Annotated in this window: 47 protein-coding genes, 1 tRNA gene and 1 pseudogene (1 of these 49 only partly in view); 29 read left to right on the plus strand and 20 right to left on the minus strand. The window is 63.5% G+C overall.

Translation table 11 applies throughout. From position 1 onward, the window contains the following. From ABN482_RS02970 to ABN482_RS02985, 4 genes are all read left to right on the plus strand, one after another. Positions 1 to 334, plus strand: the 3' portion of a protein-coding gene (locus ABN482_RS02970; protein ID WP_349502595.1) for an ABC transporter ATP-binding protein. 491 nt of this gene lie to the left of the window's left edge; 334 of the gene's 825 nt are visible here — the last part of the coding sequence; the start codon falls outside the window, past its left edge; its stop codon occupies positions 332 to 334. Continuing rightward, the gene (locus ABN482_RS02975) at positions 331 to 1,161 is read left to right on the plus strand and encodes an ABC transporter permease (RefSeq protein WP_109062142.1); all 831 of its coding nucleotides are present in this window, start codon (positions 331 to 333) and stop codon (positions 1,159 to 1,161) included. Before ABN482_RS02970 ends, ABN482_RS02975 begins: the two co-directional genes overlap by 4 nt. Positions 1,162 to 1,244: 83 nt before the next feature. Next, the gene (locus ABN482_RS02980; RefSeq protein WP_349502596.1) at positions 1,245 to 2,324 is read left to right on the plus strand and encodes an ABC transporter substrate-binding protein; all 1,080 of its coding nucleotides are present in this window, start codon (positions 1,245 to 1,247) and stop codon (positions 2,322 to 2,324) included. Continuing rightward, on the plus strand, positions 2,321 to 3,016 hold the full coding sequence (locus ABN482_RS02985) for an SDR family NAD(P)-dependent oxidoreductase (RefSeq protein ID WP_349502597.1): 696 nt from the start codon (positions 2,321 to 2,323) through the stop codon (positions 3,014 to 3,016). Before ABN482_RS02980 ends, ABN482_RS02985 begins: the two co-directional genes overlap by 4 nt. A 6-nt stretch (positions 3,017 to 3,022) precedes the next feature. Here the strand turns inward: ABN482_RS02985 and ABN482_RS02990 are convergent, their stop codons facing one another. Beyond that, a complete protein-coding gene (locus ABN482_RS02990; RefSeq protein WP_349502598.1) occupies positions 3,023 to 3,325 on the minus strand; it encodes an ArsR/SmtB family transcription factor in 303 nt (100 codons plus the stop codon). A 139-nt stretch (positions 3,326 to 3,464) separates the two neighbouring features. On the opposite strand from ABN482_RS02990, the gene ABN482_RS02995 reads away from it, so the two are divergent. Next, positions 3,465 to 4,556: an NADH:flavin oxidoreductase/NADH oxidase gene (locus ABN482_RS02995; protein WP_349502599.1), complete on the plus strand. Its 1,092-nt coding sequence runs from the start codon at positions 3,465 to 3,467 to the stop codon at positions 4,554 to 4,556. Positions 4,557 to 4,602: 46 nt separating this feature from the next. Here the strand turns inward: ABN482_RS02995 and ABN482_RS03000 are convergent, their stop codons facing one another. Both ABN482_RS03000 and ABN482_RS03005 read right to left on the minus strand, forming a co-directional pair. Beyond that, positions 4,603 to 5,490: an EamA family transporter gene (locus tag ABN482_RS03000; protein ID WP_349502600.1), complete on the minus strand. Its 888-nt coding sequence runs from the start codon at positions 5,488 to 5,490 to the stop codon at positions 4,603 to 4,605. Further along, the gene (locus ABN482_RS03005; RefSeq protein WP_349502633.1) at positions 5,487 to 6,119 is read right to left on the minus strand and encodes a LysE family translocator; all 633 of its coding nucleotides are present in this window, start codon (positions 6,117 to 6,119) and stop codon (positions 5,487 to 5,489) included. The genes ABN482_RS03000 and ABN482_RS03005 overlap by 4 nt, the downstream gene beginning before the upstream one ends. Before the next feature lie 125 nt (positions 6,120 to 6,244). Between ABN482_RS03005 and ABN482_RS03010 the strand changes: the two genes are divergently transcribed. From ABN482_RS03010 to ABN482_RS03020, 3 genes are all read left to right on the plus strand, one after another. Further along, positions 6,245 to 6,817 carry an LOG family protein gene (locus ABN482_RS03010; RefSeq protein ID WP_349502601.1) on the plus strand — a complete coding sequence of 191 codons (573 nt, stop codon included), beginning with the start codon at positions 6,245 to 6,247 and terminating at the stop codon, positions 6,815 to 6,817. A gap of 155 nt (positions 6,818 to 6,972) precedes the next feature. Further along, positions 6,973 to 8,901: a DUF294 nucleotidyltransferase-like domain-containing protein gene (locus tag ABN482_RS03015; RefSeq protein WP_349502602.1), complete on the plus strand. Its 1,929-nt coding sequence runs from the start codon at positions 6,973 to 6,975 to the stop codon at positions 8,899 to 8,901. 47 nt (positions 8,902 to 8,948) lie between these two features. Next, positions 8,949 to 9,680 carry a 3'-5' exonuclease gene (locus tag ABN482_RS03020; RefSeq protein WP_349502603.1) on the plus strand — a complete coding sequence of 244 codons (732 nt, stop codon included), beginning with the start codon at positions 8,949 to 8,951 and terminating at the stop codon, positions 9,678 to 9,680. A gap of 8 nt (positions 9,681 to 9,688) precedes the next feature. Here ABN482_RS03020 and ABN482_RS03025 read toward each other — a convergent pair whose 3' ends face one another. Both ABN482_RS03025 and ABN482_RS03030 read right to left on the minus strand, forming a co-directional pair. Further along, the gene (locus tag ABN482_RS03025) at positions 9,689 to 10,900 is read right to left on the minus strand and encodes an MFS transporter (protein WP_349502604.1); all 1,212 of its coding nucleotides are present in this window, start codon (positions 10,898 to 10,900) and stop codon (positions 9,689 to 9,691) included. Between the two features lie 132 nt (positions 10,901 to 11,032). Beyond that, positions 11,033 to 11,341 carry an Rdx family protein gene (locus tag ABN482_RS03030; RefSeq protein WP_349502605.1) on the minus strand — a complete coding sequence of 103 codons (309 nt, stop codon included), beginning with the start codon at positions 11,339 to 11,341 and terminating at the stop codon, positions 11,033 to 11,035. A 174-nt stretch (positions 11,342 to 11,515) separates the two neighbouring features. On the opposite strand from ABN482_RS03030, the gene ABN482_RS03035 reads away from it, so the two are divergent. Next, positions 11,516 to 11,845 carry a YegP family protein gene (locus ABN482_RS03035; protein WP_349502606.1) on the plus strand — a complete coding sequence of 110 codons (330 nt, stop codon included), beginning with the start codon at positions 11,516 to 11,518 and terminating at the stop codon, positions 11,843 to 11,845. 31 nt (positions 11,846 to 11,876) lie between these two features. Here ABN482_RS03035 and ABN482_RS03040 read toward each other — a convergent pair whose 3' ends face one another. Together ABN482_RS03040 and ABN482_RS03045 are read right to left on the minus strand one after the other, a co-directional pair. After that, a complete protein-coding gene (locus ABN482_RS03040; protein ID WP_349502607.1) occupies positions 11,877 to 13,454 on the minus strand; it encodes a methyl-accepting chemotaxis protein in 1,578 nt (525 codons plus the stop codon). A gap of 159 nt (positions 13,455 to 13,613) precedes the next feature. Continuing rightward, complete coding sequence (locus tag ABN482_RS03045; protein WP_349502608.1) at positions 13,614 to 14,546, minus strand: DMT family transporter; 933 nt, start codon at positions 14,544 to 14,546, stop codon at positions 13,614 to 13,616. Between the two features lie 147 nt (positions 14,547 to 14,693). On the opposite strand from ABN482_RS03045, the gene bfr reads away from it, so the two are divergent. Beyond that, positions 14,694 to 15,158 carry a bacterioferritin gene (gene bfr / locus ABN482_RS03050; protein WP_349502609.1) on the plus strand — a complete coding sequence of 155 codons (465 nt, stop codon included), beginning with the start codon at positions 14,694 to 14,696 and terminating at the stop codon, positions 15,156 to 15,158. Positions 15,159 to 15,221: 63 nt separating this feature from the next. Here the strand turns inward: bfr and ABN482_RS03055 are convergent, their stop codons facing one another. Further along, a complete protein-coding gene (locus tag ABN482_RS03055) occupies positions 15,222 to 16,427 on the minus strand; it encodes an MFS transporter (protein WP_349502610.1) in 1,206 nt (401 codons plus the stop codon). Between the two features lie 71 nt (positions 16,428 to 16,498). Between ABN482_RS03055 and ABN482_RS03060 the strand changes: the two genes are divergently transcribed. From ABN482_RS03060 to ABN482_RS03090, 7 genes are all read left to right on the plus strand, one after another. Further along, a complete protein-coding gene (locus tag ABN482_RS03060; protein WP_349502611.1) occupies positions 16,499 to 17,002 on the plus strand; it encodes an Lrp/AsnC family transcriptional regulator in 504 nt (167 codons plus the stop codon). Positions 17,003 to 17,238: 236 nt separating this feature from the next. After that, positions 17,239 to 19,356, plus strand: a complete 2,118-nt coding sequence (locus ABN482_RS03065) for a methyl-accepting chemotaxis protein (RefSeq protein WP_349502612.1) — start codon at positions 17,239 to 17,241, stop codon at positions 19,354 to 19,356. Between the two features lie 56 nt (positions 19,357 to 19,412). Further along, positions 19,413 to 20,648, plus strand: coding sequence for an MFS transporter (locus tag ABN482_RS03070; RefSeq protein ID WP_349502613.1), 1,236 nt, complete (start codon positions 19,413 to 19,415; stop codon positions 20,646 to 20,648). Then, a complete protein-coding gene (locus ABN482_RS03075; RefSeq protein WP_275667549.1) occupies positions 20,645 to 20,779 on the plus strand; it encodes a hypothetical protein in 135 nt (44 codons plus the stop codon). The genes ABN482_RS03070 and ABN482_RS03075 overlap by 4 nt, the downstream gene beginning before the upstream one ends. Before the next feature lie 22 nt (positions 20,780 to 20,801). Beyond that, positions 20,802 to 23,528, plus strand: coding sequence for a PD-(D/E)XK nuclease family protein (locus ABN482_RS03080; protein WP_349502614.1), 2,727 nt, complete (start codon positions 20,802 to 20,804; stop codon positions 23,526 to 23,528). Then, the gene (locus ABN482_RS03085) at positions 23,525 to 26,998 is read left to right on the plus strand and encodes a UvrD-helicase domain-containing protein (RefSeq protein ID WP_349502615.1); all 3,474 of its coding nucleotides are present in this window, start codon (positions 23,525 to 23,527) and stop codon (positions 26,996 to 26,998) included. Before ABN482_RS03080 ends, ABN482_RS03085 begins: the two co-directional genes overlap by 4 nt. Beyond that, positions 26,995 to 28,548: an MFS transporter gene (locus ABN482_RS03090; RefSeq protein ID WP_349502616.1), complete on the plus strand. Its 1,554-nt coding sequence runs from the start codon at positions 26,995 to 26,997 to the stop codon at positions 28,546 to 28,548. The genes ABN482_RS03085 and ABN482_RS03090 overlap by 4 nt, the downstream gene beginning before the upstream one ends. On the opposite strand, the gene ABN482_RS03095 is transcribed toward ABN482_RS03090, so the two are convergent. The 7 genes and pseudogenes from ABN482_RS03095 to ABN482_RS03120 all read right to left on the minus strand — a co-directional run bounded on the left by ABN482_RS03095 (position 28,487) and on the right by ABN482_RS03120 (position 34,382). Beyond that, a complete protein-coding gene (locus tag ABN482_RS03095) occupies positions 28,487 to 29,299 on the minus strand; it encodes a phosphodiesterase (protein ID WP_349502617.1) in 813 nt (270 codons plus the stop codon). The two genes, ABN482_RS03090 and ABN482_RS03095, sit on opposite strands and share 62 nt — an antisense overlap. A 74-nt stretch (positions 29,300 to 29,373) precedes the next feature. Further along, entirely contained in the window at positions 29,374 to 30,204 is an 831-nt protein-coding gene (locus ABN482_RS03100) for a carbohydrate ABC transporter permease (protein ID WP_109062164.1), read from the minus strand. A 17-nt stretch (positions 30,205 to 30,221) separates the two neighbouring features. Beyond that, positions 30,222 to 31,118 carry a carbohydrate ABC transporter permease gene (locus tag ABN482_RS03105; RefSeq protein ID WP_109062165.1) on the minus strand — a complete coding sequence of 299 codons (897 nt, stop codon included), beginning with the start codon at positions 31,116 to 31,118 and terminating at the stop codon, positions 30,222 to 30,224. 13 nt (positions 31,119 to 31,131) lie between these two features. After that, positions 31,132 to 32,394, minus strand: coding sequence for an ABC transporter substrate-binding protein (locus ABN482_RS03110; RefSeq protein ID WP_109062166.1), 1,263 nt, complete (start codon positions 32,392 to 32,394; stop codon positions 31,132 to 31,134). Between the two features lie 36 nt (positions 32,395 to 32,430). Next, positions 32,431 to 33,084: an ABC transporter ATP-binding protein gene (locus ABN482_RS16445; protein ID WP_502877225.1), complete on the minus strand. Its 654-nt coding sequence runs from the start codon at positions 33,082 to 33,084 to the stop codon at positions 32,431 to 32,433. After that, positions 33,082 to 33,597 (minus strand): annotated as a pseudogene (locus tag ABN482_RS16450) (ABC transporter ATP-binding protein); the annotation flags it as partial. The pseudogene ABN482_RS16450 and the gene ABN482_RS16445, both read right to left, overlap by 3 nt. Continuing rightward, positions 33,594 to 34,382 (minus strand): DeoR/GlpR family DNA-binding transcription regulator, encoded by a 789-nt coding sequence (locus ABN482_RS03120; protein WP_143857520.1) that lies wholly within the window; start codon positions 34,380 to 34,382, stop codon positions 33,594 to 33,596. The gene ABN482_RS03120 and the pseudogene ABN482_RS16450, both read right to left, overlap by 4 nt. Positions 34,383 to 34,699: 317 nt before the next feature. On the opposite strand from ABN482_RS03120, the gene ahpC reads away from it, so the two are divergent. Both ahpC and ahpF read left to right on the plus strand, forming a co-directional pair. Beyond that, a complete protein-coding gene (gene ahpC / locus ABN482_RS03125) occupies positions 34,700 to 35,263 on the plus strand; it encodes an alkyl hydroperoxide reductase subunit C (RefSeq protein ID WP_349502619.1) in 564 nt (187 codons plus the stop codon). Between the two features lie 270 nt (positions 35,264 to 35,533). After that, positions 35,534 to 37,096 carry an alkyl hydroperoxide reductase subunit F gene (ahpF, locus tag ABN482_RS03130; protein ID WP_109062170.1) on the plus strand — a complete coding sequence of 521 codons (1,563 nt, stop codon included), beginning with the start codon at positions 35,534 to 35,536 and terminating at the stop codon, positions 37,094 to 37,096. A 100-nt stretch (positions 37,097 to 37,196) separates the two neighbouring features. Here ahpF and ABN482_RS03135 read toward each other — a convergent pair whose 3' ends face one another. The 4 genes from ABN482_RS03135 to mutM form a co-directional block, all read right to left on the minus strand. Next, complete coding sequence (locus ABN482_RS03135) at positions 37,197 to 37,667, minus strand: hypothetical protein (RefSeq protein WP_349502620.1); 471 nt, start codon at positions 37,665 to 37,667, stop codon at positions 37,197 to 37,199. Between the two features lie 34 nt (positions 37,668 to 37,701). Beyond that, positions 37,702 to 39,099 (minus strand): DUF3999 family protein, encoded by a 1,398-nt coding sequence (locus tag ABN482_RS03140; protein ID WP_349502621.1) that lies wholly within the window; start codon positions 39,097 to 39,099, stop codon positions 37,702 to 37,704. Next, positions 39,096 to 42,065: a DUF2339 domain-containing protein gene (locus tag ABN482_RS03145; RefSeq protein ID WP_349502622.1), complete on the minus strand. Its 2,970-nt coding sequence runs from the start codon at positions 42,063 to 42,065 to the stop codon at positions 39,096 to 39,098. Before ABN482_RS03145 ends, ABN482_RS03140 begins: the two co-directional genes overlap by 4 nt. Positions 42,066 to 42,155: 90 nt before the next feature. Then, positions 42,156 to 42,983 (minus strand): bifunctional DNA-formamidopyrimidine glycosylase/DNA-(apurinic or apyrimidinic site) lyase, encoded by an 828-nt coding sequence (gene mutM / locus ABN482_RS03150; protein ID WP_349502623.1) that lies wholly within the window; start codon positions 42,981 to 42,983, stop codon positions 42,156 to 42,158. 73 nt (positions 42,984 to 43,056) lie between these two features. On the opposite strand from mutM, the gene ABN482_RS03155 reads away from it, so the two are divergent. From ABN482_RS03155 to ychF, 9 genes are all read left to right on the plus strand, one after another. Beyond that, positions 43,057 to 44,913 (plus strand): tetratricopeptide repeat protein, encoded by a 1,857-nt coding sequence (locus tag ABN482_RS03155; protein WP_349502624.1) that lies wholly within the window; start codon positions 43,057 to 43,059, stop codon positions 44,911 to 44,913. Then, complete coding sequence (gene lolB, locus ABN482_RS03160) at positions 44,910 to 45,506, plus strand: lipoprotein insertase outer membrane protein LolB (RefSeq protein ID WP_349502625.1); 597 nt, start codon at positions 44,910 to 44,912, stop codon at positions 45,504 to 45,506. Before ABN482_RS03155 ends, lolB begins: the two co-directional genes overlap by 4 nt. Next, on the plus strand, positions 45,503 to 46,426 hold the full coding sequence (ispE, locus tag ABN482_RS03165) for a 4-(cytidine 5'-diphospho)-2-C-methyl-D-erythritol kinase (protein ID WP_349502626.1): 924 nt from the start codon (positions 45,503 to 45,505) through the stop codon (positions 46,424 to 46,426). Before lolB ends, ispE begins: the two co-directional genes overlap by 4 nt. 1 nt (position 46,427) lies before the next feature. Beyond that, positions 46,428 to 46,503, plus strand: a tRNA-Gln gene (locus tag ABN482_RS03170). Between the two features lie 118 nt (positions 46,504 to 46,621). Then, positions 46,622 to 47,572, plus strand: a complete 951-nt coding sequence (locus ABN482_RS03175) for a ribose-phosphate pyrophosphokinase (protein ID WP_349502627.1) — start codon at positions 46,622 to 46,624, stop codon at positions 47,570 to 47,572. A 124-nt stretch (positions 47,573 to 47,696) separates the two neighbouring features. Next, on the plus strand, positions 47,697 to 48,296 hold the full coding sequence (locus ABN482_RS03180) for a 50S ribosomal protein L25/general stress protein Ctc (protein ID WP_349502628.1): 600 nt from the start codon (positions 47,697 to 47,699) through the stop codon (positions 48,294 to 48,296). A 92-nt stretch (positions 48,297 to 48,388) separates the two neighbouring features. After that, complete coding sequence (pth, locus tag ABN482_RS03185) at positions 48,389 to 48,979, plus strand: aminoacyl-tRNA hydrolase (RefSeq protein WP_349502629.1); 591 nt, start codon at positions 48,389 to 48,391, stop codon at positions 48,977 to 48,979. A 3-nt stretch (positions 48,980 to 48,982) separates the two neighbouring features. Further along, the gene (locus ABN482_RS03190; protein ID WP_349502630.1) at positions 48,983 to 49,798 is read left to right on the plus strand and encodes a CPBP family glutamic-type intramembrane protease; all 816 of its coding nucleotides are present in this window, start codon (positions 48,983 to 48,985) and stop codon (positions 49,796 to 49,798) included. A 113-nt stretch (positions 49,799 to 49,911) separates the two neighbouring features. Continuing rightward, positions 49,912 to 51,003 (plus strand): redox-regulated ATPase YchF, encoded by a 1,092-nt coding sequence (gene ychF, locus ABN482_RS03195; protein WP_109062181.1) that lies wholly within the window; start codon positions 49,912 to 49,914, stop codon positions 51,001 to 51,003. A gap of 75 nt (positions 51,004 to 51,078) precedes the next feature. Here ychF and ABN482_RS03200 read toward each other — a convergent pair whose 3' ends face one another. Next, on the minus strand, positions 51,079 to 52,629 hold the full coding sequence (locus ABN482_RS03200) for an MFS transporter (protein WP_349502631.1): 1,551 nt from the start codon (positions 52,627 to 52,629) through the stop codon (positions 51,079 to 51,081). A gap of 60 nt (positions 52,630 to 52,689) precedes the next feature. On the opposite strand from ABN482_RS03200, the gene ABN482_RS03205 reads away from it, so the two are divergent. After that, on the plus strand, positions 52,690 to 53,497 hold an 808-nt coding region (locus ABN482_RS03205), incomplete at its 3' end, for a LysR family transcriptional regulator (protein WP_349502632.1).

The following is a 53,497-nucleotide window of genomic DNA, read 5'->3' on the forward strand; positions in this document are numbered from 1 at the left end:
CCGGGCCCTGGCTCGCAATCCGCGCACCCTGTTGATGGACGAGCCGTTCGGGGCGCTCGACGCGTTGACGCGCGAACGCATGAATCTTGAGTTGCAGCGGATCTGGCAGACCAATGGCAAGACGGTGATCCTGATCACCCACAGCATTGCCGAAGCGATTTTCCTGGCAGACCGGGTCATTGTCATGTCGCCCCGGCCGGGCCGCATCCTGCGCGACCTGCATGTGGACATTCCGCGTCCGCGCACGTTCGACACCATTATCGGGCATCCCGAGTATGCGCGGCTATCGCGCGAGATCCGGGGCCTGCTCAATGCACGGGGAGACATAGAATGAGTACGCATGCAGTGACCATGCCGGCCATGCAGCAGCCGGCGCGCCGTATCCGATCGCGCTATAGGGACACCTGGATCACGCTGGCCGGGTTGGTGGTGATCCTGTCGGTCTGGACGCTCAGTGTGCGTCTGTTCGATGTGCCGACCTATATCCTGCCGGCACCCGAAGCGGTCTGGCAGGCCCTGTGGTCCGGGCTGGCCGTGTCACCGACCAGTCCGATCGGCTATTACCTGCCCCTGTGGAGCACATTCAGCAATGCCGCGCTGGGTTTCATGATCGGCACGGGCCTGGCCCTGGTGCTGGGCTCACTGATGGCCGAGAGCCGGACCATCGAAAAGCTGCTGATGCCCTATGCCTTCGCCTTGCAGAGTCTGCCCAAGGTGGCAATTGCCCCGCTGATCGTGATCTGGCTGGGGTTTGGCGATGGTTCCAAGATCGCCATTGCGGCGCTGCTGTCGTTCTTTCCTGTGCTGATCAACAGCTTCACGGGACTGCGCGCCATCGAGCCTGAGCGGGTGGATCTGATGCGGTCGCTGTCGGCCACGCGCTTCGAAACCTACCGCATCGTCAAGCTGCCCAATGCCGCGCCGTATATCTTTGCCGGACTCGACATGGCGGTGGTCTATGCCCTGCTCGGGACCATCGTGGCCGAGTTTCTGGGCGCGCAAAGCGGCATGGGCGTGGTGATTACGCAGGCCCAGGCCGTGACCGACGTGGCCGGTGTCTTTGCGGCGCTGGTGATTCTGGGGGCCATGGGGATCTGCCTGCATGCGCTGGTGCGCAGGCTGGAAAAACGGCTGATCCACTGGACCGACCGGGGGCGCTAGCGTTGCCTGGACAGGCCCGGCAACGGGTGATGGCAAGACCTCATGACAAGGCCGACTAGACAGGCCACATAAAGGAGCGAGACATGAAACGGATCGACAGACGGACATTTCTGGGGGCAGGGGCCAGCCTGGCAGCCTGGTCCATGTTGCCGGGTTTGGGCATGGCGCAGCAGGCAAGCGGCCTGCGGCAGGTGCGGCTGGGTGTGGGGCTCAAGGCCATGAGCCCGATCGTGATCAACCTGGTGATCGGGGAAATCCTCGGCTACAACGCGGCCGAGGGCTTCACGCTCAATACGCTGGCGCTGGGCACCAATGCCAATGTGCAGGTCGCGGTGGACCGGGGCGAGGTTGATTTCGGCGTGGGCGTGCCCTCGTTCGGCCTGCCGGTGCTGGCGCAGGGAGACTGGAAGCTGGCCCGTAATTTCTATCAGTACACCTACCCGTACAAGTGGGACATTGCCGTGCTGCCGGATTCGCCCGTGCAGTCCTATGCGGACCTGAAAGGGCTGCGTATCGGGGTGTCGGATTTCGGTGCCACGGACTATCCGGTCACGCGCAATGTGCTGCGCCTGCAGGGGCTGGACCCCGATGGCGATCTGCAGTGGATCGCGGTCGGCAATGGCGTACCGGCAGGGGTGGCGTTGCGGCGGCAGGCGGTCGATGCCCTGGCCTATTTCGATACCGGCTTCGGGCAGATCGAGGCGGCGGGCTTGCCGTTCCGGTTGCTGCCCCGGCCGGACAACCTGCCGCTGGTCGGTGGCCAGTTCCTGCAGACGCGGGTCAGCACACTGGACAGCCATCCGCAGTGGGCCGTGGGCCTGGGGCGCTCGGTCAGCAAGGCATCGACCTTCATCCTCGAGAATCCACGTGCCGGGGCGCTGGCTTTCCTGCGCATGTACCCGGAAACCGCGCCGCGCGGTGCCAGCCAGGACGCGGCCGTAGAGGCCGTGCTGCAGGCCATCTCGCGTCGCATCAAGCTGTACAGTCCGCCTTATCCCGATGTGCCGATGGGCTATATCGAGGTGTCGGAATTCCGTACCGAAGCCGACATGACGGGCCTGCAGATCGCGGATTATGCACCTTTCTATACCAATGACCTGATCGGGCAGATCGATGATTATGACCATGAGGCGATCCGTACCCAGGCGAGGAGCTACACATGAGCGTCGGCCCGCAGGAAGGCCGCCATGCCCTGGTGACCGGGGCGGTCTCCGGCATCGGGCTGGAGATCACGCGGCGTCTCGTGACGCAGGGCTGGCGCGTGACGGGCCTGGATCGACAGCCGGTGGCCTGCCCAGGGGTCGATTGCCGGGCGGTCGATCTGTCTGATGAGGCTGCCCTGTCGGCTGAACTGGCGACCCTCGTGCAGGTGGATGCGGTGGTACATGCGGCGGGATTCATGGCAGCCGCGCCACTTGGCAGCCTGGATTCGGAGGTAGGAAGGCGGCTGTGGCAGGTGCATGTGCAGGCAGCCGCCTTGCTGGTGGATGCGCTGGCCGGTCGCCTGCCGGATGTGACCGGACGGGTCGTGCTGATTGGCAGCCGTACGGCTGCCGGGATAGCCGGGCGTAGCCAGTATGCGGCCTGCAAGGCGGCACTGGTCGGTCTGGCCCGATCATGGGCGGCAGAACTGGCACCGCGTGGCGTGACGGTCAATATCGTGGCACCCGGGGCGACGCGCACGCCCATGCTGGACGACCCGTCTCGTCGCGGCAGCATGCCGGTGCTGCCGCCCATGGGGCGCTATGTCGAACCATCGGAAGTAGCTGCAGCGGTGTGTTTTCTGCTGGGCCGCGAGGCGGGATCGATCACCGGGCAGCAACTGGTGCTGTGCGGAGGCGGTTCCCTGGCGTAAGGCGAGTCAGCGGGGTGTGCCCAGTATGGCCGCCATCAGGCCGGGCCAGCGGGTATCGAGTTCGGCCCGGCGCAGCGAGTTGATGTGGGTGGTGCCGGCGTGGTGGGTGCAGACCAGGCCGGCATCGCGCAGCACCCGAAAATGGTGCGACATGCTGGATTTGGGGCGGCCGCCGTCCAGCTCGCTGCAGGTGGCTGCCGTGGTGGCGGCCAGGGTACGCACGATGTCGAGGCGCACGGGATCGCTGAGCGCGTGGAACAGGCGCTCCAGGGTCAGGTCTTCGACGGCAGGATGTTTGAAGGGACGCATGATTCGAATCATACCCATGAATCACGGTTTTGTTTTATTATTCGAATATTCTCGAATTATAGAATATGCCCGGCTCCACAGGCGAGCCGGTGCTGTCCTCAACGATCCATGCCGGATCAGCCGTCAGGAGAACCTGTTCATGTCGTCCCTGTTTCAGCCTTTTTCCCTTAAAGATGTGACGCTGCGCAATCGCATTGTCGTGCCGCCCATGTGCCAGTACCAGGCCCGGGATGGCGTGGCCAACGACTGGCACCAGGTCCACTATGCCGGTCTGGCGCGTGGCGGTGCCAGCCTGGTGATCGTCGAGGCGACCGGCGTCGCCCCCGAAGGTCGTATTTCTCCCGCCTGCCTGGGGCTGTGGAACGATACCCAGGCCGAAGCACTGGTGCCCATCGTGCAGGCCATCGAGAAGGCCGGTTCCGTGCCGGGTATCCAGATCGGCCATGCCGGCCGCAAGGCCAGCGCCAACGTGCCATGGGAAGGCGATGACCATATCGCGGCGGATGATCCGCGTGGGTGGGAACCGATCTCGCCGTCTGCGCTGGCCTTTGGTGCCAACCTGCCGCGCGTACCGCGTGAGATGACGCTCGACGACATCGTCCGCGTCAAGGCCGATTTCGTGGCGGCGGCGCAGCGGGCGCGTGACGCCGGTTTCCGCTGGCTGGAGCTGCACTTTGCGCACGGCTACCTGGGACAGAGCTTTTTCTCCGCCCACGCCAATCAGCGCACTGACGCCTACGGTGGCAGTTTCGAGAACCGCATCCGTTTCCTGCTCGAAACGCTGGCCGCCGTGCGCGAAGTCTGGCCCGAGAATCTGCCGTTGACGGCGCGTTTCGGCGTGCTTGAGTATGACGGCCGTGATGAGGAAACGCTGGTCGAATCCATCGAACTGGCGCGTCGCTTCAAGGCTGGCGGCCTGGACCTGTTGAGCGTGAGTGTCGGCTTTTCGACCACGCAGGCCAGCATTCCCTGGGGCGAGCCGGCTTTCCTGGGGCCGATTGCGCAACGGGTGCGCAGCGAGGCATCCCTGCCGGTGTCGGTGGCCTGGAATATGGGACAGCCTTCGGTTGCCGCACAGGTGCTGGCAGCAGACCAGGCCGATCTGGTACAGATCGGCAAGGGGCATCTGGCAGATCCACACTGGACCTATGCTGCAGCCAAGACGCTGGGCGAGGCCCATCCGTCGCAGTGGTTGCCGCCGTCGTACGAATACTGGCTGCGCCGTTATTGATCTTGTGCTGTCCGGCAGGTGCCTTGGGAGGTGCTTGCCGGGCAGATCAGGACGGCTGCTGGGCGGCCGCGGCCACCGGTGGCCGGGCCTGGATCGTGCAGATGCTGCCGACCGAGGCCAGGATGGTGCAGCCGATGGCCAGCCACTGGATGGCGGACAGGTGTTCGCCCAGCACCATCAGGCCCAGCAGTGCTGCCACGGCGGGCTCCATGCTGATCATGATGCCGAAGGCCTCGCGAGGCAGGCGCTTGAGGGCGACCATTTCGAGCGACATCGGAATGGCACTCGAGACCAGCGCAATGCCCAGGCCGAAGAACAGCAGTTTCCAGTCGAGCAGTGCCGTGCCGGCATGGATGATGCCGACCGGCAGTGCCACCATCGAGGCGACCACCAGGCCCAGCGAGACGATATGACCAGAATGCAGGTGGCTGGCACGCTTGCCGTAGATAATGTAGAGCGCCCAGCACAGGGCGGCACCCATGGCGTACAGCACGCCGACGGGGTCGAGCGAGCCGGCACGTGCGCCCAGCGGCAGGATCAGTCCCAGCCCGAGGGCGGCCAGGCCCAGCCACAGAAAATCGATGCGGCGGCGCGATGACAGCAGCGCCACGCCCAGCGGTCCGCTGAACTCGATGGCCACGGCAATGCCGAACGGGATGGTGCGCAGTGCCATGTAGAACATCAGGTTCATGACGCCCAGTGCCGCGCCGTACTGGATGATGGCGCGTGCATCCTTGCGGCTCAGGGGCCAGCGCCAGGGGCGCCAGAGCAGCAACAGAATCAGCGCCGAGAAGCCGACCCGCAGGGCGGTCGTGCCCTGTGCCCCGATAATGGGAAACAACTGTTTGGCAAACGAAGTGCCGAGGCCCAGCGCCGTGACCGAACCGAGCACCGCCAGAAAGGGCAGGGCGCGTTGGAACAGGGAGGCGTTCACGCTGTACTCCGGGTGGCCGTGGCCAGTCTGATCGCCAGTCCGAGGAACAGCAGGCCGGTGAGTCGGTTGAGCACGATCTGGATGCGTGGTGAGCGGGCCAGTACATGGCCCAGCGATCCGGCCAGCAGGGCGATGAGACTGAACACCAGCAGTGAGCAGAGAATGAAGACACCCCCCAGCAGCAGTAATTGCGGCGCAAGCGGACCGCGTGCCGGATCGGCAAATTGTGGCAGGAACGCCAGGAAGAAGATCGACACCTTGGGATTGGTCACGTTCATGATGATCCCGCGCAGGTACAGACGGTGCATCGGTACCGCTGGTACCTGGGACTGGAGTGTCGAGGCACCGGCTCGCCAGGCCTGCCAGGCGAGCCAGGCCAGATAGCCGGCTCCGGCGATCTTGAGCACGGAAAAAGCCAGCGCCGATGTCTTGAAGACCACGGCCAGCCCCAGCGCTACGGCACAGGTATGGACCAGCAGGCCGGTACACAGTCCCAGTACGATGATCAGCCCGGCACGGCTGCCGCGCAGCGTGGCCTGGGACAGGACGAACAGATTGTCAGGGCCGGGGGCCAGTCCGAGCAGAATCGACGCCATCGAGAAGGCGGCCAGGGTATCGAGCGGGAGCATGTCGGGCATGAAGGAAAGAAGCGCACGCCGACAGCCGGCATGCGCATCTGCCCATTGTGCCAGAACGGTGCATGACTTTGGATGGATGGGCATACAATCGTTGCTTTGCAGACAGGGAGCCAGGCGTGCGGTTGTGTATTTTTTCGGGATCTAATGCGGGTGCCCGGCCCGCGTACCGGGAGCAGGCTGCGCTGCTCGGCACGGCACTGGCGCGTGCCGGCATCGGGCTGGTCTATGGCGGGGCTTCCGTGGGCCTGATGGCAGCGGCGGCCAATGCGGCGCTGGCCGAGGGGGGGGAGGTGATCGGCGTGATTCCTCAGTCGCTGATCGACAAGGAAATTGCCCATACCGGCCTGAAAGACCTGCGCGTGGTCGGCTCCATGCATGAGCGCAAGGCGCTGATGGCAGAGCTGGCGGATGGCTTCATCGCCCTGCCGGGCGGCTGCGGTACGCTGGAAGAACTGTTCGAGGTCTGGACCTGGGGCCAGCTCGGGCATCATGACAAACCCTGCTCGCTGCTCAACATCGAGGGTTTCTACGACAGCCTGCTGGCCTTTCTGGACCATGCCGCCAGCGAGGCCTTCATGCAGCCCCAGCATCGCAGCATGCTGATCGTCGAGCGTGATATCGATGCGCTGCTGGCTGCGATCCGCAGCTATCAGCCTCCGCATGTCACCAAATGGATCAACAAAAGCTGATTTTCCTGTTGCCAGCGGCACACTCCGAGGCGGTATGATGGGGTAGACCGTGCCATTTGCGTGCATCTGCTTGCTATCTTGCACGCAATGGATACGGTTTCCATAAAAAACAGGGTTGGCCGACACCAGATTGGTCAGCACAGGAGACAGCCGTCATGGGGCAGCACGCCGATCATGCCGGGCGGACTGCGGTCGCGCAGAATGTCCAGGGCATCATGCAGTTCCTGCAGCAGCATCCGCCGTTCGACCAGATGGAGCAGTCGCACCTGCTGGCACTGGTCGAACACGCCAGTCTGGGTTTTCATGCGGCCGGTTCGGTCATTGCCTGTCCGGCCGATGGCGTGGCAAAACGCTGGTACCTGATCCGCCAGGGCATGGTCGAAGGCGTGCGTGGCGAGGCCGTGCCGGAACCCGGCACGGATGGATTCAGGCTCGGAGCGGGTGATGGTTTCCCGGTGGCGGCCCTGCTGGGCGAGCGGTCGACCCGTACCACCTATCGGGCGGTGGCTGACACATTCTGCCTGCAACTGGAGCTGGATGCCTATCTTCGGCTGCTCGACCTGTCCGAGCCGTTTCGCGCCTTTGCGATGCAGGGGGCCAGCAGCCTGTTCGGGCACCTGCACCAGCAGGTACAGATGCAGGCCAGTGCCCATCTGGGGGCTCAGTATTCGCTTGATTCGCGACTGTCGGATCTGATGGCGCGCGAGCCGGTGACCTGTGCACCCGAGACGCCGCTGCGCGAGGCCGTGCAGCGCATGCACGAGCGTCAGGTGGGCAGCATTGCCGTGACGGATGCCATGCAGCGTCCGGTCGGCATCTTCACGTTGCGTGACTTGCGGCGGGTGGTGGCCGGGGCAGACTTGTCGCTGGCAGAGCCGATTGCGCAGGTCATGACCCCCGATCCGGTCTGTCTGTCGCCGCTGGCCACGGCTTTCGATGCGGCCCTGTTGATGACGCGACGCCATATCGCACATGTGTGCGTGACCGATGCGGCGCGGCTGGTCGGCGTGATTTCCGAGCGCGATCTGTTTGCCTTGCAGCGCGTGGATCTCGTGCATCTGGCGCGCGCCATCAGCCAGGCCGACAGTGTCGAGACGCTGGTGGAACTGCGTCCGCAACTGACGCGGCTGGTCAATGGCATGCTGGCGCATGGTGCCGACTCCGTTCAGGTGGCACGGGTCGTCACGCAATTGAATGACCACATGACGACCCGCGTCATCGAATTGACACTGGATGCGCAGGGTGATCCCGGCGTGGCTTTCTGCTGGGTGGTATTCGGCAGCGAGGGGCGCGGCGAGCAGACGCTGCTCACCGACCAGGACAACGGCATCCTGTTCGAGGCAGACAGCCCGGAGCGCGCCGAGGCCGCGCGCGCCCGACTGCTGCCGCTGGCGCGTGCCATCAACCAGGCGCTGGATCGCTGCGGACTGACCCTGTGCAAGGGTAATATCATGGCCGGCAATCCCGAGCTGTGCCTGTCCGCGCAGGAGTGGCGCCAGCGCTTTGCGCGCATCATCCTTGAACCCGAGCCTGAAAATGTGCTGAAGGCGACCATTTTCTTCGACCTGCGCCGGCTCTGGGGGCCGGACAACGGTTTTGACCAACTGGTACGCGATCTGCTGGCCATGGTGGCAGACAGCCCGCGCTTCCAGCGCATGATGGCGCAGACGGCACTGAACCATCGTCCGCAGACCAGTGCCATGCGCGCCTTCCTTGGACAGGCGCTGGGCGTGGGCCAGGCGCTGCTGGACATCAAGACCGAGGCACTGACGCCGTTCGTGGATGGTGCCCGCATCCTGGCGCTGGCACAGGGCATCGGTGAGGCCTCCACGCTGGAGCGGTTCCGGCTGCTGGCCGAGCGGGGCGTGATCGAGCGCAGCGATGCCGAGGCCTATGCCAAGGCGTATGGTTACCTGCAACTGCTGCGCATGCGCCAGCATCAGCGCCAGGCCCAGGCGGGTGTGGCGTTGAGCAACCGGCTTGACCCGGCCAGCCTGGATGCGCTTGACCGGCGCATCCTGCGTGAATCGTTGCGGCAGGCGCGTCATGTACAGGAACTGCTGACTTTCCGGTATCGACTGTGAGCAGGCCCCGACCCGTACTGAAGTCTGGCTGAAACGATGGAGCGCGCATGATGGGATTGTGGTCGAAATGGTTTGGATGTCCGACTGTGCCCGGCAAGGCGCTGGATGCTGCCTTGCAGCGGCGGTTGGCGGCGTTGCCGGTGCGGGTTCAGGCTGGCGATATCCCGCTGGCACAGCAGCCGCTACTGGTGCTGGATCTGGAAACCAACGGCCTGGATACGCGGCGCGATCGAGTCCTGTCTATCGGTGCAGTACGGATCGAAGATGGCTGCATTCCCCTGGGCCGGTCCTTCGAGCGGATACTGTGTGTCGAGGCCAGCCTGCGCCCGGACAGTCAATTGATACACGGCCTGACCCAGGCCGATCTGGCCGAGGGCTCGGCACCTGCCGAGGCCGTGCTGGACCTGCTCGAATATGGCGCAGATGCCATCTGGCTGGCCTATCACGCAGAATTCGACCGGCGCATGCTGGCGCGCTGTGTGCGTGAAAACCTGGGGCTGGAACTGCGCCATGTCCCTTACGATGTGGCCGAACTGGCACCCATGCTGTGTCCTGATCTGGCCGTGCCGGGTGCGGGGCTGGATCACTGGATCGATGTGTTCGACCTGCCGATGCCTGCACGGCATCATGCCGTGGCCGATGCCATGGTCACGGCCGAAATCATGCTGGTCCTGTTGCAGCGTGCCCGGATGCAGGGGCTGCGGACATGGCACGAGCTTGATGCCGCCCTGGTCCAGTGGCGAGGTCGCCGGCGTGGCGACCGTGCGCTGGTGTGCTGAAACAGGCCCTAGGGCTGGATGTCAGCCGCTGCTGGAGCGGTTCGCAGCTCGGCCCAGCCTACCAGCAGTGCGAGTGCGGACAGTGTCAGGCCTGCGCAGGTGATCCCGGTCCAGCCGTAATGCTGGAACAGTCCGGCGGCTGTCAGCGATCCCAGGGCACCGCCCGTGAAATAGCACGTCATGTAGCCTGAGTTCAGGCGGTTGCGCACTTCGGGGCGCAGCTTGAAGATGGCGCTCTGGTTGGAGACGTGCAGCAATTGCAATGCGAAGTCGAGCACCAGGATACCGATGATCAGCGCAGCCAGGGAAACGGGTGCGAAAGCCAGTACACACCAGGAACCTATCATGCCGCCCAGTCCCAGGATGCCTGCCAGCCGGGAACGACCCCGGTCGGCGAGGCGACCGGCCAGCGAGGCGGCCAGTGCGCCGAATGCACCCGCCAGGCCGAACAGGCCGATGATTGCATCCGAGTAATCATAGGGCGGTGCCGACAGCAGGAAAGCCAGCGGTGTCCAGAACAGGCTGAAATTGGCGAATACCAGGAACCCCATCAGCGAGCGCTTGCGCAGCAGCGGCTCCTGGGCGAACAGCGCCAGTGCCGAGCGCAGCAACTGGCCGTAGCGCAGGCCGGCATTCTGCCGATAGCGTGGCAGGCTGCGGGCCAGCGCCAGGGCGGTGATGAACATGAGGCCGGCTGCCAGCAGATAGACCATGCGCCAGTCGGCAATCGACGAAATGGCACCGGCCACCGTGCGCGCCAGCAGGATGCCCAGCAGCAGGCCACTCATCAGCGTGCCGACGGCACGGCCGCGCTGCTCGGGCGCAGCCAGTGTGGCCGCCAGCGGCACCATGATCTGTGCTGCCACGGAAAACAGGCCGGTCATGGCCGTGCCCAGCAGTAGCCAGGGCAGGCCGGTCGCCAGCCCGCTGATCACCAGCCCCACGCCCGACAGCAGGATCATGCCGACGATCAGTCGGCGCTGCTCCAGCAGGTCGCCCAGTGGCAGCAGCAGGAACAGACCCAGTCCGTAGCCAAGCTGCGCCGCCGTGACGATGGTGCCGGCGTCAGTCAGCGACAGGCCGAACTGGTCCGCGATGGTCTGCAGCAGCGGCTGCGCATAATAGTTGCTGGCCACGGCCACGCCGGTGGCGACGGACATCAGCAGAATCAGCGCCTGGCTCAGCGGAGGCTGGCCGGTCGGGGTGGATGAGGATGACATGGGAAGGGATACGGCGATAGGGGCACTGCATTGTAGCGGTGCTCACCTGAAATGAAGATGAAAACGGACCTGGCGCGGTGTGTGATGCCCGTGGACGCGAACGGGCGGATTCCGTGACCGGCGCCGGGAAGGTCAGGCTGTACGGGTGGGTGTGTGGGTGCGGTCGATGTGCCCCAGGTCGCGTGCCGGGTCGAGCCGGTCGCGTACGCGCTGCTTCAGGATCTTGGCATCGGGAAAGCCGCCGTCGGTCTTGCGATCCCAGATCAGCACGTCATCGTAGCGGACCTGGAAAATACCGCCGGTACCCGGGACGAGCGTGACGCCGGCCAGGTCGGTAGCAAAGGTCGACAGCAGTTCTTGCGCCATCCAGCCGGCACGCAGCAGCCACTGGCATTGGGTGCAGTATGTGATCGAGATGTGCGGAGCGGGATGCGATTCCATGAGTCCGGGGCGGCTTTGCATTTGTTGTCGTACCGACAGGCACACTAGGGGCGCACGGCGGCGATTTCTGGATATTATTAATCGTACCGCGCACGGCTGCAATGGATGCGATGCGGGTGCGGTACGAATGGCATGTTTTTCTGTGTATCCCATCTACCCTCGGAGGGCGAATCCATGGCGGGCTATTTTGTACTGAAAGGCAGCGGCGATCACTTCATGTTCAACCTGAAGGCCGGCAACCACGAAACCATCCTGACCAGCCAGCGCTACAAGAGCAAGGCGGCAGCGCAGGGCGGTATCGCCTCGGTGCAGAAAAATGCCGCCGACGATGCCCGTTACGACCGCCTGGTCGCCAGGGATGGTTCGCCCTATTTCACGCTCAAGGCGGCCAATGGCGAGGTGATCGGACAAAGCGAGATGTATTCGGGCACGGCCGCACGCGACAAGGGTATCGCTTCAGTCAAGGCCAATGGCGCGACTGCGGACATTCGCGACGAGGGCTGAACCTGGGGGATATCGCTTTCATCTTCGGCTGTCAGGCCGGGGCTTCGCCGGTCTGTTCCGCCGGCGGACGGACCGACAGGTAGCCGATCCGGAACCCGCCCCAGTGCCTGCCTTCTACATAGATCGGGACCGACAGGTCATGCATGACTTCGCCGGTATCGCGCTTATAGGTCTGCAGCAGGAATGGCCGGGTATGCGCGCCACAGCGGCTGCCGGTACGGTCCTGGAACAGCCGCTTGGTGCGATTGTTGACCAGGTCTGTTGCATAGTCGCCGCTCAGAGGCTGTGAATAGCGCCGGTTGTGGGTCGGGAAGTAACCCTGGTCGTCCACGGCACCGGCATAGCTGATTTCAGGCATGGCTGACAGGATAGGTTCCTGGACGGACGGCAGGACCTGATCGGTGAAACTGTCGAAGCGGGTCCGGTATTTTGGCGGGCGGGTATCGGGTATCGGCTGGTATTGCCGGTCGAACAGGGCTTCGCGTGAGATCTGCCCCGAGGCAATCGCCTGCTCGAACAGCTTGCCGACCGCGTGCGCGGCATCGGCAGCGATGCGGCGGATGGCATCATGGCGGGTCTGTACGCCGCTCAGTGCAATCATCTCGAACAACTGTTCCGCCCGTTCGGCCAGTCGCATGGCCGAGTCCGTGGCATGCGGCAGCGAGGCGTCGGTGCCCTGCATGCGATCGTGCACATCATCGATGGCCGTGGTGATGGCCGATGCCGTGCCGACATGCTCCCGGCTGGCGGCTGCAATGGTGTCGATTTCGCTGCCCGAGATACTGGCGTGTTCGTCGATGGCGGCCAGCAGGGCATGGACCTGCACGATCTGCTGTGCGGCCTGCTCGACAGAGCCGCTGAGGGCCGACATGTCGTGCACGGCCTGTTCGGCCTCTTCGTTGATGGTGCCCAGCATGCCGCCGATCCGTTCCGTTTCCTGCTGGGTACGCTGTGCCAGCCGGCGCACTTCGGTTGCCACCACGGCAAAGCCGGCACCATGTGCGCCGGCCCGGGCTGCCTCGATGGCGGCATTGAGTGCAAGCAGATTGGTGCTGGCGGCAATTTCGTCAATGGCGGCCGTGATGCCGTGGATACCCTGGGCGCGTTCCTGGAGGTTGCGCAGGCTGCGTGCGGCTGTCTCGGTATCCTGACTGGCAGCCTTGATGTGCGCCAGTCCCTGGTCAGCAGTCTGGCGGCCCTGCGCACTGTTGTCGCGTACTTCGCGGGCCAGTTGGGCGGCCCGTTCGATGCCGACGGCAATCTGGTCGGATGCAGTGGCACTCTGGCGGGACTGGTCTGCGATCCGGTCTGCGGCCTCGATATCCTGATCGACCTTCTGCTTGATGGTGTCGATGAAATGCGAGGTTTCGGCCGCTCCGATCATGATCTGATCGATGGCGGGACCTGTCTGTTGCAGCCATGACTCGCTGCCCTGGCGGCGGCGCAGCAGGTGCCATGCCGGTAGCGACAGGACGGCACCTATCGCCGCAGCCAGCCACGGTGGCAGGCCGGGCACATAGGTGGTGAGGGCGGCAGAAGTCAGTGCTGCAAGCAACAGGGCTGCCGCCAAGGCACCTGCGGTACGCAGCTTGGGTGGATATGCCCGCATGGTCTCCTCCTGGCGGGTGGCGAAAATTATTGTCTTTTTGGACTGATTTTGTCTGATTGTATCGTTCGGACGGCGCTTTTCGTGGCACTTAGACCAAGGGATAAGGCAGCGCTTGTCTGCCCGGGCCTGTAGGCATGGAAAAGCAGGGGCTGATTTGCCCTATGCCTTGTGACGCCACTCCCAGAATGCAATCGCGATTCCGCTGCCGCAGATCATGGCAATGCCCAGCCAGGTGGTGGTGTCCGGAAACTGGCGCCAGACCAGCCATCCTGTAAAGGTGGCGCTGACGATCTGCAGGTAGGTATAAGGTGCCAGCATGGAGGCCGGGGCGTGGCGGTAAGCGGCGATCTGGAGCAGATGACCCAGCGCACCGCTGAGCCCGGTCGACAGCATGACCAGCCACACCGTGGGCGGCAGGGCTGCCAGTTCGGCCTGCAGCCGGCCCAGGCCATAGAAGGGCAGCAACACCGACAGCAGGCAGGTGCCGACCATGCCGCTCCAGACCAGCGAGGTCAGTGGGTGATCGCGGGCAATACCGCGTGTGGCGATGAACTGGCCTGCCAGCAGACAGGCCGCCAGCAGCGCGAACAGGACGCCGATCGGATGCAGTCCTCCGCTCGGGCGCACGATGACGAGCACGCCCAGAAACGCCACGCCGGCGGCGATCCAGCGCGACAGCCGGGGGCGTTCGCCGAGCAGCCATGGGGCGGCGCACAGCACCAGCAACGGTGCCAGGAAAGCGATGGCGGTGAACTGTGCCTGGGGCAGGTACGAGAGGGCCATGAATACACTGAGCGTTGCCCCCAGCATGAGTACGCCGCGCAGGAGCTGACGGTGCGGTACGGTGCTGCGGAACAGGGACCGGCCCCGCGCCGGCATGAAAATACCGACGACCAGCACGAGATGCATGGCATACCGGAACCAGGCAACCAGCAGCAGCGGGCCGCCTTCGCCCATGGTCCATTTGCTGCTGGCATCCAGACAGGAAAGAACCACCGAGGACAGGGCCAGCAGACCTACGCCGAGCAACGCAGAAGAGCCGCTCTCGCCGGATCGCGAGGCGGCAACGTCGCGGGCGTTGGCGCGGAACATGGGATTCTCCTGAGACAGAGGGCGAGTTATAGCATGGGTGTAAGAATCAGGCGCAATAACCATCGACATGGCAGGTATAGGCAGTGCCATACCCCTGTGTCATACTGCCGCCATCATCAAATATTGCCCAACAGAGAGGGTGCGATCATGCAAGGAAACCCCGAAGTCATCGACTATTTCACCAAGCTGCTGCGTGGCGAACTGGCCGCACGCGACCAGTACTTCATCCATTCACGCACCTACGCGCACCTGGGGTTCAGCAAACTCTACGATCGCATCAACCATGAAATGGAAGAGGAAACCCAGCACGCCGACGCGTTGCTGGCACGCATCCTGTTCCTCGACGGCAAGCCCGATATGCGTCCTTCCGAGTTCACGCCGGGGGCCGATGTGCCTGATATGCTGCGCAAGGATCTGGCGCTGGAGTACGAAGTGCGCGCTGCGCTGCGCAAGGGCGTCGATATCTGCGAACGTGCCGGCGACTATGTCAGCCGCGACGTGCTGGTCGCGCAGCTCAAGGATACCGAAGAGGACCATGCCTACTGGCTTGAGAAGCAACTGGGCCTGATCGAGAAAATGGGCCTGGAAAACTACCTGCAGTCCCAGGTCTGATTTCCTGAGCGTGCCGCCAGCGCGGTACTTGCTGTCAGACGGGCGCGATTTCGCGTCCTTTTTTTATGCAGTCCGCATTTTTTGATTGCTATCGCGTGTCTTGCGGTTTCGGGTGGCGGCTTCATGGCGATCCAGCAGGCCGGAGACAATGGCAAGCGCCAAGGCTGCCATGGACAATAGCCCTCCTGCCCAGTTCGGGGATGTGAATCCCAGACCAAAGGCAATGACCAGTCCGCCCAGCCAGGCCCCCAGCGCATTACCGAGGTTGAACAGCCCAATGTTGACGGCCGCCGCCATGGTTGGCGCGCCTGCTGCCCGGGCTTTGTCCATGACCAGTTTCTGGATGGGCGATACCGTTGCAAATCCGAATGCCGCCATCAGGAAAATGCAAATGACCGAGGCCATCTGGCTTGTGGCCATGAAATGGAAGGCGAACAGCACCATGGCCTGCGCCAGCAATGTGAAATAGAGCATGGGCATCAGCGCGCGATCGGCATAGCGGCCACCCAGCCAGTTCCCGACGAACAGGCCGAAGCCGAATACCATCAACAGCCATGTCACCGCTGTCTCAGAAAAGCCGGCAATTTCCGTCATCATCGGTGCGATGTAAGTGATGGATGTAAAGAACGCCGCAGGTCCCAGAATGGTAATGCCCATTGCCAGCAGTACCCTGGCATTTCCGAAAGCGGCCAATTCATGCCCGATCGGCTGTGTTTTGGGCTTTGGCGAAGGAGGAAGGAGCGTGAGGATACCGGCAAGGGTCGCGAGGCCGATCACGGTAATGGCATAGAAGGTCGCCTGCCAGGAAATCTGTTGACTGAGCCAGGTGCCTGCCGGTACGCCCACCAGTGTGGCGACTGTCAGACCTGAAAACATGAAGGCAATGGCGCGGACGCGTTTCTCCGTTGGCACCATCGTGGCTGCAAGGATCGAGCCGATGCCAAAGAATGCGCCATGCGTCAGTGAAGTAATGATGCGTCCGGCAATGGCGATCTCGAAGGTGGGGGCAAGCGCCGTGACCAGATTGCCGATGACAAACAGCAGCGTCAGGAATGCCAGCATGTTTTTCCGTGAGGTGCGCCGGCCCAGGATGATCAGGATGGGTGCACCCACAAAGACCCCCAATGCATAGCTGGTTGCCAGGTTGGCGGCGACGGGGATGGTGATGTTGAAGTCGGCGGCGATTGCAGGCAGTAATCCGGCGATGACGAACTCGGTGGTGCCGATGCCGAAAGCCCCGATGACAAGGGCCCACAGTGCGAGAGGCATAATGATTCCTGTAGCTAATTTTTTTGATGTTTGGCATCATATTCCTAAAAATATTAGGAAATAAACATCAAATGCCTAACAAAATTGAAGAAACGAATGCCGTTAAGCAAGCCAGGCACCAGCCCGCCAAACTGGATGAAGTTGACCGAAAGATATTAGGGTTGCTGTCCGAGGACAGTTCCAGAAGCTATGCCGAACTGAGCGAGGTTCTGCACCTGTCGGCTCCGGCAGTCCATGACCGGGTCAAGCGCCTCAAGCGGGATGGTGTCATCAAGGCAACCGTGGCCAGAATCGATGGCTGCAAGGTGGGCAGGACGTTGCTGACGTTCGTGTTGGTCAATACGAAAAATGTCGTCAGCACCAGGCGATTGCTGACCTTGGGTCATTTGCCTGAGATCGAGGAGATGCATACGGTCGCGGGCGATAGTTGCGTATTGCTCAAGGTGCGGGTTCGCGAGACCGAAGGGCTGGAAGCACTCCTTGAAAAAATACAGGATATCGAGGGTGTGGATGGCACACGCAGTTATATCGTCCTGTCCACATTTGTGGAGCGGGGGCCGGACCCGTCTCCCTAGTTTCTCCGGAAGGCTTTTCATGCTGTATTCCGGGTGCAAGCCGTTGCTGTGATGGCGAGTCTGGTGGCGTGCAAATTGATGGCTGCCGACCGGATCGCCTTGTCCCTGTTTGTTGACCATGCTCAAAAAGTGCCGCCTTATCGCCGGATTGGGAATAAGGTGGGCGTGTAGAATAAAGTTGCGTTTTTTAATCTTTTATTTATCTTTTGCATTGAGCAAAGGCAGGGTGTCGATCTATGAGCCGGCTATCGTTCAGTCTGGAAAATCTTCCTGTAACACGTAAACTCGGTCTGGGATTCGGGTTTGTTCTGCTGTTGGTGGCGATGCTGGCGATCGTGGGCATCAAGTCGCTTGATGCCAGCCGGCAGCACATCGAAAAGATCAATGCCGCTGCCGAGATCGGGGATGCACTCGACAAGGCCAATTTTGCGCGGCTGGAGTTTGCGCGCTCGCGTGACGTGAAGCTGTTGGCGGAGGTCGAGACGCAGAATCAGCGCATTCTGGCGTTGCTGCAGAACAGCCGCAATCTGAACTGGGATGTCGAGGATGAACAGGTCATCCTGATGATGCCGCATGTGGTCGAGCAGTACAGCGCCCTGCGAGCCGGTCTGGAAAAGGCCCATGAAGACTGGTGGGCTGCGCGACGCCGGATGATCGAGCCAGGCAACAAGCTGGTACCGGCCCTGCGCGAGCTGACGGATCAATTGCTGCACGAGGCGCGGCAGGATCCCTATGGCGAAAATCTTTACGAGCAGGCCGATGTGGCGATCGCCGTCGGCAGCATTGCCGAGCAGTTCGCCATGCTGCGCTATCAGGTGCGTGGACTGGTCATGAACGAGGATGCCAAGAGCGAGGAGTCTTCGCTCAAGGCGCTCGACGATGTACGCAAGTCGATGGATGCGTTGCTGCCGCGCCTGCAGGGTGATGCACATACCCGACTGCAGAACATCATTGCGCTGCTGGGTGAATATCGTGCCGGCGTGGTGGGTTTCCTGCCCGTTGTGGTACAGCGTGATGACCTGGCCAGTCAGATGAGTGACATCGTGACCAGCTTCAATACCATCAGCCAGAATGTCTTCCAGAACGAGCTGGCGCGTTCGCGTGAAGCGGCCGAGCGCAATGGTCTGCTGATGATTATCCTGTCGGTGGCTGCCGTCGTGCTGGGGGTGCTGGCGGCATGGTTGATCGGTCGTCAGATCGTGCGTCCGCTGCGTCGCACCGTGACGCTGGCCGAGCAGATTGCCCATGGTGACCTGACACATACGATCAGCAGCACGCGTCGTGATGAGCTGGGCCAGTTGCAGCAGGCCATGCACCGCATGCAGCAGTTCCTGGCGCGTACGGTCAGCACGGTGCGCAGTGGCGTCAAGGAAATCAATACCGGTGCCCAGGAGATCGCTTCCGGCAATGCCGACCTGTCGTCCCGTTCCGAGCAGCAGGCCGCTTCGCTGGAGGAAACGGCGGCCAGCATGGAACAACTGGCTTCCACGGTCAAGAACAACGCCGACAATGCCAACCAGGCGACATCGCTGGCCAACGAGGCGTCCAGCGTGGCTGTGCGTGGCGGTGAGGTAGTGGGGCGCGTGGTGTCCACCATGCATGGCATTTCCGATAGTTCACGCCGGATTGCCGACATCATCGGCGTGATCGAAAGCATTGCCTTCCAGACCAACATTCTGGCCCTTAACGCTGCGGTCGAGGCAGCCCGTGCCGGCGAACAGGGCAAGGGGTTTGCCGTGGTGGCTTCCGAAGTGCGTTCACTGGCGCAGCGCAGCGCAGGTGCCGCCAAGGAAATCAAGACGTTGATCGATGATTCCGTCAACAAGGTCACGGCAGGTTCGTCCCAGGTGCAGCAGGCCGCCGTCACGATGGAAGACATCGTCAAGTCGGTTCGCCGGGTCAGCGATCTGATCGAGGAAATCTCGGCCGCCTCGCGCGAGCAGGCAACCGGGATCGACCAGGTCAACCAGGCGGTGGGCCAGATGGATCATGTCACCCAGCAGAATGCCTCCCTGGTGGAGCAGGCTGCGGCAGCGTCCGCATCCCTGGAAGAACAGGCCACACGACTGGCTCAGGCCGTGGCGGTATTCAAGACAGATGAGGGTGATGACGATCTTGCACGGGCGGTCACGCAATCCGCTCCGGTACGTCGTGCAGCGGTAGCCGCGCCGGCACCGGTCGCCCGCAAGGCACAGCGTGTCGCACCCGCGCCTGCAACCCGCCGCGAACCGACGGTCAAGGCTGCGCTGGCTGCACCCGCTGCGGCCCCGGCCAAGTTCACGGCGCCGGCCCGCAAGGCTGCAGTACCGGTGGCGCAGTCTCGCAAGGATGACGGCGACTGGGATACGTTCTGACAGGGAAAATTGTATGATCCCCATTCATAACAGATACAAGTGTATGGGGATCATCCATGTCCACGCAGCAGGTCCGCTCGCCGGCCACTGAAACGTCCGAGTCCTTTTCCGTCAAGGTGGTGCTGGCCGGTACGCTGGTGGTGCTGCTGGCGATGGGCACCCGTGCCACTTTCGGGCTGTTCATGCAGCCCATGGGCATGGATCGTGGCTGGGACCGCGATGTGTTTTCCATGGCCTTCGCCATCCAGAACCTGGTCTGGGGCGTATTCAGCATTCTCATGGGCATGATGGCCGACCGCTTCGGCTCGGGCCGCACGATCGTGCTGGGCCTGTTGCTGTATGCGGCAGGCCTGATTGGCATGCTTTTTGCAGACAGTGAACTGAGTCTCTACCTGACGGCGGGTGTGCTGGTGGGCATGGGGCAGGCCGGTGTGACCTTTCCCGTGATCCTGCCGGTGATTGCCCGTGCCGTGCCTGCCGCAGCGCGCAGTACCGCGATGGGTATTGCCAGTGCGGGGGGCTCGCTGGGCCAGTTCCTGGTGGTCCCCGCAGGCCAGTTTGCCATTGATGGCATGGGTTGGTCGGGGGCCCTCTGGGCACTGTCGCTGTTCACGGCGGCCGGCCTGCCGCTGGTCTGGTTACTGCGCGGTCGTCCGGCCCAGGCCCGTGATACGCAGCAGTCCCTGGGCGACAGTGTGCGCCAGGCCGTCCGCGACAGGTCTTTCCAGCTGCTGTTCTGGAGTTATGCGGTCTGCGGCTTCCATACGGCTTTCATTACGCTGCACCTGCCTGCCTATGTGATGGATGGCGGGCTGACACCGACCCATGGGGCCATTGCCCTGGCCGTGATCGGGCTCTTCAATGTGATCGGCTCTTTCATGGCCGGCAAGCTGGGGGGGCGGCACAGCAAGAAACAGTTGCTGGCCTGGATCTATGGCCTGCGCGCGCTGGGCATGCTCTGGCTGCTCGAAATGCCGCTCTCGCCCTGGGTCCTCTACGTATTCGCAGCATGGATGGGGCTGTTCTGGCTGGGCACTGTGCCCCTCACGCAAGGTCTGATCGGCCAGATCTATGGTTTGCGCTATGCCGCTACGCTGTCCGGCGTGGCCTTTCTCGGACACCAGATCGGCAGCTACGTCGGCGTGGTGATGGGCGGCCGCGTCTATGCCGAGACGGGCAGCTATGACCTGGTGTGGTGGGTTGGCCTGGCTCTGGCACTGGTTGCGGCGGCGCTGTGCCTGCCGATACGCGAGCAGCCCCTGGCACCGCCGGTGCCGGCGAGGGCGGCATGAAGCCCGGTCGCCTGTGGACCTGGGCGGGCTATGCGCTGGTGCTCCTGCTGCTGGCCGTGGGCTTTCGTGCCTATCTGTCGCCTTCGATGCTGCTCAACTGGGAAACCTTCATGACGATGTGCGGGTTCTGACCTGCCATTGCGGAGCTTGAGCATGGAATTGCAGGAACTCGACTGGGCCGGCTGGATGGCCCTGCCGGCAGCCGACACCCTGGCACTGACGGTCAACAACCGGCTCGCCCGGCGGCTGATTGCCGATATGGCGGCGACCCTGGGGCCACAGCAGCGCGTCGCCGAATTGCCGCGCATCGTGCCGCTGTCGGCCTGGCTGGTCGACATGGCAGACCAGCTTGGCTTTGGGGGCCAGGTGCCGCTGTCGGCCTGGCGACTGGACAGCTTTGCCACGCAACGCCTGTGGGAACGGGTCATTGCGCAGGCCGAGCACGACAGACCCCTGCTTGACTTCGGGCAGACTGCGCGGCTGGCGGCCGATGCCGATGCCCTGATGGATGAGTGGGATCTGGCCGTGGCACCTGCCGAGGCCACGCACGAATACACCCGCTTTGCCTGCTGGCGCGAGGCCTATGTCCGGCAACTGGCAGCACTGGATGCCGAGGATGCCGGGCGCAGCGCAGCCCGGGTGATCGATGCCCTGTCCCTTGACGAGGCCGTGCCGGTGCCTGCGCATGTCGTGCTGGCCGGTTTCAATGAATACTCGCCGCGCCAGCAGGCCATGCTGGCGGCACTGGCTGCGCGTGGTGCGCAGCTATGGCAACTGCATGCCGACAGTGCCGAGCGTCTCGAAACGGCGCGGTTGCGCCGTTTTGCGGCTGCAGATCCCCAGGCCGAATGGCGCATGGCGGTCGCCTGGGCCGCAGAGCGCCTGCGAGCCGATCCGCAAGGCCGTTATGCCATTGTGGCCGCACACCTCGAAAGCGATGCGCCGCTGGCCCGGCGCTTGCTCGAACAGGCGCTGGCGGCCCGGCCCGGGCAGTCGGCCTTGCCTTATAACGTCGCCGTAGGCCGTCCTTTGGACGAATGGTCCGTGGCACGGGCTGCGCTGGCCTGGCTGGAAACCCTGGCTACCTTTGCGGAAAATGCCACCTGTCCCGTACCCGTGCTGGGGCAGGCCTTGTTGCTGGGGCAGGTGACAGGTGATCGCAGTGCCCAGGCAGGCATGGTCGAGATCGACGTGCGCCAGCGACGCAGCGGCGAAGTCACTGTCACGCAGGCACTATGGCTGGAGCGATTGCAGGGAGCCAACCCTGCGCTGGCACAGGCCTGGCAGCAGGCACTGGCCATCTGGGTCGATCCGGATGCCGGGACGGCGGCGCAGGACTGGGCGGCGCGTTGGCGGGCCGCTCTGGGCCTGCTGGGTTTTCCGGGCGATGCCAGTCTCGACAGTGTCGGTTTTCAGGCCTGCGAGGCGCTGTCTGCCGCGCTGGATCGCTTTGCGGCGCTGTCGGTCCTGGAGCCTGAACTGGAAGGGACGGTGGCGCTGAGACTGTGGCAGCGGATGTTGACCAACACGGCTTTCCAGCCCCAGCGGGCACCCGACGCAAGACTGGATGTGCTGGGCCTGCTGGAAGCCGAAGGTGGCCGCTGGGACGGCGTCTGGGTACTTGGGCTGGTCGATGAGGTGCTGCCCGATATGCCCAGTCCAAACCCGTTGCTGCCGGCCCAGGTCCTGCGGCAGGCGGGCGCACCCCGCGCTACGGTGGATCGCGAGCGGATATGGGCCGAACAGATGTATGCGGCGTTGTGTCGTACGGCACCCGATATCATGTTCAGCCATGCCCGCCGGGATGGCGAGCGCGAGATGCGTCCCGCACCCCTGATCGCGGCCTTGCCCCTGGCGGGCTGCGACTGGCCGGTGCCTGCCGTGCCGGTAGCATTGCTGCAGGAGACGCTGGTTGATGAGCAGGGGCCGGCGCTGGCATTGTGGCAACCCGAGGCGGGCGAGGCCGGTGTCATGCGTGGCGGGCTGGATGTGCTGGAGTTGCAGTCGCGCAATCCGCAGTGGGCTTTCCTGCGGCACCGGTTGGGCGGGCGCAGCCTGGCATCGTATGCGCAGCCGGGCGGTGCTCTGTCTCGCGGACAGTTTTTGCATGGTGTCATGGAGGCACTCTGGAAGGTGCTGGGCAGCCAGGATCGCCTGCACCAGGCGATGGCGGAACATCGGCTGGAGGCACTGGTGGTCGAGGCGGCAGAACAGGCGGCCCGGCAATATCTGGATGACGCCTTGCCTGCCGAGCGTGAACTGGAAAAGGCCCGTGCCTGCGGCATCGCCTTGCGCTGGCTGGACCTGGATGCGCAGCGCGAACCTTTCAGGATCGATGGCGTCGAGCAGGCCCACGTCTGGCGTCGTGGTCCATTGTCCCTGCGGGTACGACTGGACCGCATTGATCAGGTCGATGAAGGACGACTGGTGGTGGACTACAAGACCGGCTCGTCGGTGGCCGAGCCCGGGCGCGACTGGACGCGCCTGCGCCCGGTGGAATTGCAATTGCCTTTCTATGCCTCGGTGGTCGGCGGGGTGTCCGGCCTGATGCTGGCGCAACTGCATGCCCGCAAGGTGGCGGCCAAGGGGATTGCCGAGCATGACATGGGCGTGGCGGGACTGGCGCACCTGCCCGACTGGCAGTGGCCTGACGCTGTGCCCGGCATGTTCATGGATGACAGCCCGGCAGGGCCGGCACCACAGGATTGGCCGGCGCTGTTGTTGCGCTGGCGGACCGCCATCGAACGACTGGCCGATGAGTATGCGGCCGGCTGGGCCGTCAACCGTGCCTGGCATGGCGCTGACCTGCGCTATTGCGATGCGGCTGCCTTCCTGCGGCTGGATCTGGAGGACTGGCAGGCCGAAGAGGATGAAGCATGACCATGATATCTGCCCATGCCGGGAGCGGCACTGAACGCCAGCCGCATGATCTGGCTCAGCGCCGGCGGGCGCTCGATACCCGTAGTTCGTTCCTGGTGCAGGCACCGGCCGGTTCCGGCAAGACCGAATTGCTGACCGATCGTATCCTGGCACTGTTGTCCACAGTCCAGAAGCCCGAGGAAATCGTGGCGATCACCTTCACGCGCAAGGCGGCTGCCGAAATGCATGCGCGGGTGCTGGAAAAACTGCAGGCGGCCCGCGACCGGGATGTGCCCCCCGAGCAGGCGCATCAGTTGCAAAGCTGGCAACTGGCACGCGCGGCCCTGCAGCGCGATGCCGAACTGGGTTGGCACCTGCTCGACTATCCGGCGCGGCTGGGGATACGTACGATCGATGCTTTTTGCGCGTCGCTGGTGCGTCGCCTGCCCTGGCTGTCCGAGCTGGGCGGCCTGCCCGACATGGCCGATCGGCCCGAATTGCACTACCGCGCAGCGGCACGGGCCACGCTCGATATGGCCGGTGACCTGGACGCCATTCGCACGCTGCTGATCCATATGGATGTGGATGCTGTGGCAGCCGAGGAGGCGCTGGCAGGCATGCTGGCCCAGCGCGAACAGTGGTTGCCCCTGCTGGCGCATGGCGCGGATCGGGGATCGCTGGAAGACGCCATGGCGCGCATGATCGGCCAGGACATGCAGCAACTGGTACGCGCCATGCCCGATGGCTGGCTGCGTGTGCTGCCTGACGTGGCAAGGCTGGCCTGCGCGGCGCTCGACGAGCGCCAGGCCGCAGACGAGATCGACTTCAATCCCCTGGCGGCCTTGCGGGACTGGGTGGGCGAACCATTGGCTGCCGATGCGCATGAGCTGCCGCGCTGGCGCGCGCTGGCCGCTTTGCTGCTGACGGCTGATGGCGGGTTGCGCAAGCCACGCGGACTGACGGTCAAGGGTGGTTTCCCGCCGAAGAGTCTGCAAAAAACTGTGCTGGGCGATTGGCTGGAGGGGCTGGCGGGTCTGGATGACCGCTGGTGCAGCAGCCTGGATGCCGCCCGCCAGTTGCCTGACCCGCATCTGACCGACGCGCAGTGGGCAGTGCTCAACGCCCAGTTGATGGCCTTGCGGCTGGCCGCAGCACAATTGATGTTGCAGTTTTCCGAAGCTGGCGAGGTCGATTTCACCGAAATTGCGTTGCGTGCCATCCGGGCGCTCGGCACCGAAGATGATCCGGGCGAATTGCTGCTGCGCATGGATGCCAGCATTCGTCACCTGCTGATCGACGAATTCCAGGACACCAGCCAGATGCAGATCCGGTTGCTGGAAACCCTGACCTCGGGCTGGCAGCCCGAGGATGGACGCACGCTGTTTCTGGTGGGCGATCCGATGCAGTCCATCTACCGTTTCCGCAAGGCCGAGGTGGGGCTGTTCCTGTCGGTTCGCGATCAGGGGCTGGGAGCCTTGCAGCCCGAATTCCTGCAACTGACCGATAACTTCCGTTCGCAGGGCGGTATCGTCGAATGGGTCAACCAGGTGTTCGGGCAACTCTTGCCCAGCCTGGATGATCCGGTCAGCGGCGCGATCCGCTACGCGCCCTCACAGGCTTTTGTGCCGACGGAAGCCGGCGAGCCGGTTGGCCTGCACCTGATCGAAGGTTCGGATGTTGCTGCCGAACGCCTGTCTGCGCAGACGCTGGTGCGGCTTTGCCGCGAGGCGCTGGAGCGCCACGCCGGCAGTGCCCATCCGGTCGCGGTGCTGGTTCGTGCCCGCACGCACCTGGGATCGGCGGCGCGGGCGCTGGCACAGGCCGGTATTGCCTGTCGGGCGGTCGAACTGATTCCGCTGGCTCGGCGGGCGGTGGTGGTCGATCTGGTCCAACTGGTACGCGCCCTGGTGCATCCTGGTGACCGGCTGGCCTGGCTGTCGGTCTTGCGAGCCCCCTGGTGTGGCCTGACACTGGACAGCCTGCATGTCCTGCTGGGGGACGATCATCGCACGCCGGTGCCGGTCCTGCTGCAGCGGGTATTGCGTGCCGCCGGGCGTGGTGCGCCACAGTCACTCGCTGCTGGCGAGTGGCACAGGCTGGCACGGGTGGCCGGCATCCTGCTGGATGACAGCAATGCCTCCGGTCGCTTGCCTTTTGCGGCCTGGGTCGAGCAGGTCTGGACCCGGCTGGGAGGCCCTGGCCTGTACGTCGGGCCGGGTGATCTGGCCGATGCGCAGAGCCTGTTTTCATTGCTGGAAAGGATTGCACCCTATGGGGCGCTTGACCTGGACCGGTTCGAAGCCGAGATAGGCCGGCTCTATGCTTCTTCGCAGGAAAACGGGATCGACGATGACCCCGATGATGCGTCCGGCGTTCGCACGGGTCAGGTCGAGATCATGACCATGCACAAATCCAAGGGGCTGCAGTTCGAGACGGTCATTCTCTATGGCCTGCAGCGACTGCCGGCACGCGACCGTGATCCCCTGGTGCGCTTTGAACAGCAGGGAGATGACATCCTGATGGGGCCCGTCAAGGCGCGGGCCGATACCGAGGCTGACCCGGTGGCGCGCTATCTGGCGCGTCGCGAGCGTCGTCGTACCGACTATGAAACAGAACGGCTGCTGTATGTGGCGGCGACCCGCGCGCGCAAGCGCCTGCACCTGATGGCGCAGGTCGAGGTCGACGATGCTTCGGGCGAACCCAAACCACCTGCCGCTTCCACCCTGATGGGCAAGCTGTGGCCGGTCCTGCCTGCGCCGGGCGTGCCGCAGGTACCGGTGCGCGAGAGCGGTGAGGGATCGACGCTCATGCTGCCCGACTTCCAGGGGCCGCCGCTGCAGCGGGTCGTGCTGGCCGAGGGCCAGGCTATGCCTGGCGCGGGGCCAGTCCAGGATGGCGGTATTCGGTTGTCGCGCGTGCGCTGGGCGCAGCAGGGGGCCTATGACCGGCTCATGGGCACGGTGGCGCACGCCTGGCTGGCGCGGATGGGGGCCGAAGGTCTGGCCCGCTGGCCGCAGACGCGCATCCATGATGGCCTGCCGCTGATCCGACGGCAACTGACCCGTGCGGGTGTGCCGCCCGCGCACGTCGAGGCGGCTGCGCTGGACGTGCAGGATACGCTGCTGTGCATGCTGGCCAGCGAACGGGGGCAGTGGCTGCTGTCCCAGTCCGAGGCCCGTCGTGAGTGGCCCTTGCTGGACATGTCCGGCAAGGTGTCGATTCTCGATCTGGCACTGGAGCGCGAGGGGGGCTGGCTGGTGGTGGACTACAAGTCGGGTCGCCCGGGATTGGACGAATCCGCCGAGGTGTTTGCCGATCGCATGCGGGCGCAGTATCGCGACCAGATGCAGCGTTATCTCGACCAACTGGTGGCCCTGACCCGGCAACCCGCCCAGGCGGCACTGTTCTTCCCGCGTGCAGACCTGTGGCTCGACATGGGGGCTGCGCAAGTGCCGGTGTCATCCGGCAGCGCATACAATCCGGGGCTATGACGCAGACGCAACATCCCCATTCTCCTTCCGCAGCGCAGGCGCAACATGCTGACCGATGGCTGATTCTGGCCATCGTATCGAGTGCGCTTTTCCTGATCGTGGTCGACATGACCGTGCTTTATACGGCCTTGCCCAGGCTGACCCACGATCTGCATGCGACTGCCAGCGAAAAACTCTGGATCCTCAATATCTATGCGCTGATCGTGGCCGGTCTGTTACCTGGACTGGGCACGTTGGGGGATCGCCTGGGGCATCGGCGGCTCTTCATGTCGGGCCTGCTGGTGTTCGGTGCCGCCTCGCTGTGGGCGGCGTATTCGCCGACGCCGGGTTGGCTGATCGGGGCGCGTGCCCTGCTGGCAGTCGGCGCGGCCATGATGATGCCGGCCACGCTTTCGATCATTCGCCATACGTTCACCGATGCGCGCGAGCAGTCGTTCGCCATCGGCGTATGGGCCGCGGTGGCTTCGGGTGGCGCGGCACTTGGCCCGGTGCTGGGCGGGTTGCTGCTGGAATATTTCTGGTGGGGTGCGGTGTTCCTGATCAACGTGCCGGTCGTGCTGGTGGCGTTTGTGCTGACCGGGTATCGCATCCCGGTTTCGGGCCGCGATCCGGGGCGTAGCTGGGACCTGACGGGGTCGCTGCAGATCATGGTCGGCATCATCGGCCTGGTGTATGCGATCAAGGAAGTCAGCAAGCGGACGGCTTCATATGGCGAGGCCTTGCTGGCCTGCGCCATCGGCCTGTTTTTTCTCTGGCTGTTCGTACGGCGTCAGCGACGTCGTCCCGAGCCGCTGATCGATTTTGCCCTGTTCCGGCGCTGGCGCTTCCTGGCGGGGGTGGTGACCGCCGTGATCGCTTCGATTGCACTGATCGGCATGGAACTGGTGTTCAGCCAGCGCCTGCAACTGGTGCTGTCACTGTCGCCACTGCAGGCCGGTCTGCTGATCCTGCCGATTTCGCTGGCCTCGTTCGTGGCCGGGCCGCTGGCCGGCGTGTGGCTGCCCAGGCTGGGAAGTGAACGTGTCATGTGGCAGGCGCTGGGGCTGACAGGACTGGGGCTGGCCCTGCTGGGCCTAGTGGCGGGGCTGTCGCTGTCCTGGGTGATCCTGCCGCTGGCCCTGATCGGCTTCGGCATCGGGGCAGGCATGACGGCAGCGTCCAGTGCAATCATGTTCAATGCGCCCCCCGAGCGTGCCGGCATGGCGGCCTCGATAGAAGAAGTGTCGTATGAACTGGGTGGGGGTCTGGGCGTGGCGCTGATGGGCAGCCTCATGAGTGTGGTCTACATGCTCTCCATGCGGGTGCCGGAAGGGCTGCCGGTCTCGCCGCAGGTGCGCGACAGTCTGGATGAGGCGCTGATTGCGGCCGAGCCGCTGGCACCGGACCAGGCCAGCCTGCTGGTCGATACGGCGCGGCAGTCGTTCGACCAGGCCTATCTGGTGGTGATCGTGGCCTGCACGATCATGGTCTGGCTGGCGGCGGCCTGGATCAGGCAGCGGCAGCGTCGTGAACTGGCGGATGGTAAGGAAAGCGCGCCGACGCATCCGTGAAGGCATGGAAGTGCGTGACCACGTCGCCGTCGCGAAACAGGGCGATGGCATAGGCAGGCGGTTCCAGCCGGGTCGTGGCATAGCCCGGCGTGGCGAGATCGAGTTCGTGCTGGTGGTTGGTGCCGGGCACGGTCGAAAACGGCATGCCCTGCCAGATACCCGAGGCGGCCCGGTGCACATGGCCTGAAAAAAGGTGGCGGACCCGGCCATGGCGCTGCAGCAATTGCAGCACGGCCATCTTGTCGCGCAGTCCGATCCAGTCCATGGAAGGGTATTGCAGGTCGGGCAGCGGATGGTGCGTGAACAGCAGCACGTCGCGGTCGCGCGCGCCGTCCAGCGCTTCGGCCAGCCACTGCAGCCGGCGTTCACACAGCCGACCATGGATTTCCCCGGCTTCCAGCGTGTCGAGAAAAATCAGGCGCAGATCATGCATGTCCAACCAGGACTGCACGAAGCCGTGCCGATCGGTCGGGGTATCGGGAAACTGTGTCAGGAAGCCGGCACGGTCATCGTGGTTGCCGAGCAGCAACTGGTACGGGACGGTCAGTGACTTCAAACTGTCGGCCAGTGCGGCATAAGCCTCGGGTGCGCCGGCGTGCGCCAGGTCACCGGTCAGGACGCACAGATCCGCGTCGGCGTGATGGGTGTTGATATGCGCGATGCAGGCCTGGAACTGAGCCAGCGGGTCGAGCGAGAAGAGGCGTTGGCCGGGCGGGACGATGTGCAGATCAGAAACGTGCAGGATTTTCATAGGGTGATGGTGCCTGTCGATTTGACTAGGGAAGACGGCTCAAAGAGGGCGGGCGCACGGGCAGGGGCGCTTGGTCAACGGATACCGGCTCTCAGGAAAGCCTGGATGAACTGGCGCTGGAAGATCAGGAAGCCGATGAGCAGCGGCGCGACAGTCATCAGGGTGGCGGCACCGATCAGCGCGATATTGACGCCGCTCTCTGGCGCGCCGAACAGCGACAGGCCCACGGTCAGTGGCCGTGTGCTGTCGGTGCTGCTGATCACCAGCGGCCACAGGAAATTGTTCCAGTGCGTGGCGACGGAGACCAAGGCATAGGCGATATAGACCGGACGCGCCGCTGGGATGTAGACACGCCACAGTACGCCCATCATGCCGCAGCCCTCGATACGGGCCGCATCCTCCAGTTCGCGCGGCACCTGCATGAAGGTCTGGCGCAGCAGGAAGATCCCGAAGGCGCTGGCCATATAAGGCACACCCATGCCCAGCAGGCTGTCGATCCAGCCCAGCCGGGCCACGGTGGCGTAGTTTTCCACGATCAGCACTTCGGGCAGGATGAAAAGCTGGGCCAGGATCAACAGGAAGACAGCCTGCTTGCCGGGAAATTCGAAGCGGGCAAAGGCATAGGCAGCCAGTGTGCAAAGCAGGAACTGGCCTGCCAGGATCAGTCCGACCAGCAAGGTGGTGTTGAGAAAATAGCGCGGCCACGGCGCGCGCGCCCAGGCCTGTACGAAGTTGTCCAGCGTCCAGCCTTGCTGCCAGTCAAAGCCCAGCGCAGCCTCGGGGGTACGCAGTGCGGCCCAGGTGGCAAACAGCAATGGTGTAATCCAGAGCAGGGCCAGCAGCAGCGCACCGGCGCTGTCGAGCAGATGGATGGCGCGTTCGCGCCAGAGATGCAGGGCAGTCATGGTGTTCGTACTGATGTTCATTGGTAATGGGTGCGGCGATCCAGCCAGCGGAACTTGATGGCGGCGATCAGGGCCAGCGAAACCAGCAGCAGCACAGTCATGACTGCAGCCGCAGGGGTATCCAGGTAGGCGAAGGCCATTTCCCAGACCCAGTAGAGGGCCAGCTTGGAAGCGTTGTTGGGGCCACCTTTGGTCAGAATGAACAGGTGGTCGATCAGCTTGACCGAATTGATCAGGGCGTTGATCAGGATGAATATGGTAGTTGGCATCAGCAGCGGCAGGACCACTCGCCGGGTATAAGTCCAGCGGCTGGCACCTTCGATGCGTGCGGCATCGCGCAGGTCGGGCGGCAGGGTCTGCAGTGCTGCCAGGTAGAAAATCATGAAGAAGCCGGCCTCTTTCCACACCGTCACGGCCATGATGGCCCAGAGTGCCGTCTCCGGCTGGCCCAGCCAGTTGGTCGAGGCCATGCCGAACAGCGCCGTGAAGCGGTCCAGCAGGCCCAGGCCCGGCGTGTAGAAAAACAGCCAGAGGTTGGCGGCGGCGATCATGGGCAGCATGGTCGGCGTGAAATAGGCGCAGCGTACGAAGCCGCGTGCCGGCAGCTTTGCATTGGCCCACAGCGCCATGCCCAGCGCCAGGATCATCGACACTGGGATGGTGACTGCGGCATACAGCAGGTTGTTGCCCAATACCTGCCAGAAGACCGGATCGGCCGTCAGGCTGGCATAGTTGTCCAGCCCCGCGAATACCGAAGGGCGCCGCGCCGTACTGCGCGTCATCAGGCTGGCCTGCAGGGTATGCAGGGCCGGCAGGAAGGCGAACAGCGTCAGCAGGATGAGTGCCGGGCCGAGCAGCATCCAGCCGTAGAGGCTTTGCAGGCGCTGCGTATGCGAGGACTGGACAGCAATCATGGCAGGTCCCGGATCAACGGAAAGGACGCAGCAGCCGGTCGGCCTGTGCCTGGGCTTCGTCCAGTGCCGCCTGCGGGGTCTTGGCATCGGTGAGTGCCGCCTGCACCGCATTCGAGAGCAGTTCGCGCACGCGAGCCGTCTCGTAGGTGGCGAACTCCGGAATGGCGACAGCCAACTGGTCACGTGCCACCAGAGCCTGCGGGAACTCGCTGGCGTATGTCTGCAGGGCCGGTGTCTCGTAGGCTGCCTGGCTGGTGCCGACATAGCCGGTGGCGATCGACCACTGCGCGGCGCGTTCGGGGGCGGTCATCCAGCGGATGAAGGTCAACGCGGCTTTCTTCTGTGCATCGCTGGCACCCTTGAACAGGTAGAAGTTGCCGCCGCCGGTCGGCGAGCCGGGTTGTACGTTGGCCGGCAGCATGGCGACGCCGAAGTCGAACTTGGCTTCCTGGCGGACGGCCGTCAGGTTGCCGGTGGTGTGCCACATCATGGCCGTCTGGCCCTGTACGAAGGCCTGGCGCAGCGTGCCCCATTCGATGGTGCCGGCTGGACTGATCTTGTATTTGGCGGCCAGATCACGGAAAAATGCCAGTGCCTCGACCGAGGCCGGGGTGTTCAGGAACACCTCGGTGCCGGCGTCGTTCATCAGCTTCTGGCCGTTCTGGATCGCCAGCGCCTGAAACATCCAGTACGGATAGCCGGTGGAGGGGATCATCACGCCATAGCGGCCCGGCTGGGTCAGCTTCTGGCCCATTTCGACCATCTGGGTCCAGGTCAGCGGGGGCTGCTCGGGGTCCAGACCGGCGGCGCGGAACATGTCCTTGTTGTAGTACATGACGATGGTCGAGCGCTGGAACGGAATGCCCCAGACGTGGCCGTCGAGCGTACCGTTGGCCATCAGTGCCGGATAGAAGCCTTGCAGCCAGGCCTTTTCGTCGGCTTCGGTGGCAATCGGGTCGAAAGGTTCGACCAGTCCCTGTTCCACCAGGTCATGCGTATCGAGCGCGCCCAGCACCGAGAGCTGGACCGGTTCGCCACCACGCAGCGCCGACAGGGCGCGTACGCGGGTTTCGTCGTAGTTGCCCGAATAGACGGCCTTGACGCGGATGTCGGGGTGGGACTGCTGGAATGCGTTGATCATGCCGTCCACCACATCGGTCAGCGGGCCGCCGACGGAGATGGGGTAGTACATGGTCAGGTCGGTCTGTGCCATGGCAGGCGTGCCCAGGCCGAACAGCGCGGCGCAGGATGCGCCGGTCAGGAACTTGCGTAGCATTGGAAACCTCTTTGCAGGTCGTGGTGCGGAAAACGGTCAGGCGTATTGCGCGACCGGTCGGAAATCGTCTTGTGTCGTGTGGGGCTGTGCCGGATGGTCTGCCGTACCGGTATGTGGCAGGTCAAGGCGTCGACCGCTGTCGGGCGCGAAGTAATGGGCATGCACGGTGTGCCAGGACAGCCCCAGGCGAGCCCCCGGCAGTGCCGGCAAGCCATGGGCGATGCGGGCGATGATCTGACTGGCATCGGGCAGCTCCAGATAGGCATAGGCTTCGGCTCCTTGGAATTCCCTGTGCCGCAGGATGACCGGGATACGGCCGGCAGCGGCATCGCCCAAGAGCAGGTGTTCCGGCCTCACGCCGATGCGCAGGGGGCCGCCCGTCGTGCTGCCATCATGATGGGGCAGCAATTCTGCCGGGACATAGCTGCTGTCGAGCAGCATCATGGGAGGCGTGCCGATGAACGTGGCGCAGAAGGTGTTGCGTGGCTGGTTGTAGAGTTCGGCTGGCGCGCCCTGCTGGGCGATGCGTCCCTGGTCGAGCAGCACGACCGTATCGGCCATGCCTAGCGCCTCGGTCTGGTCATGGGTGACATAGACCACTGTCATGCCGAGGCGCTGCTGCAGCGAACGGATTTCATGGCGTACGCTGTGGCGCAGTTTGGCATCCAGGTTGGACAGCGGTTCGTCCATCAGGCACAGCGAATGGCCCGAGACGATGGAGCGTGCCAGCGCCACGCGCTGCCGTTGTCCGCCCGACAACTGGGCCGGCTTGCGCTGTTCCAGTCCGGCCAGGTTGGTCAGGCGCAGTGCTTCCTGCAGCCGGTGTTCCCGTTCGCCACGTGCCAGGGAACGGACCTTGAGGCCGAACACGATATTTTCGGCCACGCTCAGGTGCGGGAACAGGGCATACGACTGGAAGACCATCGACAATCCGCGCTGTGCCGGCGGCGCTGCCGTGACATCGTGGCCGTCGATCTCGACACTGCCGCTGTCGGGGTGCTCCAGGCCGGCGATCAGTCGCAGCAGCGTCGACTTGCCGCAGCCGGAGGGGCCCAGCAGGGCCGTCAGGCCGCCGCGCGGAATATCCAAGTCGAGGCCGGGGATGACCACCTGTTCGCCCCAGCTTTTGCTGACCTGGCGCAGGCGGATGGCGGGCGTGGGATGTGGGTGGGCAGTGGCATGTGCCAGGGGGGCGTGATTCATGCAGATAGTTCCTGTCCTTGTGCCTGTGGAATCATCAGGCGCGTTGTCTCTGGCATGACGTTCTCGAAACCGTCGGGCAATGCGCTGTCCGTGACCAGAATTTCATGGTCGCGGATATGGCCGCTGCGCACGGGGGCCGCCCGACCGAATTTCGAGTGATCCAGAATCAGGATGCGGGTCCGGCAACTCTCGCGCAGTGCCTCATGGCAGGCGGCTTCGGCGCGGTCGAAGTCCAGCAAGGCACCATCGGGGTCGACGCCGCCCACACCCGAAATGCCGAAGTCGGCCCGGAAGCTGCGAAACAGCCGTTCTGTCTCGGTCCCGAGGATCTCGGGATTGGGAATGCGCAATTCGCCGCCCGGCATCACGATGCGGTGGGTGTCGTCCTGGCCCAGCGCCAGGGCGACCCGCAGGTTGTTGGTGACGACGGTCAGATGGCGTCGCTGCTGTCGCGCCAGGGCCAGCGCCACCTGTTCCGGCGTCGTGCCGAAGCCCAGCAGAATGCAGCTATGGTCGGGGATCAGACTGGCGACCGCCTGACCGATCAGGACCTTGGCATCGAAGTTGCTGATGCGGCGGGTGTCGTAGGGCTGGTTGAGCTGTGGCGCGATCAGTTCGGCACCGCCATGGCGGCGGCGCAGCAGGTTGGCTTCATAGAGCTGGTTGAGGTCGCGCCGGATGGTCTGGGGCGTGACCTTGAAATGTCCGGCCAGACGGTCTACGCTCATGGCACCGTGGCTGCGCAGCATCGCGACGATGTGATCCTGGCGTGTCGAGTGATTCATTTGACGGCATCTTTGTTTTCATATGAACAGGCCGTAGCGTAGACAGCGCGAATGACACCACCGTGACCGGCGGATGAAGAAAAAATGACAGCGTTATATATTCATATGAAAGCTGTCGGATGGCTTAGGCTTTTTCGCTGCATGATGCAGAGGCGGTATTGCGCGCCTTGCTATGCGATAGCCGCATGCAATCACAAATATGGAATTAATCAATTTTACATATCGATCGATTTGAGGCATCATGTGAACCATGGATCGGCAAGCAGTGCTTCAAGCCCGCCCCGATTGTTTTTCAACCCATTGTGAGGAAACAGGAAATGTCCCTTATCAACACCCAGATCAAGCCGTTCAACGCTACTGCCTACCACAATGGCAAGTTCGTTCCCGTCAGCGACGAAACCCTCAAGGGCAAGTGGTCCGTGATCGTGTTCTACCCGGCCGACTTCACCTTCGTCTGCCCGACCGAACTGGAAGACCTGGCCGATCATCACGCCGAGTTCCAGAAGCTGGGCGTCGAAATCTACGGCGTGTCGACCGACACCCATTTCGCCCACAAGGCCTGGCACGACACTTCCGAAGCCATCGGCAAGGTCAAGTACCCCCTGATCGGCGATCCCACCGCCACGCTGGCACGCAACTTCGACGTGCTGATCGAAGAAGAAGGCCTGGCCTTGCGCGGCACCTTCGTGATCAACCCCGAAGGCCAGATCAAGGTTCTCGAAATCCACGACAACGGTATCGGCCGTGACGCCAGCGAGCTGCTGCGCAAGGTCAAGGCAGCCCAGTACGTGGCTTCGCACCCGGGTGAAGTGTGCCCCGCCAAGTGGCAGGAAGGTGCCGCCACCCTGACCCCCTCGCTGGACCTGGTCGGCAAGATCTGATCACCCAGACCGGCAACAGGGCGTCCGGTCCGTAGCGGCGTCCTGTTCTTCCCTGCCGACGGGCCTGGCCCGTCGCAGGCGATTTCTTTCCATGCGGCGGCCGTGCCTCTGGCCGGTTGTCGCATGCCGGCCCGGCCATGATACGGATCATGATGGTGCCGTCGCTTTATTCCTATACTCATCGTGGCTCATGCAGAGCCGGGCGGCTGTGATGCACAGCGGTCCGCCGCCGGTCGCCCGTACAAAACGCATTTCGTTGGAGTCGTCATTATGTTGGATGCAAACCTCAAGGCCCAGTTGAAAACCTACCTGGAAAGGATCACTCAGCCGATCCGCATCGTTGCGCATCTGGATGATGGTGATCATTCGCGCGAAATGCGTACGTTCCTGCAGGACGTGGCCAGCCAGTCCAGCCGGATCGAACTGATCGAAAGTTTCGAGGGCGACGATGTGCGCCGTCCCTCGTTCTCGGTTGCGCGCCAGGATGCCGAACAGGCCGGCGTGGTCTTTGCCGCCATTCCCATGGGGCATGAGTTCACTTCGCTGGTACTGGCCTTGCTGCAGGTCGGCGGCTATCCGGTCAAGCTCGACCAGGATGTCATCGATCAGGTGGCGGCACTCGAAGGTGAATTCCACTTCGAAACCTACATGTCGCTGACCTGCCAGAACTGCCCGGACGTGGTGCAGGCCATCAACGCCATGGCAGTGATCAATCCGCGCATCACCCATGTCGCCATCGACGGCGGCCTGTTCCAGGATGAGGTCGAGCGTCGCCAGATCATGGCCGTGCCGACGGTCTATCTCAATGGCGAAGTGTTCGGCCAGGGCCGTACCGGTGTCGAGGAAATCCTGGCACGCCTGGATACCGGTGCCGGTGCCCGCAAGGCAGAGCAGCTCAGCGCCAAGGAAGCATTCGACGTGCTGGTGGTCGGCGGTGGACCGGCAGGTGCGGCGGCGGCTGTCTATGCCGCACGCAAGGGCATCCGCACCGGCGTGGTGGCGGAGCGTTTCGGTGGCCAGGTGCTGGATACCATGAGCATCGAGAATTTCATTTCGGTGCCGCATACCGAAGGCCCGAAGTTCGCGGCTGCGCTGGAACAGCACGTCAAGGACTATGACGTCGACATCATGAACGTGCAGCGCGTGCAATCCCTGCGTGCCGGCGACCTGATCGAGGTGGAACTGGCCAGTGGTGCAGTGCTCAAGAGCCGCAGCGTGATCCTGGCGACGGGTGCCCGCTGGCGCGAGATCAACGTGCCGGGTGAACAGCAGTACCGCAACAAGGGCGTGGCCTACTGCCCGCACTGCGATGGTCCCCTGTTCAAGGGCAAGCGTGTGGCGGTGGTCGGCGGCGGCAACTCCGGCGTCGAGGCGGCCATCGACCTGGCGGGCGTGGTGGCGCATGTGACACTCATCGAGTTCGGTGATGCCCTGCGCGCCGATGCCGTGCTGCAGAGCAAGCTGCGCAGCTTGCCCAACGTCGAGATCCTGACGCAGGCCCAGACGACCGAGATCACCGGTGACGGTCAGAAGGTCAATGGCCTGTCGTACAAGAACCGCGCGACCGGCGAAGCGCATCATGTCGAACTGGAAGGCGTGTTCGTGCAGATCGGTCTGGTGCCCAATGCTGAATGGCTGGGCGAGACGGTCAAGCGTACGCAGCATGGTGAAATCGAGATCGATGCACGCTGCGCAACCAATGTGCCAGGTGTGTTTGCGGCAGGCGATGTCACCAACGTGCCCTACAAGCAGATCGTGATCGCTGCGGGCGAAGGTGCCAAGGCGGCGCTGAGCGCCTTCGACTACCTGATCCGTTCGTCGGCCCCGAAGTAAGCAGTTGGGTGGCAGTCGGTCTGGTATGTTCCCAGGACCGAAAAAAAACCGGGCGGAAATGATTTCTGCCCGGTTTTTTTAATGATGTCCTTTTGTGATGTCAGAAGTGCTTCCACAACTGCATTCGTTGCCTGTCCTTTTTTCTTTTCTCGAACACCAGATTGGAACCAATGACTTCAACCCAGTATTTTGCATTTTCCAGCACGAAGTGCCGGTAGCTGTGCTGCTGGTTGGCATCAGCCCAGTCCGGGTCGTGCTGGGTGCGATTTGCGAGGGTGTCGCGCAGCCACGGCGAATGGGTGATTTCGTAGTAGTAGCATTTGCAGTCATGCTCCGTCTCAACGGGATAGGTCATCTGTTTGGTAAAGCGGGTATGCCTGATTGCCAGCATATTCTCGATAGTGAAGCAGCCTAGAAAACCTGCATCCCGAACTTTTCCGTCAAGCATGGACTGATAGTCCCAGCATTTGAAATAGTAAAAGAGCTCATCCCGGATGAACTCCGTCAGGCAGAATGACTGCGGGTCCTGCCAGATCTGGTCGATGGGCCGGATAATGATTTCCGCTTTCATGTCGTGATTCTGATTTGGCAAAGGTGAGTCAAGGCTACTTCTGCGGCGTGCGCATGGCACGAAGGGTGATCCAGACGACCAGTGCCACACCGGCGACCAGGACCAGCCAGAGCACCCATTGCCAGCGCATGCCCGCATTGATTTCATCGGCGGCTGCCGGCGTGAGCGCGCGCTGCCCGCCTGCAGTCTCCAGGGTCCCCAGGCTGGCGACCGGCAGCATGGCGGCATCGCGCTGGATGGTGCCCGAGGCCAGCAGACCGTCGATGGGGTAGTCGGCACGCTCGGCCCGTCGGCTGCCGGCGGCGAGGATGTAGGGTGCATCGCCCTGGGGCAGCACCAGGAAGCGGTCCGGCCGATAGGACAGTTGCAGTACCGGAGCTTGCGGCAATGCCGGGCGCGAGACGATGCGCCAGTAGGTATCGCGGTTGCTGGCCAGCATCTGTGGCGAGTGGGTGGCCGGTTCTGCACCGGGCTGGCGCAGCGAGAAGGCTGTCAGTCCGCCCACCGTGCGCCAGGGCGCGTCTGCTGTGGCTCGGCTCTGGATTTCGAGCGCGCTGACCTGGTTTGCACCCAGCTCGACATTGAACTGGGTGATGGGATAGCGCCCTGTGCTGCGATAGTCGAATGTGCCGGCCTGCGTGTTTGCGCCAGTCGATGGCTCGGCTTGCAACGACAGATTCTGCAAGGGGACTTGTTGCAGGGTGGCGGCAGTGTGCCGCAGTTCGATGCCTTGCAAGGTCGGCCATGCCTGGGCCCCGGTGGGATGCAGCCGCAGATAGCGGGCCCGGGTGAGTGGCAGATCGACCTGCAGGCGTTCGATGCGCAGGCCATTGTCATCCAGCAGCAGGATGCGCTGGCGTGGTGCCAGTGTGTGCCAGTCTGCCAGGTCGTCGCTGGCCAGCACGTCGAATTCGACCTGTACGGGGGCCTGCTGTTCCGGTGCCAGAATCAATTTGATGGCATCAGGCGCTTGATTGCCGGTATCCAGCAGCAAGTCTGGCGGGCCGGACTGGGTGTTCGAACCGGCTGCGGCTGTGTTGATGTCCAGCTTGCGCAGGCGGCCATCGGCATCGCGTTCCAGTCGCAGCGACAGATCGTCGCCAGGCTGCACTGCGCCTGGTTTGCCCGACGCCGGGATGGTGAGCCACTCTGCAGGACGCCAGGATTGTTCCGTATAGGCTGCGTCACGCCAGGGGGCCAGCGGGATTTCCTGGTCTGCAGCGTTGAATGCGGCAATATCCCTGAGATCGGGGCGCACGGTGTTTGCGTAGACCTCGGCGGGCAGGGTCAGCAGATGCGCGCCGTTCTGCGCATCAGCTTGCAGCGGCCATTGCTGCGCATAATCCTGTGTACCGGCATGGGCCGTCTGGCCTGCGGTCAGGGCAAAACCCAGCAGGAGGAGCTGAAGCGAACGGAGAGGGAACCGGGTCATGATGCAGGTGTTCCTTGCGAATCGGGACGAGGGGTGCGGGGTGGGCTGGGCGCAATGCGGCCGACGACGACCAGCAGCATGCCTACCGCGAGGAAGGATGCGATGCCGGTCAGATTGCCGATGTATTGGCGATCGACCAGCAGCAGCTTGAGCAGGACCAGGCCCAGCAGGATGGCCCCGCCAGTCCAGATGGCCCGGTTGCCATGGCGCGATCCGGCGATCCAGGCGACGACCCCGGCAATGCTCCAGGCGATGCTGAGGGAAATCTGCGCAATCGGCGTGGCCAGCAGGCCAGGATGCCAGGGCAGATCGGCCCAGTGGTGGCAGGCGCGCAGCACGCTGCTGGTCAGGGCGGCGAACAGGGCGGCGCTCCAGCCCAGCCATGCAGCGGCTGGCAGGGGGCGTGCGGATTGGCGCATGGCCAGTGCCGTGCCGGCCAGGCCGCCGAACAGGAGCAGTTCGGTCGGATTGAGGACCGGTACCCAGAACGGGAGAGGCAGGCTGTCGCCAGGATGGAACAGGGCGCTGAGCCAGAGAATGGTGGGGATCAGACTGGCAATGACCAACCAGACCCGGCGCCACTGCAGGAATTGCTGCCCGATGGGCCAGCCGGCGCGTTGTGGCTGTTCCCAGGCCAGCCAGAGCATGAATGCCCAGGGCAGGAAATAGGCCAGTTGTGCCCAGGCACCCAGCGTCAACAGGCCGCCATGGTAGACGATGTCATCGTAGTACGACAGGCGACCGGCATCCGGATAGGCCAGCGTCTGCATGCCTTGCGACAGCGTCGTGCTGGCCAGGATGGCGATCAGTCCGAGCATGCACAGATGGACGATGGGCAGGGTTTTTGACTGTGTGGTTGGGCCGCCTTCGGCCTGGGAGTGGGCCGACGCATGTCCGGCCAGTGCGCGGCAGGCCAGCAGCAGGGCACCCGGAACAAGCAGCCAGGGCAGTTGGCGCCAATCGGTCAGCGTCAGTGGCGTACGGCTGTCGGACATGGACAGCAGCGCGTAGAAGACGCAGAGCGCGGCGGCAGCCACCATCGGCCAGGCCAGCTTGCGCCATGCCAGGGGCCGGTAGGCCAGCGCTGCCACACCCGCCAGCAATGCGGTGAAGGTGGCCAGCACAGGCAGGGGTTGCCGGATACTCTGTTCGAAGAGAATTTCCCAGAGACCCAGTGCATAGCCCCAGAACAGCCCCCAGACCAGCATCACGCCAGCCAGGATGGGTTGCGCCCTGGGCATCGGGCGAGGGGCAGGCCGATCCAGTAGCCAGGCCGAGGCCAGCGCCGACAGGGACAGCAGCACGATACTCAGTCGATAGGACACGGTGTCGGGCTGCTTGAACAGCGACCAGAGCGACATCGGCCACAGTTCGCTGATGGCACCGTAGGATATGTGGTCGAGCAGGGCAAGGGCGGCGGCACCCTGCAGCAGCAGACCGGCCAGCATGAGCAGACGGCGCGATTGGCGCTGACCCAGCCAGACCAGCCCGGCACCCTGCAATGCCCAGATCGTGGAGGTCCATTGCGCCGACAGGGCCAGGGGAATGGCCAGTGTGACGAACGCCAGCGCGATGCCGGCCAATGCCTGGGAAAGCAACTGGCCTCCGGTGATGCGGCGTGCCCAAAGACACAGCAGGGCGTAGACGAAGGCGACCGCCAGCGCACTGTAGGCCAGTGCCATCGGCTGGCCCGTGAGCATCGCTGCCTGCAGGCTGAATGCCAGCAGCGGCGTGCCGAACAGCAGGGTATGGTCCAGACGTGCATGCAGGCGGCTGGTGACGGCACGCGGCGTGCGGGCATACAGCAGCGGAATGATGGCGTAGAACAGGAAGAACAGGATCAGGAAGGGCTCGACGCTGGCAAACAGCTCGTCGCGATAGGCGCGTGCACCCCACATGGTGCCGACGCCGAATGTGAAGGCAAACCCCAGCAGATTGAGTGCGCGCCAGGGGCGCAGCCAGGCCACCAGCAGCACGGCGGCGTTGAGCACGGCATAGAAGCTGAACAGGGCGACATGGTTGCCAGAACCCGTGGACAGCAGCAAGGGGGCCAGGTAACCGCCTGACAGGCTCATGAAAGCCAGTGCCTGGGCATGCTGGCGGACGGCCAGGATGCTGCCGCAGGCTACCAGTACGACGATCAGGGCCAGTGCGACCGTGGCGGGCAGCAGATGGTAAAGCCTGAATGCGGAAAACACGATCAGCATCAGGATGCCGAGCGCGCCGCCCTGGAGCGTGAGTCCGAAGGTAGGGCGTTGCCTTGCCGAACGCAGTCCCCAGCCGAGCATGCCGAGTGCGGCCAGGGCCGCGATAGCCAGGCGCAACGGCATGGGCAGCGAGAACAGCCCCGTCTGCGCAGCATAGCGCAGCGCGGCACCCGCGCCGATCAGCAGGATCAGCATGCCGATCTTGACCGGGATGTTGCCTTCGAAAAGCCATTGCCGGATCAGGCGCGAGGCTCGCACCAGCCAGTCCGGCTGCGTGGCTGTTGTCTTCGCGCCGCGTGCGGCGCTGGCCGGGCCGGTGGCGACAGCATGGGCAGTCGTGTTGGTGGGGGCGGGGATGTCGGCTGCTGTGCGTGCCGCGATGGCGGTGGCCGGAACAGGAGCGGATGTGGTTGCCACGTCAGGCGTTGGTGGATGGCTGGCTGGCCCTGGTTGCGGCGCGGTGGCAACTGGGGAGATGGCCGGGGCAGCTTCAGTCGTTGCCGAAGACGACTGCGCAAGTCTGGCCTCAAGGGCATGCAGTCGCTGGTGCAGTCGTGCTGTCTGGCGTTGCTGCCAGACGGCGAAGGCCAGCAGGCCGGCCAGGGTGCCGCCGCTGATCGCGAAGTAGCCGTCGCCGAGCAGATGGATGGCCCAGCCTGCAAAGGCTGCCAGCAGGAACGGCGTGATCGCGCGGCGGGCATGGATATACCTGCCGATCAGCCAGGCGACAAGCAGGGAAAGGACCAGGGCGAATTCCATAGGCGGTGCCAATAAGATATGAAAATGCGTTGCTGCGATTTAACCCGAAAACAGGAATGCTTCCTACTGTCTTTTTTACAGCGGTCCCGCTCAGCGGCGTGGCTGGCAGCGCGGGCAGAAATAGGTCGCGCGCTGGCCCTGCACGATACGGCGTATTACCGTGCCACACTGACGGCAGGGCTGGCCGTCGCGTTCGTATACATAGGCATGGAACTGGAAATAGCCGGGTTCTCCGCCGATGCCGACATAGTCGCGCAGTGTGGTGCCGCCCGCACGCAGGGCATCGCCCAGCGTGTCGCGGATGGCCTGCAGCAGTCGGGCGCAGCGCGGGCGCGACAGCCTGTTGGCAGGCAGGGCAGGGTGGATGCCGGCCCGGAACAGGCTTTCGGAGGCGTAGATATTGCCGACGCCGACGACGATGTGGCCGCCGAGCAAGGCCTGCTTGATCGGCAGACTGCGCCTGTGCAACTGTCCATGCAGCCACTCGGGTGTCAGTGCCGGGTCGAAGGGTTCCATGCCCAGTATCGCCAGCAGCGGATGTGCCTCGATCGGCCCGGCTTCGGCCGGATGCCAGAGCACGGCACCGAAACGGCGCGGGTCGTGCAGCCGCAGAGTGGCGTGATCGAATATCCAGTCGATGTGGTCGTGCTTGCGGGGCAGTTCGTCATCGGGGGTGCGGCGCAGCGAGCCGGACATGCCAAGGTGAACGATCTGCGTGCCATGCTCGAAGCGGATCAGCAGGTATTTGCCCCGCCGCTGGCAAGCCAGCACGGAATGACCTGCCAGTGTCTGCGGCAGGTGCGCGGGCACGGGCCAGCGCAGGGTGGGCTGTCTGACTACCAGTTGGCGCAGCGGATGGCCGGTCATGACAGCGTCGATTCCGCAACGGGTTGTTTCGACTTCGGGTAACTCAGGCATGGAGTGATGCTAACATTCCCGCATCCGCTCATGCCCGCCTGGGCATGAAAAGTTTTCATTCGGTAATGCTCAGATGATGAATCCCGTTCGGTTTTTCCTGACCTCGCTGGGAGCGGGGCTGCTGGCGACTGGCTCGGCCAGTGGCAGCACGCACGTTTCGCGGCTGCTGGCCGCAGACGACACGCCCAAAGTGGTGCAGTCGGCCCGTGAGGTCGAGCGCATTCACCTGCGCCAGGGAGAACTGCCGGAGGTCAAGCTGACGGGCGATATCCTCTATCGCATCCTGGCGTCCGAAGTGGCGGCACAGCGGGGCATCTATCCCACGGCAGCCAGTACGCTCTACCAACTGGCACAGTCCACCCGCGACCCGCGGCTGGCCCGGCGTGCGCTGGAGTTCTCGCTGGCCGGCGGCAGCCTGGTCAATGCGCTTGAGGCGGCGCGGCTCTGGGCCACGCTTGATCCTGCCGATCCCGAGGCCGACTCATCCGTGCTGGCCCTGAGCGCCGCCAACGGGCAGACCCGAGGGTTGGCGGATGAGTTGCGCCAGCGCATGACGAACGCCACCGACAAGGTGGCTGCGCTGGAGCAGGCCCTGCAGGTCTTGGGACGGGTGCGCCAGCGCAAGCAGGCGCTGGATATCCTCGACCAGGTACTCGATGACCAGACCCGTCAGATGTACGAGGCCCGGCTGGCCCTCTCCGATCTTGCCTTTGTCGCCCAGGAAATCGACCGTGCCGTGCTGGAAGCCCGTCTGGCGCTGGTGGCCCGGCCCGGTGCCGAGCAGGCCGCATTGCGCGTACTCGAATACGGCATGAACCTCGATCAGGAGCAGGCCATCGAGGATGCCCGGACGTTCGTTCGCAACCACCCCGGTGCCCGTGAAGTACGGCTGGCACTGGTCGGTCTGTTCGTCAACCTCAATCGCTACGATGATGCGCTGCAGGAGCTGACGCGCATGCGCGCCGATGCTCCCGAGGATTTCGACCTGCTGCTGTTGCAGGCCGAAGTCAATTACCAGTCTGAGCGTCTGGATACGGCCCGTGCGCTGCTGGATCAGTATCTTTCGGTGCAGACCCAACGGCGGCGCGATGTGGGCGATGGTGCATCGGATGCCTCTTCTGCGCAGGCCGATGCCTATTTGCTGCTGGCGCGCATTTCCCAGGAGCAGGGCAAGATCGAGCAGGCCGTGCAGGAACTCGGCATGATCGATGACCCCGACATGCAATTCCAGATTTCCCTGCGCCAGGCCCAGCTGTATGCCAGCCAGGGGCAGTTCGATGCTGCCCTGGAGCGGGTTCATCAGGCACAGGCACGCGACGATGACGAGCGTATCCAGCGGGTGCAGTTCGAGGCACAGCTCCTGCGCGAAGCCGGCCGTGTGGAGGCCGCGATCGCCGTGTTGGAAAAAGCCGATGTCGACATCCCGGATGCGACCCAGATCAAGTATGACCTGAGCATGCTGTACGAGCGGGTGGGGCGGCTCGATGAGATGGAACGCCTCCTGCGCCGGATCATCGAGATCGATCCTTCCCATGCGCATGCCTACAACGCGCTGGGCTACACCTTTGCGGATCGCAATATCCGTCTTGAGGAAGCGCATGCCCTGATTTCCAGGGCGCTCGACATGATGCCCGACAATCCCTACATCCTCGACAGCATGGGATGGGTGTTGTTCAGGCAGGGCGATCTCGGCCGTGCCCAGGATTATCTGTGGCAGGCCTATCGGATCGCACCCGAGTCGGAAATCGCCGCGCATCTGGCTGAAGTGATGTGGCAGCGTGGCAGCGTCGATGAAGCCCGCCAGTTGCTGGCCGACGGATTGCGCCAGGAGCCTGACAGCGCTGTGCTGCTCGAAACCGTCAAGAAGCTTGGCCTGACCGCCGACGAGCTGATTTCCGTGCAGCCCGCCCAGGGCGTATCCGCGCCATGAGCGGCAAGTCGATCCCGCGTTTGGTGCGTGCCAGTGTCATGGCTGCTGTGGCCCTGACGCTGGCTGCGTGCGCCACACCGGATCCGCTGGGCAGCCTGGGAACGGGTGATGCAGCGCATCATGCCGTCATGCGTACGGGCCGCTTCGCCGTGCAAGTCGTGCAGGCCGATGGCAAACAGGATGCCGTGCAGGGCGGTTTTGCCTGGCGCGATGAAGGATCCCGGCTGCGCCTTGACCTGTCCACTCCAATGGGAGCCACACTGGCGCGTATCGACGCAAACCCTGCGCAGGCGCGGCTCACGCGCAGCGACGGCAGTGTGGAACTGGCCGAGGACCCCGATGCCCTGGCCCGCAGGGTGCTGGGTGCAGATGTACCTGTCTCGGGACTGCGTGCCTGGCTACAGGGGCGTCCTCTTCCGGGCTTGCCTGTCGAAGGGGCACGTCATGATGCGGCGGGCCGGCTGGTCTGGTTTGAACAGGATGGCTGGCAGGTGGCATTGGAGCGTTATCGCGAGGATGGTACGCCGGGTCTGGTGCGCCTGTCGCGCCAGGCGGCCGACAGGCGGGTATCGGTGCGCCTGGTGATGTCGTGAAGACGCTTTACGATATTCCGGCACCTGCCAAGATCAATCTTTTCCTGCATGTGGTCGGTCGCCGCGATGATGGCTACCACCTGCTGCAGACCGTCTTTCGCTTCATCGACCTGCAGGATACGCTTCAGGCTGACGTGCGTACCGATGGCGAGATCAGTCGCAGCTACGACCTGCCAGGTGTGTTGCCCGAGCAGGATATCGTTCTGCGAGCCGCCCGTCTTCTGCAGGCGGAAACCGGTACGTCGCTTGGTGTTCACCTGGGCCTGGACAAACGCATTCCGATGGGCGGCGGATTGGGCGGTGGTTCCAGCGATGCCGCCAGCGTGCTGGTGGCGCTCAACCGGCTCTGGGGTACGGGCCTGGATCGCAGCCAGTTGATGCAACTGGGCCTGCGGCTGGGGGCTGACGTGCCGGTCTTCATCTTCGGCCGGAATGCATTTGCCGAAGGCGTGGGTGAGGAATTGCAGCCGCTGCCTTTGCCGCAGGCCGCCTACGTGATCGTGCAACCTTGCGCGAGCGTGGCGACTGTCGATATTTTTTCAGCGAAAGAGTTGACACGCGATACAAAGCCTGTCAAAATTACGGACTTTCCTGCTGCTGAAACAGATTTTTTGCTTCAGCCACCTCAAGAGGTGCGGCAGTTCGGGCATAATGATCTTCAGCCTGTCGTCTACAGCCGGTATCCGGTCGTGTCGCAAGCTGCAAAATGGTTATCAGGCCTGGGTGTCGAGGTCAGGATGTCGGGCTCGGGCGCATGCCTTTTTGCCGGATATCATGATCTGCAAAACGCCGTTTTGGCAAAACAGGAAATTGTCGCTACAATGCGAACCGCCGGATCGGAAGCGATCAGGTTGATCAACTCGGTGCATGCATGTGCCGGACTGGTCGAGCATCCATTGCGACATTGGGTTACCCGATAATTGGGGAGTGGCCAAGCGGTTAAGGCACCGGATTTTGATTCCGGCATGCGAAGGTTCGAATCCTTCCTCCCCAGCCAGAATTCGTACGTGATTTACAAAAATAAAAGCTGTTGAACCTGCCAGGAAGAAATCGAGGGGGCGGGTTCGGCGGCTTTTTTTGTTTTCAGGGTCCAGGCCCGTTACATCTGCATCGACATGGCACACGAACACTTCATGATTTTCACCGGCACTGCCAACACGCGTCTGGCAGCCGATGTGGCCAACCATCTGGATATGTCGCTGGGGAAAATGACCGTCGGTCGTTTTTCCGATGGCGAAGTGATGGTTGAAATCAACGAAAACGTGCGGGGCAAGGACGTGTTCGTGCTGCAGCCGACCTGTGCACCGACCAACGACAACCTGATGGAAATCATGGTGATGGTCGATGCCCTGCGCCGCGCCTCGGCAGGTCGCATCACCGCCGCGATTCCCTACTTCGGCTACGCCCGCCAGGACCGCCGGCCTCGTTCGGCCCGCGTGTCGATCTCGGCCAAGGTGGTGGCCAACATGCTGCAGGTCGCCGGTGTCGACCGCGTGCTGACCATGGACCTGCACGCCGACCAGATCCAGGGCTTCTTCGATATCCCGGTCGACAACATCTATGCCGGTCCGATCCTGCTGGGTGATATCTGGCGCCGCAACTTCAAGAACCTGGTCGTGGTGTCTCCCGATATCGGCGGCGTGGTGCGCGCCCGTGCGCTGGCCAAGCCGCTCGAGGCCGATCTGGCCATCATCGACAAGCGCCGTCCGCGCGCCAATGTGTCCGAAGTCATGAACATCATCGGCGACGTCGATGGCCGTACCTGCATCATCATGGATGACATGGTGGATACCGCCGGCACGCTGTGCAAGGCTGCGCAGGCGCTCAAGGATCGCGGTGCCGGCACTGTATATGCCTATTGCACCCACCCGGTCCTGTCGGGCAGCGCCATCGAGCGCATCACCGATTCGGCGCTTGATGAGCTGGTCGTGACCGATACCATTCCGCTGGGCGAGGAAGCCCGCAATTGCGGTCGCATCCGCCAATTGTCGTGTGCCGCGCTGCTGGGTGAAACCATTCTGCGCATTGCCAATGCCGAATCGGTCAGCTCGCTGTTTGTCGAATAAAATACCCGGTTTTCCGGCATGACTGGTCGCGGTCGTGCCGGGCACAGGTCCCGCATGTGCGACGGCCTGAACATCTGGACATGCTCCTATCGGGGATGTCTGCTTCAATAGTCTGGAGTTTTACATGAAATTCAATGCAACTGCGCGTAGCGTCCAGGGTACGAGTGCGAGCCGCCGCCTGCGCCGCGCTGGCCGTGTTCCGGCCATCGTCTATGGTGGTGCTGCCCAGCCCGCCAACGTCGAACTGGATCACAACGAGATTTTCCACGCACTGCGCAAGCCCGCATTCGCCTCGTCCGTGCTCGAAATGGACCTCGAAGGCAAGGTCGAGAACGTCCTGCTGCGCTCGGTCCAATGGCACCCCTTCAAGTCCCAGGTCCTGCATATCGACTTCCAGCGCGTCAATGCCAACGAAAAGCTGACCACCAAGGTGCCGCTGCGTCTCATCAACGCCGAAGCCTCGCCTGCCGTGAAGCTGAGCAGCGCCCTGATCAGCCAGATCCACACCGAAGTCGAAGTGGTCTGCCTGCCCAAGGACCTGCCTGCCGAGATCGTGGTTGACCTGTCGAACCTGCAAGGCGGTGCTTCCGTGCACCTGAACGACCTGGTCGCCCCGGCTGGCGTGAGCTTCCAGGCTCACCCCAACGATCCCAATCCGGCCCTGGTGGCTGCCATCGTCAAGGGTGGTGGTGCAGCTGGCGCAACGGAAGAAGCCGAAGGCTGATCCCGGATATGCCGGCCTGCGCCGGCATGCTGGAACCCCATGCATGCACGCGCATGTCATGGGGTTTTTCATAATAAGAGTGTGCATTCGAGATGAGCTTACCCATACGTCTGCTGGTCGGTCTTGGCAATCCAGGCAGTGAATATGCCAGGACACGGCACAATGCCGGTTTCTGGCTGCTGGATCAGGCTGCCGCCGATCTGGGGGCCTCGTTCGGCATGGACAGGAATTTCTTTGGCGAAGTCGCGTCGGCCCGTCGTGGCGGCGAACGGATTCACCTGCTCAAGCCCACGACGTTCATGAACCGCTCCGGCCAGGCCGTGGGCACCATGGCGCGCTTCTACAAGATTCAGCCTGAGGAAGTCCTGGTCGTGCATGACGAACTGGACCTGATGCCGGGACAGATCAAGCTGAAGCAGGGCGGTGGCCATGCGGGCCACAACGGTCTCAAGGATATCCAGGCCGCTCTGGGCAGCCCTGCGTTCTGGCGCCTGCGCATCGGCATCGGCCATCCCCGCACGCTCAACCTGGCGCAACAGGTGGCCGCTTTCGTGCTGAATCCACCGCGCCTGGAAGAGCAGATCGATATCGATCGCGCCATCGACAAGGGACGCAAGGCATTGCCGCAATTGCTCGACGGCCAGTTCGAGTTCGCCGTGCGCGACCTGCATACGGAGAGCTGATCGATGGCGGCCACGCGCTTCAGGGAAGACTTCAGGCAATTCCGTGCTTTCCTGCGCCGGCCACACCTGCGCCATGCGTCTCGTTCGTCACGCCTGTCCGGCATGGGAGCGACGTCGCTTGACTGGACGCAGGGGCTGGATGTGCGCCGCCTGCTGTGCTGGGCTGCCTGCCTGTGGTTCAGCAATATTTTCGTGCTCGGCCCGCTGGTGCTGATGGCCATCGGTGCGGGCGGGGCGACGCATCGGCTGGACATGAACAATATTCCCTGGCTGGCGGCCCTGGCCTGGGCCCCCCTGGTGGAAGAGCTGCTGTTTCGCTACGGCCTGCGCCGTCCCTTTCAGTCGCTCTGGCTGCTGCCTGCGATGCTGGCGATTACGCTGCTGGGCCCCAAGAACCCGGCCATCGTGGCCGTGGTGGTGGTACTGGTCCTGCTCTGGCTGCCGGCCTCGCTGGGTAAATGGCTGAGGCGGCGTGGCTGTGCGTTGCTGCTGAAAATGGCCTGGTGCTCAGTGTGGGCGGGCCGGTTGCGCGCAGGCCGCTGGCGCTGGCTGCGTCGATATCGGCGGGCATTTCCGTGGCTGTTCCATCTGAGCGTGCTGCTGTTTGCTGGCATGCACTGGATGAACTATGAGATGAACCAGATGCCGCTCTGGCTGATGCCGCTGCTGGTACTGCCGCAATGGCTGACCGGGCTGGTGCTGGCCTGGAATCGGGTGCGTCATGGCATTGCCTCTTCCATCCTGCTGCATGCCATTTTCAACAGTGGCCCATTGCTGCTGATTGCGCTGTTCATGCTGGGCGGCGCGGATCTCTCGTAGTGCTGCATGGCCGATACACGGCACAAGCCGGTTAAACTGTCGACTGACGGATCCGGAGATCCGACCCCATTCCACTGATTACTCCCTATCTCTCTTTCAGGAAACCAAGATCCATGGCACTGCAATGCGGCATTGTTGGTCTGCCCAACGTCGGTAAATCCACGCTCTTCAACGCGCTCACGCGCGCCGGCATCGCGGCGGAAAACTATCCGTTCTGCACCATCGAGCCCAACGTGGGCATCGTCGAGGTGCCCGATCCGCGCCTGGACAAGCTGGCCGAGATCGTCCATCCGGAGCGCGTGCTGCCGGCCACGGTCGAATTCGTCGATATCGCCGGTCTGGTGGCCGGTGCCAGCAAGGGCGAAGGCCTGGGCAACCAGTTCCTGGCCCACATCCGCGAGACCAACGCCATCGTCAACGTGGTGCGCTGCTTCGAGGATCCCAACGTGGTCCACGTGGCCGGCAAGGTCGACCCCATTGCCGACATCGAGGTGATCGAGACGGAACTGTCGCTGGCCGACCTGCAGACCGCCGAGAAGGCCCTGCACCGCTACAGCAAGACCGCACGCTCCGGCGACAAGGAAGCCCAGCGCATCGTCAGCGTGCTGGAAAAATGCATTGCCCACCTGAACGAAGCCCGTCCGATCCGCGCACTCGACCTGAGCGACGAAGACCGCGCCATCATCAAGCCGATGTGCTTTATCACGGCCAAGCCGGCCATGTACGTCGGCAACGTCAGCGATAGCGGCTTTACCGACAATCCCATGCTGGATCGCCTGATGGCCTACGCTGCCGAGCGCAACGCGCCGGTCGTGGCCATCTGCGCCGCCATCGAGGCCGAGATCGTCGATCTCGAGGACGCCGACCGCGAAGTCTTCCTGGCCGATATGGGCATGGAAGAGCCGGGCCTGAACCGCCTGATCCGCGCGGCCTTCAAGCTGCTCGGCCTGCAGACCTACTTCACTGCGGGCGTCAAGGAAGTGCGCGCCTGGACCGTGCCGATCGGTGCCACCGGCCCGCAGGCTGCCGGCGTGATCCACACCGACTTCGAACGCGGCTTCATCCGTGCCCAGACCATTGCCTACGAGGACTTCATCCAGTTCAAGGGCGAACAGGGTGCCAAGGAAGCCGGCAAGATGCGGGCAGAAGGAAAAGAGTACGTGGTGCAGGATGGGGATGTGCTGAACTTCTTGTTCAACGTGTGATCAACGTCTGACGATTTTTCAGATTTCAGGAGCGTTCGGCGTACGGGGCAGACCTTTGAAAATCAAGGGTTTGCCTCAAGACTCCAAGGATCTGCCTTGTTGATCGGCTGACTGTCGCAGCGTCACGATGCAGACCACGGCTGTCAGGATCGAGAGCAGGGCCAGCACACCAAAGATACTGTGGAAGGCGGAGGTGTAGGCGTGCTGTGCAAGTGCGACGATTGCTCCGGCCGTTGCACTGGCAGTGTCGGAAGAGGAACCATGCCCGGCGTTGGTTCCGATCTGGCTGGCGATCGCTGTGGCCTCTTGTGGAAGCGACAGCGAAGCGGCCTGTGCTGCTGTACGCAGGTTTGCGGCTGTCAGACCGACCAACATGGCACCGATGGCCGCGATGGCGATGGCTTCACCCGCCACGCGCATGGTCGTGAAGATGCCGGCCGCCATTCCTGCGCGCTCCTTGGGGACTACACTGACTGACAGGGCATCCATCAAGCCCCAGGGCAGGCCATTGCCGATGCCGATCAGCAGCATGGGGATGGCCATCGCCCACAAACTCCCGTCAGGCGACAGGTCCATCAACAGCCAGGCACCGAGCGCCGAGATGAGGAAGCCGATACCCGACAGAAGACCGGGCGAGACGTGCTGGGCGATTCGCCCGGCCAGTATTGGTACCAGCAGCATCGGTGCGGTCAGCGGGAGGATTGCAAGGCCGGCAGTGAAGGTATCGCGTTCCTGAATGACGATGTACCAGATCGGGATATAGACGATCAGCGCGATAAAGCTGAACCCGGTTGCCACAGGCAGCAGTTGCACGCCAATGAAACGTGGGTAACGGAACAAGGAAAGTTCCAGCATGGGACGAGGGTGCCGCAGTTCCACGGCGACGAAGGCACCGAGCAGCAGAGCAGTGCCGCCCAGCAGCGACAGCACGCGCAGGCTCGCCCAGCCGTCTTGCGGCCCGCGCACGATGCCGAACGTCAGAGATACCAGGGCAGCCGTGAACAGCATGGTACCCGGCCAATCGATGCCTTGCGCCTCCGGGTTGCTGGACTCTTTGATGCGTTGCGTACCTATCAGCAGGATCAGGGCGGCGATCAGTGCGATGGCAAAGTAGAGTGAGCGCCAACCCAGGTGTTCGATCAGGAACCCCGAGGCCATTGGCCCGAATGCAAGGCCGACGCCGAACGCGGTGCCGAGGAAGCTGAAAGCCCGAATGCGTTCCGCGCCCTCGAATTCCTGTGCCAGCAGGGACGTGGCCGAAGTCAGTATCAGGGCACCGCCGACGCCTTCGGCAGCGCGCAGCAGATTGAGCAGCAACAGGTTCGGGGTCAGGCCGATCAGCAGCGATGTGGCGATGAAGATCCAGAGTCCCGCGACGAAGCACCGTTTGCGACCGATCTGGTCGCCGATGGCACCCGCTGCCATGACGCAAGCACCGAACGCGATGGCGTAGGCATTGACGATCCAGCCCAGGGCGGATTGGTCACCGCCCAGGTCGCGCCCGACCGCCGGCGTGGATATCGCCGGCCCGGTGAACACCAGGGGGATGATGATTGCGGAGACGCAGATTGCCGCCAGTACCTTGTAGCGGTCGTCTGCGGCGACTGTCGAATGTGTTTTCTTCATGGCAACTCCGATGCTCTCCCTCCGTCCACGCCGGATGCGCATAAAGCCGAGGGTTTGACGATGACCTACAATTTAATTAATTCACTAAAATATAAAAATATTGTTTTGGTGCAGATTACTTGTGCAAATAATGCAGATATGAATGGCACAGAGTTCGAGCAGATCACGGCTTTTCTCGCCACCGTCGAGCATGGCGGCTTCACCGCCGCAGGCCAGGTGCTGGGGCGCGATGGATCCATCCTCTCGCGGCGTGTTACTGCATTGGAAAAGCGCCTGGGTGTGCGCCTCATGGAGCGCACCACGCGAAGGCAGGCACTGACGGAAGCGGGTGAAGCCTTCCATCAGCGCATGCGCGGTGCCTTGCAAGCCCTGCAGGAGATCGAGCAGGACACCGCAGCAGCGGCAACCGGCGTGCGTGGCACGCTGCGCATTGCATTGCCTGCGACCTTTGGTCGGATGTGGGTTGCCCCGATTCTTCCCGCCTTCCTGGCAACCTATCCCGATCTGGTTGTGGAAACGGCCTTCGAGGATCGTTATGTCGATCTGGTTGCGGAGTCCTTCGATGTCGCTGTTCGCATCGGAACATTGACTGACAGTCGGCTGGTGGCACGCAGGCTTGCGCCATCGCGGCGCATGCTTTGTGCGTCGCCGGCCTATCTGCAGGTGCACGGTATGCCTGCTCGGCCAGCCGATCTCGCGCAGCACGCCTGCCTGGGATTCTCTCGGCTGGCCTCGCACCCCCTTTGGCATCTGCGTGAGGGAGACAAGACAACGGTGATTCGGATCGCAGGTCCGCTGGTCACGGATGATGCGCAAAGCCTCGTCCAGGCAGCCGCTTCCGGTGCCGGCATCGCAATGGTGTCCGACT

The sequence above is a fragment of the Corticimicrobacter sp. genome, assembly GCF_040137905.1.
GTDB lineage: Bacteria > Pseudomonadota > Gammaproteobacteria > Burkholderiales > Burkholderiaceae_B > Corticimicrobacter.

Excerpts from the sequence above, each read along its gene's own strand:
- ABN482_RS02975 (WP_109062142.1), top strand. The coding sequence starts at position 331 with ATGAGTACGCATGCAGTGACCATGCCGGCCATGCAGCAGCCGGCGCGC.
- ABN482_RS02980 (WP_349502596.1), top strand. The coding sequence starts at position 1,245 with ATGAAACGGATCGACAGACGGACATTTCTGGGGGCAGGGGCCAGCCTG.
- ABN482_RS02985 (WP_349502597.1), top strand. The coding sequence starts at position 2,321 with ATGAGCGTCGGCCCGCAGGAAGGCCGCCATGCCCTGGTGACCGGGGCG.
- ABN482_RS02990 (WP_349502598.1), bottom strand. The coding sequence starts at position 3,325 with ATGCGTCCCTTCAAACATCCTGCCGTCGAAGACCTGACCCTGGAGCGC.
- ABN482_RS02995 (WP_349502599.1), top strand. The coding sequence starts at position 3,465 with ATGTCGTCCCTGTTTCAGCCTTTTTCCCTTAAAGATGTGACGCTGCGC.
- ABN482_RS03005 (WP_349502633.1), bottom strand. The coding sequence starts at position 6,119 with ATGCTCCCGCTCGATACCCTGGCCGCCTTCTCGATGGCGTCGATTCTG.
- ABN482_RS03015 (WP_349502602.1), top strand. The coding sequence starts at position 6,973 with ATGGGGCAGCACGCCGATCATGCCGGGCGGACTGCGGTCGCGCAGAAT.
- ABN482_RS03020 (WP_349502603.1), top strand. The coding sequence starts at position 8,949 with ATGATGGGATTGTGGTCGAAATGGTTTGGATGTCCGACTGTGCCCGGC.
- ABN482_RS03025 (WP_349502604.1), bottom strand. The coding sequence starts at position 10,900 with ATGTCATCCTCATCCACCCCGACCGGCCAGCCTCCGCTGAGCCAGGCG.
- ABN482_RS03030 (WP_349502605.1), bottom strand. The coding sequence starts at position 11,341 with ATGGAATCGCATCCCGCTCCGCACATCTCGATCACATACTGCACCCAA.
- ABN482_RS03035 (WP_349502606.1), top strand. The coding sequence starts at position 11,516 with ATGGCGGGCTATTTTGTACTGAAAGGCAGCGGCGATCACTTCATGTTC.
- ABN482_RS03040 (WP_349502607.1), bottom strand. The coding sequence starts at position 13,454 with ATGCGGGCATATCCACCCAAGCTGCGTACCGCAGGTGCCTTGGCGGCA.
- ABN482_RS03045 (WP_349502608.1), bottom strand. The coding sequence starts at position 14,546 with ATGTTCCGCGCCAACGCCCGCGACGTTGCCGCCTCGCGATCCGGCGAG.
- bfr (WP_349502609.1), top strand. The coding sequence starts at position 14,694 with ATGCAAGGAAACCCCGAAGTCATCGACTATTTCACCAAGCTGCTGCGT.
- ABN482_RS03055 (WP_349502610.1), bottom strand. The coding sequence starts at position 16,427 with ATGCCTCTCGCACTGTGGGCCCTTGTCATCGGGGCTTTCGGCATCGGC.
- ABN482_RS03060 (WP_349502611.1), top strand. The coding sequence starts at position 16,499 with ATGCCTAACAAAATTGAAGAAACGAATGCCGTTAAGCAAGCCAGGCAC.
- ABN482_RS03065 (WP_349502612.1), top strand. The coding sequence starts at position 17,239 with ATGAGCCGGCTATCGTTCAGTCTGGAAAATCTTCCTGTAACACGTAAA.
- ABN482_RS03070 (WP_349502613.1), top strand. The coding sequence starts at position 19,413 with ATGTCCACGCAGCAGGTCCGCTCGCCGGCCACTGAAACGTCCGAGTCC.
- ABN482_RS03075 (WP_275667549.1), top strand. The coding sequence starts at position 20,645 with ATGAAGCCCGGTCGCCTGTGGACCTGGGCGGGCTATGCGCTGGTGCTC.
- ABN482_RS03080 (WP_349502614.1), top strand. The coding sequence starts at position 20,802 with ATGGAATTGCAGGAACTCGACTGGGCCGGCTGGATGGCCCTGCCGGCA.
- ABN482_RS03085 (WP_349502615.1), top strand. The coding sequence starts at position 23,525 with ATGACCATGATATCTGCCCATGCCGGGAGCGGCACTGAACGCCAGCCG.
- ABN482_RS03090 (WP_349502616.1), top strand. The coding sequence starts at position 26,995 with ATGACGCAGACGCAACATCCCCATTCTCCTTCCGCAGCGCAGGCGCAA.
- ABN482_RS03095 (WP_349502617.1), bottom strand. The coding sequence starts at position 29,299 with ATGAAAATCCTGCACGTTTCTGATCTGCACATCGTCCCGCCCGGCCAA.
- ABN482_RS03100 (WP_109062164.1), bottom strand. The coding sequence starts at position 30,204 with ATGACTGCCCTGCATCTCTGGCGCGAACGCGCCATCCATCTGCTCGAC.
- ABN482_RS03105 (WP_109062165.1), bottom strand. The coding sequence starts at position 31,118 with ATGATTGCTGTCCAGTCCTCGCATACGCAGCGCCTGCAAAGCCTCTAC.
- ABN482_RS03110 (WP_109062166.1), bottom strand. The coding sequence starts at position 32,394 with ATGCTACGCAAGTTCCTGACCGGCGCATCCTGCGCCGCGCTGTTCGGC.
- ABN482_RS16445 (WP_502877225.1), bottom strand. The coding sequence starts at position 33,084 with ATGGACGAACCGCTGTCCAACCTGGATGCCAAACTGCGCCACAGCGTA.
- ABN482_RS03120 (WP_143857520.1), bottom strand. The coding sequence starts at position 34,382 with ATGAATCACTCGACACGCCAGGATCACATCGTCGCGATGCTGCGCAGC.
- ahpC (WP_349502619.1), top strand. The coding sequence starts at position 34,700 with ATGTCCCTTATCAACACCCAGATCAAGCCGTTCAACGCTACTGCCTAC.
- ahpF (WP_109062170.1), top strand. The coding sequence starts at position 35,534 with ATGTTGGATGCAAACCTCAAGGCCCAGTTGAAAACCTACCTGGAAAGG.
- ABN482_RS03135 (WP_349502620.1), bottom strand. The coding sequence starts at position 37,667 with ATGAAAGCGGAAATCATTATCCGGCCCATCGACCAGATCTGGCAGGAC.
- ABN482_RS03140 (WP_349502621.1), bottom strand. The coding sequence starts at position 39,099 with ATGACCCGGTTCCCTCTCCGTTCGCTTCAGCTCCTCCTGCTGGGTTTT.
- ABN482_RS03145 (WP_349502622.1), bottom strand. The coding sequence starts at position 42,065 with ATGGAATTCGCCCTGGTCCTTTCCCTGCTTGTCGCCTGGCTGATCGGC.
- mutM (WP_349502623.1), bottom strand. The coding sequence starts at position 42,983 with ATGCCTGAGTTACCCGAAGTCGAAACAACCCGTTGCGGAATCGACGCT.
- ABN482_RS03155 (WP_349502624.1), top strand. The coding sequence starts at position 43,057 with ATGATGAATCCCGTTCGGTTTTTCCTGACCTCGCTGGGAGCGGGGCTG.
- lolB (WP_349502625.1), top strand. The coding sequence starts at position 44,910 with ATGAGCGGCAAGTCGATCCCGCGTTTGGTGCGTGCCAGTGTCATGGCT.
- ABN482_RS03175 (WP_349502627.1), top strand. The coding sequence starts at position 46,622 with ATGGCACACGAACACTTCATGATTTTCACCGGCACTGCCAACACGCGT.
- ABN482_RS03180 (WP_349502628.1), top strand. The coding sequence starts at position 47,697 with ATGAAATTCAATGCAACTGCGCGTAGCGTCCAGGGTACGAGTGCGAGC.
- pth (WP_349502629.1), top strand. The coding sequence starts at position 48,389 with ATGAGCTTACCCATACGTCTGCTGGTCGGTCTTGGCAATCCAGGCAGT.
- ABN482_RS03190 (WP_349502630.1), top strand. The coding sequence starts at position 48,983 with ATGGCGGCCACGCGCTTCAGGGAAGACTTCAGGCAATTCCGTGCTTTC.
- ychF (WP_109062181.1), top strand. The coding sequence starts at position 49,912 with ATGGCACTGCAATGCGGCATTGTTGGTCTGCCCAACGTCGGTAAATCC.
- ABN482_RS03200 (WP_349502631.1), bottom strand. The coding sequence starts at position 52,629 with ATGAAGAAAACACATTCGACAGTCGCCGCAGACGACCGCTACAAGGTA.